At 62.0% G+C, this 46,225-nt stretch carries 52 protein-coding genes (1 of these 52 only partly in view); 10 read left to right on the top strand and 42 right to left on the bottom strand.

Translation table 11 applies throughout. The features are described 5' to 3' along the window. Window positions 1–194 precede the first annotated feature (194 nt). Entirely contained in the window at window positions 195–1,397 is a 1,203-nt protein-coding gene (locus tag QQK95_RS08520) for a cytochrome P450 (protein ID WP_284271036.1), read from the bottom strand. Window positions 1,398–1,617: 220 nt separating this feature from the next. On the opposite strand from QQK95_RS08520, the gene QQK95_RS08515 reads away from it, so the two are divergent. Both QQK95_RS08515 and QQK95_RS08510 read left to right on the top strand, forming a co-directional pair. Beyond that, window positions 1,618–2,562 carry an Lpg1974 family pore-forming outer membrane protein gene (locus QQK95_RS08515; RefSeq protein ID WP_284271035.1) on the top strand — a complete coding sequence of 315 codons (945 nt, stop codon included), beginning with the start codon at window positions 1,618–1,620 and terminating at the stop codon, window positions 2,560–2,562. Beyond that, window positions 2,481–3,470, top strand: coding sequence for an alpha/beta fold hydrolase (locus QQK95_RS08510; RefSeq protein WP_284271034.1), 990 nt, complete (start codon window positions 2,481–2,483; stop codon window positions 3,468–3,470). Before QQK95_RS08515 ends, QQK95_RS08510 begins: the two co-directional genes overlap by 82 nt. A gap of 51 nt (window positions 3,471–3,521) precedes the next feature. Here QQK95_RS08510 and QQK95_RS08505 read toward each other — a convergent pair whose 3' ends face one another. Continuing rightward, window positions 3,522–4,265 carry an alanyl-tRNA editing protein gene (locus tag QQK95_RS08505; RefSeq protein ID WP_284271040.1) on the bottom strand — a complete coding sequence of 248 codons (744 nt, stop codon included), beginning with the start codon at window positions 4,263–4,265 and terminating at the stop codon, window positions 3,522–3,524. Then, the gene (locus QQK95_RS08500) at window positions 4,265–5,299 is read right to left on the bottom strand and encodes a cysteine synthase A (RefSeq protein WP_284271033.1); all 1,035 of its coding nucleotides are present in this window, start codon (window positions 5,297–5,299) and stop codon (window positions 4,265–4,267) included. Before QQK95_RS08500 ends, QQK95_RS08505 begins: the two co-directional genes overlap by 1 nt. Window positions 5,300–5,526: 227 nt before the next feature. Here QQK95_RS08500 and QQK95_RS08495 point away from each other — a divergent pair, with 227 nt between their 5' ends. Continuing rightward, the gene (locus QQK95_RS08495; protein WP_284271032.1) at window positions 5,527–6,348 is read left to right on the top strand and encodes an SDR family oxidoreductase; all 822 of its coding nucleotides are present in this window, start codon (window positions 5,527–5,529) and stop codon (window positions 6,346–6,348) included. A 93-nt stretch (window positions 6,349–6,441) separates the two neighbouring features. Next, a complete protein-coding gene (locus QQK95_RS08490) occupies window positions 6,442–7,416 on the top strand; it encodes an alpha/beta hydrolase (protein ID WP_284271031.1) in 975 nt (324 codons plus the stop codon). Between the two features lie 108 nt (window positions 7,417–7,524). Here QQK95_RS08490 and QQK95_RS08485 read toward each other — a convergent pair whose 3' ends face one another. Further along, on the bottom strand, window positions 7,525–8,946 hold the full coding sequence (locus QQK95_RS08485) for a DEAD/DEAH box helicase (RefSeq protein WP_284271030.1): 1,422 nt from the start codon (window positions 8,944–8,946) through the stop codon (window positions 7,525–7,527). Between the two features lie 391 nt (window positions 8,947–9,337). On the opposite strand from QQK95_RS08485, the gene QQK95_RS08480 reads away from it, so the two are divergent. After that, complete coding sequence (locus QQK95_RS08480; protein WP_284271029.1) at window positions 9,338–10,870, top strand: acyl-CoA carboxylase subunit beta; 1,533 nt, start codon at window positions 9,338–9,340, stop codon at window positions 10,868–10,870. A 36-nt stretch (window positions 10,871–10,906) separates the two neighbouring features. On the opposite strand, the gene QQK95_RS08475 is transcribed toward QQK95_RS08480, so the two are convergent. Next, the gene (locus QQK95_RS08475) at window positions 10,907–12,907 is read right to left on the bottom strand and encodes a hypothetical protein (RefSeq protein ID WP_284271028.1); all 2,001 of its coding nucleotides are present in this window, start codon (window positions 12,905–12,907) and stop codon (window positions 10,907–10,909) included. After that, window positions 12,904–14,442 carry an NAD(P)H-hydrate dehydratase gene (locus QQK95_RS08470; RefSeq protein ID WP_284271027.1) on the bottom strand — a complete coding sequence of 513 codons (1,539 nt, stop codon included), beginning with the start codon at window positions 14,440–14,442 and terminating at the stop codon, window positions 12,904–12,906. Before QQK95_RS08470 ends, QQK95_RS08475 begins: the two co-directional genes overlap by 4 nt. A gap of 355 nt (window positions 14,443–14,797) precedes the next feature. Here QQK95_RS08470 and QQK95_RS08465 point away from each other — a divergent pair, with 355 nt between their 5' ends. Next, the gene (locus QQK95_RS08465) at window positions 14,798–15,136 is read left to right on the top strand and encodes a P-II family nitrogen regulator (RefSeq protein WP_006205430.1); all 339 of its coding nucleotides are present in this window, start codon (window positions 14,798–14,800) and stop codon (window positions 15,134–15,136) included. A gap of 61 nt (window positions 15,137–15,197) precedes the next feature. Further along, window positions 15,198–16,607, top strand: a complete 1,410-nt coding sequence (glnA, locus tag QQK95_RS08460) for a type I glutamate--ammonia ligase (RefSeq protein ID WP_284270970.1) — start codon at window positions 15,198–15,200, stop codon at window positions 16,605–16,607. Between the two features lie 679 nt (window positions 16,608–17,286). Here the strand turns inward: glnA and QQK95_RS08455 are convergent. Next, window positions 17,287–18,708: an APC family permease gene (locus tag QQK95_RS08455; RefSeq protein WP_284270969.1), complete on the bottom strand. Its 1,422-nt coding sequence runs from the start codon at window positions 18,706–18,708 to the stop codon at window positions 17,287–17,289. Between the two features lie 148 nt (window positions 18,709–18,856). On the opposite strand from QQK95_RS08455, the gene QQK95_RS08450 reads away from it, so the two are divergent. Then, complete coding sequence (locus tag QQK95_RS08450; RefSeq protein ID WP_284270968.1) at window positions 18,857–19,459, top strand: TetR/AcrR family transcriptional regulator; 603 nt, start codon at window positions 18,857–18,859, stop codon at window positions 19,457–19,459. A gap of 31 nt (window positions 19,460–19,490) precedes the next feature. Next, the gene (locus tag QQK95_RS08445) at window positions 19,491–20,657 is read left to right on the top strand and encodes a DmpA family aminopeptidase (RefSeq protein ID WP_284270967.1); all 1,167 of its coding nucleotides are present in this window, start codon (window positions 19,491–19,493) and stop codon (window positions 20,655–20,657) included. 118 nt (window positions 20,658–20,775) lie between these two features. Here the strand turns inward: QQK95_RS08445 and QQK95_RS08440 are convergent, their stop codons facing one another. Continuing rightward, window positions 20,776–21,816, bottom strand: coding sequence for a glutamine synthetase beta-grasp domain-containing protein (locus QQK95_RS08440; protein WP_010909300.1), 1,041 nt, complete (start codon window positions 21,814–21,816; stop codon window positions 20,776–20,778). Window positions 21,817–22,132: 316 nt separating this feature from the next. On the opposite strand from QQK95_RS08440, the gene QQK95_RS08435 reads away from it, so the two are divergent. Further along, window positions 22,133–22,324 (top strand): DUF2735 domain-containing protein, encoded by a 192-nt coding sequence (locus QQK95_RS08435; RefSeq protein WP_284270966.1) that lies wholly within the window; start codon window positions 22,133–22,135, stop codon window positions 22,322–22,324. An 81-nt stretch (window positions 22,325–22,405) separates the two neighbouring features. Here the strand turns inward: QQK95_RS08435 and QQK95_RS08430 are convergent, their stop codons facing one another. From QQK95_RS08430 to rplB, 34 genes are all read right to left on the bottom strand, one after another. Then, the gene (locus QQK95_RS08430) at window positions 22,406–24,295 is read right to left on the bottom strand and encodes an MFS transporter (RefSeq protein ID WP_284270964.1); all 1,890 of its coding nucleotides are present in this window, start codon (window positions 24,293–24,295) and stop codon (window positions 22,406–22,408) included. Window positions 24,296–24,478: 183 nt separating this feature from the next. Beyond that, a complete protein-coding gene (locus tag QQK95_RS08425; protein ID WP_284270961.1) occupies window positions 24,479–25,270 on the bottom strand; it encodes an ATP12 family chaperone protein in 792 nt (263 codons plus the stop codon). Window positions 25,271–25,282: 12 nt separating this feature from the next. Continuing rightward, complete coding sequence (locus QQK95_RS08420; protein WP_284271039.1) at window positions 25,283–26,155, bottom strand: DMT family transporter; 873 nt, start codon at window positions 26,153–26,155, stop codon at window positions 25,283–25,285. A gap of 47 nt (window positions 26,156–26,202) precedes the next feature. Continuing rightward, on the bottom strand, window positions 26,203–27,183 hold the full coding sequence (locus QQK95_RS08415) for an RluA family pseudouridine synthase (RefSeq protein WP_284270959.1): 981 nt from the start codon (window positions 27,181–27,183) through the stop codon (window positions 26,203–26,205). 60 nt (window positions 27,184–27,243) lie between these two features. Beyond that, window positions 27,244–27,618, bottom strand: a complete 375-nt coding sequence (gene crcB, locus QQK95_RS08410) for a fluoride efflux transporter CrcB (RefSeq protein ID WP_284270958.1) — start codon at window positions 27,616–27,618, stop codon at window positions 27,244–27,246. Between the two features lie 53 nt (window positions 27,619–27,671). After that, on the bottom strand, window positions 27,672–29,327 hold the full coding sequence (locus tag QQK95_RS08405; RefSeq protein WP_284270957.1) for a hypothetical protein: 1,656 nt from the start codon (window positions 29,325–29,327) through the stop codon (window positions 27,672–27,674). Window positions 29,328–29,581: 254 nt separating this feature from the next. Then, the gene (locus tag QQK95_RS08400; RefSeq protein ID WP_284270955.1) at window positions 29,582–30,412 is read right to left on the bottom strand and encodes an aspartyl/asparaginyl beta-hydroxylase domain-containing protein; all 831 of its coding nucleotides are present in this window, start codon (window positions 30,410–30,412) and stop codon (window positions 29,582–29,584) included. 159 nt (window positions 30,413–30,571) lie between these two features. Beyond that, window positions 30,572–30,691 (bottom strand): DUF930 domain-containing protein, encoded by a 120-nt coding sequence (locus tag QQK95_RS08395; RefSeq protein ID WP_284271038.1) that lies wholly within the window; start codon window positions 30,689–30,691, stop codon window positions 30,572–30,574. Next, complete coding sequence (locus QQK95_RS08390) at window positions 30,639–31,244, bottom strand: DUF930 domain-containing protein (RefSeq protein ID WP_284270953.1); 606 nt, start codon at window positions 31,242–31,244, stop codon at window positions 30,639–30,641. Before QQK95_RS08390 ends, QQK95_RS08395 begins: the two co-directional genes overlap by 53 nt. A 5-nt stretch (window positions 31,245–31,249) precedes the next feature. Further along, window positions 31,250–32,557, bottom strand: a complete 1,308-nt coding sequence (locus QQK95_RS08385) for a replication-associated recombination protein A (RefSeq protein WP_284270951.1) — start codon at window positions 32,555–32,557, stop codon at window positions 31,250–31,252. A 41-nt stretch (window positions 32,558–32,598) separates the two neighbouring features. Continuing rightward, window positions 32,599–34,092: a DegQ family serine endoprotease gene (locus tag QQK95_RS08380; RefSeq protein ID WP_284270949.1), complete on the bottom strand. Its 1,494-nt coding sequence runs from the start codon at window positions 34,090–34,092 to the stop codon at window positions 32,599–32,601. Window positions 34,093–34,272: 180 nt separating this feature from the next. After that, complete coding sequence (gene rplQ, locus QQK95_RS08375) at window positions 34,273–34,704, bottom strand: 50S ribosomal protein L17 (RefSeq protein WP_284270947.1); 432 nt, start codon at window positions 34,702–34,704, stop codon at window positions 34,273–34,275. Between the two features lie 104 nt (window positions 34,705–34,808). Then, window positions 34,809–35,819, bottom strand: coding sequence for a DNA-directed RNA polymerase subunit alpha (locus QQK95_RS08370; RefSeq protein ID WP_006205443.1), 1,011 nt, complete (start codon window positions 35,817–35,819; stop codon window positions 34,809–34,811). A gap of 104 nt (window positions 35,820–35,923) precedes the next feature. Continuing rightward, window positions 35,924–36,313: a 30S ribosomal protein S11 gene (gene rpsK / locus QQK95_RS08365; RefSeq protein WP_006205444.1), complete on the bottom strand. Its 390-nt coding sequence runs from the start codon at window positions 36,311–36,313 to the stop codon at window positions 35,924–35,926. 140 nt (window positions 36,314–36,453) lie between these two features. Beyond that, window positions 36,454–36,822 (bottom strand): 30S ribosomal protein S13, encoded by a 369-nt coding sequence (gene rpsM, locus QQK95_RS08360; RefSeq protein WP_006205445.1) that lies wholly within the window; start codon window positions 36,820–36,822, stop codon window positions 36,454–36,456. 218 nt (window positions 36,823–37,040) lie between these two features. Next, window positions 37,041–37,637: an adenylate kinase gene (locus tag QQK95_RS08355; protein ID WP_284270894.1), complete on the bottom strand. Its 597-nt coding sequence runs from the start codon at window positions 37,635–37,637 to the stop codon at window positions 37,041–37,043. Beyond that, window positions 37,634–38,974: a preprotein translocase subunit SecY gene (gene secY / locus QQK95_RS08350; RefSeq protein ID WP_013895692.1), complete on the bottom strand. Its 1,341-nt coding sequence runs from the start codon at window positions 38,972–38,974 to the stop codon at window positions 37,634–37,636. The genes QQK95_RS08355 and secY overlap by 4 nt, the downstream gene beginning before the upstream one ends. A 194-nt stretch (window positions 38,975–39,168) precedes the next feature. Beyond that, the gene (gene rplO, locus QQK95_RS08345; protein ID WP_010909286.1) at window positions 39,169–39,642 is read right to left on the bottom strand and encodes a 50S ribosomal protein L15; all 474 of its coding nucleotides are present in this window, start codon (window positions 39,640–39,642) and stop codon (window positions 39,169–39,171) included. Between the two features lie 22 nt (window positions 39,643–39,664). After that, a complete protein-coding gene (gene rpmD / locus QQK95_RS08340) occupies window positions 39,665–39,862 on the bottom strand; it encodes a 50S ribosomal protein L30 (protein ID WP_006205449.1) in 198 nt (65 codons plus the stop codon). Window positions 39,863–39,886: 24 nt separating this feature from the next. Next, window positions 39,887–40,456: a 30S ribosomal protein S5 gene (rpsE, locus tag QQK95_RS08335; RefSeq protein ID WP_027046810.1), complete on the bottom strand. Its 570-nt coding sequence runs from the start codon at window positions 40,454–40,456 to the stop codon at window positions 39,887–39,889. 131 nt (window positions 40,457–40,587) lie between these two features. After that, window positions 40,588–40,947, bottom strand: coding sequence for a 50S ribosomal protein L18 (gene rplR / locus QQK95_RS08330; RefSeq protein WP_010909284.1), 360 nt, complete (start codon window positions 40,945–40,947; stop codon window positions 40,588–40,590). A gap of 140 nt (window positions 40,948–41,087) precedes the next feature. Further along, entirely contained in the window at window positions 41,088–41,621 is a 534-nt protein-coding gene (rplF, locus tag QQK95_RS08325) for a 50S ribosomal protein L6 (RefSeq protein WP_019857968.1), read from the bottom strand. A gap of 88 nt (window positions 41,622–41,709) precedes the next feature. Beyond that, window positions 41,710–42,108, bottom strand: a complete 399-nt coding sequence (gene rpsH, locus QQK95_RS08320; RefSeq protein ID WP_006205453.1) for a 30S ribosomal protein S8 — start codon at window positions 42,106–42,108, stop codon at window positions 41,710–41,712. 12 nt (window positions 42,109–42,120) lie between these two features. After that, window positions 42,121–42,426 (bottom strand): 30S ribosomal protein S14, encoded by a 306-nt coding sequence (gene rpsN, locus QQK95_RS08315; protein WP_010909282.1) that lies wholly within the window; start codon window positions 42,424–42,426, stop codon window positions 42,121–42,123. 27 nt (window positions 42,427–42,453) lie between these two features. Beyond that, window positions 42,454–43,032, bottom strand: a complete 579-nt coding sequence (gene rplE, locus QQK95_RS08310; RefSeq protein ID WP_095203283.1) for a 50S ribosomal protein L5 — start codon at window positions 43,030–43,032, stop codon at window positions 42,454–42,456. After that, window positions 43,025–43,339 carry a 50S ribosomal protein L24 gene (gene rplX / locus QQK95_RS08305; protein WP_006205456.1) on the bottom strand — a complete coding sequence of 105 codons (315 nt, stop codon included), beginning with the start codon at window positions 43,337–43,339 and terminating at the stop codon, window positions 43,025–43,027. The genes rplE and rplX overlap by 8 nt, the downstream gene beginning before the upstream one ends. Window positions 43,340–43,351: 12 nt before the next feature. Then, window positions 43,352–43,720, bottom strand: coding sequence for a 50S ribosomal protein L14 (gene rplN, locus QQK95_RS08300; protein WP_006205457.1), 369 nt, complete (start codon window positions 43,718–43,720; stop codon window positions 43,352–43,354). A gap of 71 nt (window positions 43,721–43,791) precedes the next feature. Then, window positions 43,792–44,031, bottom strand: coding sequence for a 30S ribosomal protein S17 (rpsQ, locus tag QQK95_RS08295; RefSeq protein WP_010909280.1), 240 nt, complete (start codon window positions 44,029–44,031; stop codon window positions 43,792–43,794). 11 nt (window positions 44,032–44,042) lie between these two features. Beyond that, the gene (gene rpmC / locus QQK95_RS08290; protein WP_006205459.1) at window positions 44,043–44,243 is read right to left on the bottom strand and encodes a 50S ribosomal protein L29; all 201 of its coding nucleotides are present in this window, start codon (window positions 44,241–44,243) and stop codon (window positions 44,043–44,045) included. Window positions 44,244–44,256: 13 nt separating this feature from the next. Next, the gene (gene rplP, locus QQK95_RS08285) at window positions 44,257–44,670 is read right to left on the bottom strand and encodes a 50S ribosomal protein L16 (RefSeq protein ID WP_010909279.1); all 414 of its coding nucleotides are present in this window, start codon (window positions 44,668–44,670) and stop codon (window positions 44,257–44,259) included. A gap of 27 nt (window positions 44,671–44,697) precedes the next feature. Further along, a complete protein-coding gene (gene rpsC / locus QQK95_RS08280) occupies window positions 44,698–45,423 on the bottom strand; it encodes a 30S ribosomal protein S3 (RefSeq protein WP_010909278.1) in 726 nt (241 codons plus the stop codon). After that, window positions 45,423–45,812 (bottom strand): 50S ribosomal protein L22, encoded by a 390-nt coding sequence (gene rplV, locus QQK95_RS08275; RefSeq protein ID WP_006205462.1) that lies wholly within the window; start codon window positions 45,810–45,812, stop codon window positions 45,423–45,425. Before rplV ends, rpsC begins: the two co-directional genes overlap by 1 nt. 2 nt (window positions 45,813–45,814) lie before the next feature. Next, window positions 45,815–46,093, bottom strand: a complete 279-nt coding sequence (rpsS, locus tag QQK95_RS08270; protein WP_006205463.1) for a 30S ribosomal protein S19 — start codon at window positions 46,091–46,093, stop codon at window positions 45,815–45,817. 16 nt (window positions 46,094–46,109) lie between these two features. Next, a protein-coding gene (gene rplB, locus QQK95_RS08265; RefSeq protein ID WP_010909276.1) for a 50S ribosomal protein L2 crosses the window boundary here: on the bottom strand, window positions 46,110–46,225 show its 3' end. The gene runs 718 nt beyond the window's last position; only the last 116 of its 834 coding nucleotides appear in the window; its start codon lies off the right edge, out of view — the gene reads right to left on this strand; the stop codon is at window positions 46,110–46,112.

Raw genomic sequence — 46,225 nt, 5'->3', positions numbered from 1 at the left:
AATGGCTTAACGGACAGTGTTCGCTATCCGTTCACGTCCAACTGTTCAAGTTGGGCCAGGCTTCGAACTGAAATCAAAAGCCATATCGACAAGCGCGCGTTATGCGCATGATGTCGAGTTCAAGACCATGATCAAACGGCAGTTTGGGGACTACGTCAGGCGGTTCTGGCAGGACCATACCTGACCTTGGTGTATTATCGGCGCGAAACACTGACCGAAGCCCCCTGCGCCGGGCGCAAGGCCAGCGCATAATCGAACCGGATCACATCGTCGGCCCGGCCGAAGGCGAACTGCCGCACGATGGCGAGGACCGCCTCCCGGACCTCCAGCCGACCAAGACGGGCGCCACCGCACATGCGCGGTCCGGTAAGGAAGGGAATAAAGGCCCGCCGATCAAAGCTGTTCTCGAGGAATTCCTTCCGGCTTGCATCGAAGACACGCGGGTTTGACCAGTAGACTGGATTCTGATGCACGCCCACGATCGATACCATGATCAGTTGCCCGGCATAGAGCTTCTGGCCGTCGAGAACCGTATCGGCGCCGACTTCACGAGTCAGGAACGGTATCGGAGGGAAATAACGCATCGTCTCGTTGATCATGCAATCGGTGTAAGGCGTTTGCGCCTCGCCGGAGAGAACCTCGGCATGGATGCGCTCCTGCACCTTCTGGTTGGCACCCAGCCGGTCGATCACCCAAAGAGCGGTGGTCACCGTCGTCTCGACGCCGGCGAAGAAGTTCATGACGAACTCCTCTACCGGCGAGAAGTCCTCCAGGTCGGAAGCCAGATTCCTGAAGCGGTCCATCTCGGCGGCCGCCCGGGGATCCGCCATCAGCAGCGACGTGAAATCGGCAACCACCGCGCGGGCGCCCTGGATAACATTCGCGCGCTCAGCGCTCGTCGGCGACACCCAGGAATAATATTGGAGGCGCCTTAGCACGTCGCGGACCCTGTCGAGCAGAAGGAGCGTCGCTGCCATGTCGGGAACCAGGCCGAAAGCCCGGTAGAATATCGTCATCGATACCGCGAACAAAGCTTGCTGGATGGAAGGCAACGTTGCGTCACTCTCGGCAAGAGCGGTGGCGTAGAGTTCTGCCATGGGCTGTTGCTGCGCCGGCCTGGCGGCCGCCAGGTAGGTATCCTGGGTGATGGCGCGCCGAATCGACCAATCCTCGCCATTGGTGTTGAAGCGGCTGAAACCGAGCGCCGAGATCAGGGAAAAGTTCTTGCGGAAGAGTTGCGGCGCCTTGACGATGGTGTCTACGGCTTCCGGGTTGTCAAAGACAATCAGATTGCCGAGGTTGCCAGCCTTGCCGTTCGTTTCGACCTGCCCGCTTTGAGCAAAAAGCGCATAGACGAGGTTGTTGAGAACGCTTTCGATTTGCGCCTGATTGTCCATCAATGCTCCCCGGCAGCCCCGAACGCCACCGGCGTCGCGCTAACATTTCGCCTACAAAACCCGCCGCTATCTTATTTGATTCTCGGGGATAAAAAGCCATCTGTGGCAAACGCGTAACACTGCCCGAGCAAATTATTATAACAGCTATGACGCGAGATGCCGCTGCGGTAATGTGCGACTGGGCTAATAACTATTCAGTTAGATTCCAGGCGGGGAAAAAATGCGAAATCACGTTTCAAGCAAGCTTCTTGCTACTGTTGCGGCGTCGGCTGCTTCGGTGACATCTGTTGGTGTGGTTGCTGCCCATGCAGCGGATGCGCAAGTGATCGATCCGGCAGTGGTGGATTCCCGCATCAAGATTGCCTTCGAAGGCGCGGTCTATCAGTCCAACGTCGACAAGCTCGGCGACACCACGGACAAACTAGGCAGCAACAACGGCTTTGGCGATCTCTACGGATCGGTCGCGCTGACCAAGGCGATTTCTCCGGACGTCGACTGGCGCCTCGCCGGGTCCTTCCATGCTGGACAGGACAATGACACCAGTTTTGACATACCGATAACGGGCAGCGACCCGGGCAACGTCAATCTTTCGTTCGGAAACAGCTATAATTTTCAGACACTGGACTTCGATATCGGCAAGCACGTCCAGGCACAAAGCGCCGACATCCGCTTCTTCGGCGGCTTGCGGCTGCTGCACTCCAAGGAGAAAGTGAGCCTGCACGAAGGCATCACCCGGGATAATCCGGCGGACAAATCCGGTAGCGCCGACAAGCTCGGCTCGTCGGAATTTTACGGCGTCGGCCCTCGCATCGGCGCAGAAGTCTATTATCCCCTGGGCGAGACATGGGGTCTGACTGGCGCGGTTTCCGGTTCGGCCATGTGGGGCAGGCGCACCAACAAGATCAGCCTGAGCGCGACGCAGCACGATCCGAGCGCCGTCCCGCCTACTCCGGTCGATCAGACCATCAATGCAAGCGAGAGCCAGCACTCCAGCGAAGTCGTGACCAATATCGACCTCTCCGGTGGCGTGACGTTCAAGCCATGGGAAAACACCACGTTCACCGCCGGCTATCGGGTCGAGCAGTGGCACAATCTACTGACGCTCTCCGACAAGAGCACACAGACGTTCAACGGCCCGTTCCTACGCCTCGAAGTCAAGATGTAGCCCAGCCGTTCGGGCTGCTGAGCTCGAACGCAGCATCGAATGGATTGCAATTGACTGAACTGGAAGCGGCGTTTGAATCGAAGTTTGCTGTAAACGGCAACGTCAAACTGCACTACACGGCGGCGGGCTCAGGCCCGCCGATTGTGTTTCTGCACGGCTTTCCGGATCACGGCATGGGTTGGCGCCGGCAGATGCGAGCGCTTTGCAGCCGCTACCGCGTGATCGCGCCCGACCTGCGGGGTTTCGGACAAAGCGACGCGCCGCAGGGTTACGGCAACTATGTGCTGGCAAACTTGGTCAACGACGTGTTGGCCGTTCTCGCAGCCGAAAAGTTGACCCAGGCCGCCATTGTCGGCCACGACTGGGGAGGCATCGTTGCATGGTGGCTGGCTATACGCGCGCCGCAGGTCGTGCGCCATCTCGTCCTGCTGTCGACGCCGCATCCGCGCAATCATCTCAATGCCATTGCCGATCCGGCCAATGCCGAGATGATCGCTTACATACGCAGCTTCCAGGCACCCGGCGCAGCCCAGATGCTGAACATCGACGAACTTGCGACCTGGGTCGCCGATCCGCAGGATAGGCAGGCGCTGACGGACTCGCTGCGGCGATCCAGTCCGGAGGCAATGCTTGGCTACTACAGGGCCAACATTCCGCTCGGCAAGGTGCCAAGTCTGGGGCAATTGCCACTCGTCAAGGCACCGACCCTGGTCCTGTTTGGCACCGACGACCCCTATGTACCCGTCAGCGCTTTCGATGGCACGTTCCGCGAGGTCGACAATGTGACCGCGCTGATTGCGTTGCCCGGTGCCGGTCATTTCATCCACCATCAGGCAGCGAAGTTCGTCACCGAGCAGGTCGAAGCCTGGGTGGAGAGACCGCCTTCCAGTTTCCGACACCTTGCGTAACGCGTCTCACGACCGCCTGAAGAATTGTAGAAGACCGACCACTGTCTGACTTCAGGCGGCCGGCATCGGGCCGAAGCGGATGCGGAAGCGCCTGTTCTCACGACCCTTCTTTTCGATCTTGCCGATGTGGATTTCACCGATTTCGCCGGTGCTTTTCACATGTGTGCCACCACAGGGCTGACTGTCCACCGAGGCGTTGTTGCCGATGCAGACAAGGCGGATCTTGCCGGTGCCGACCGGGGGCCGGACGTTCTTCGACTTGACCAGGCCGGGGTTCGCGGCGAGTTCCTCGTCGCTGATCAGCCTTGTGAAAATCGGATGATCAGCGCGCACCAGATCCATCAGGCTCGCGGTCACATCTTCCTTCGAGAAGCTGGCGTCGGGAATGTCGAAATCGACACGGCTGTCGTCATCGGAAACCGCCGCACCGGTGATAGGGAACGGGCAAACGACGGTAAGCAGATGGCAGGCCGCGTGCATGCGCATCAGCAGATGCCGGCGTTCCCAGTCGATGGCGAGTTTGACCTTCTCGCCAACCGCCAGGGTCGCCTGCTCGGGCGCCGGCACATGGATGATCTCGTCCTTGGTCTCACCTGTGATGGTGGCGGCAATGGCGATGCGGCTGCCGTCGGCACGTTCGAGATGGCCGGTATCGCCCGGCTGGCCACCCGAGGTGGCGTAGAAGATCGTCCGATCGAGAATGATGCCGCCACGATCATTGACGGCAACAACCGTCGCATCCCCCGTTCGCAGATAGGCATCGTCGCGAAACAGCGCTTCCGTCCTGTGCGCCATCATGCGACCTTTTCGAAAGGCACCGAAATCTTGCTCTGCAGTTCCATCCAGCCCGGCACCGGGAGATTCTTCTCGCGCAGGAATTCCGGATTGAACAACTTCGACTGGTAGCGCGTGCCGTAGTCGCAAAGAACGGTAACGATGGTGTGGCCCGGGCCCAATTCCCTGGCGAGCCGGATGGCGCCGGCAATGTTGATGCCCGTCGAGCCGCCGACGCACAGGCCCTCCTCCTGGATCAGGTCGAAGACGATCGGCAGCGCGTCCTCGTCCTTGATCTGGAACGAGAAATCCGGCGTGAACCCTTCGAGATTGGCGGTGATGCGCCCCTGCCCGATGCCTTCGGTGATCGAGCTGCCTTCGGACTTCAATTCGCCGCTGGTGTAGAAACTGTAGAGCGCGGCGCCGAGCGGGTCGGCGAGCGCGATTTTGACATCCTTGCTCTTGGCCTTCAGCCCGAAAGCGACGCCGGCCAGCGTGCCGCCGGAACCCACAGCCGAAACGAAACCGTCAACCTTGCCGCCGGTCTGGGCCCAGATTTCCTCCGCCGTGGTGCGGATATGCCCATCGCGGTTGGCGACATTGTCGAACTGGTTGGCCCAAATGGCGCCGTTGGGCTCGGTCCGCGCCATCTGCTCGGCCAGCCGTCCCGACAATTTCACGTAATTGTTGGGGTTCTTGTAAGGCACGGCCGGCACCTCGATCAGCTCGGCGCCGAGCAACCGGATCGTGTCCTTCTTCTCCTGGCTCTGCGTATCGGGAATGACGATGACCGTGCGATAACCCAGCGCCTTGGCGACCAGCGTCAGCCCGATGCCCGTATTGCCTGCCGTTCCCTCGACGATGACGCCGCCCGGCTTCAACAGGCCGCGCCGTTCGGCGTCGCGGATGATGAAAAGGCCGGCGCGATCCTTGACCGATTGCCCCGGATTCATGAATTCGGCCTTGCCCAGGATCTCGCAGCCGGTTTCTTCGGAAGCTTTGTTAAGGCGGATCAGAGGCGTGTTGCCGATCGCGTCGATCACAGAACGGGGCATTCAGGATTCCTTGTGTGCGTGCGCCGAAACCCTAGAAACCCGAAGCTTCGGTTTCAAGGCAAGAATTCGCCTGGTCCAGTCGCATTTCCGGCACTGCTGTGCATCTACACCCCCTGGAGCGGGTTCGATATCCCACGGTTCATTTGCACCCGTGGTCGAAAAGCGCTCTTTTCATTCGATTTCCTGACCGCTAGAGCAAGGCACCAACAAACTCGGCAGGGCGCAGCATGACACTCTATCGGGCCGATCCGAAACACGGCGTCGCCTGGGTCACGGGCGGCAGCAGCGGCATTGGCCGCTCGCTGGCCAGGGATCTGGCGTCCCGGGGCTATGCGGTGGCGGTAACGGCACTGGATGACGATCCAATCGACACGCTCATCGTCGAGACAGCGCAGATGCCGGGCAGCGTCACCGCCTTTCCCTGCGACGTGACCGACGAGCCGCGCATGGCAAGAACGGTGGCCGCGATCGAGAAGGAGCTCGGCCCCATCGTGCTCGCCGTCTTCAATGCCGGAAACTACATCGCGACGCCTGGAGAGGCTCTCGTCGTCAAGGACTTTCGCAAGTCCTTCGAGGTCAACTATTTCGGCATCATCAACGGCTTGGTGCCGGTCGTGGAGTATATGCGCGTGCGGGCGCGCGGCCACGTCGTGCTGGTCGGATCGGTGACCGCCTATTTCGGCTGGCCAACCACAGCCGCCTATGGCGGCACCAAGGCGGCGATCAACATCCTGGCCGAGTCGCTGAAGTATGATTTCGACAAGATGAACATCCGCGTCCAGGTGATAAACCCCGGTTTTGTCGACACGCCGCTGACCGAAAAGAACATGCTGCCGATGCCGGGCCTGATGCCGGTCAGCCGGGCGACGCGCCGTATGGTGAAGGCAATCAAATCCGGCGGCTTCGAAACCACGTTTCCTTACCGCACCAGCTGGCCGCTGAAATTTCTCGCTATGTTGCCGAGGCCGCTGTGTCGAGGCGTGATCAGCCTGATGACCAGTTGGAAGGCAAGGCCGCTGAACTACGACCGCAAGCCACCCAACGAATAGGATGCCCACAGGATTGGTGGTGTGGCTGCCCGGGCGGCCGTTGCCTGTTCATGGCCACCGCCATAGGCTTGGTGTTGTTGCGTGGAGTCTGCGATGGGGTGGCGGATCGTGCTTGCTGTACTTGGCCTGATCGCCATCCTTGCATTGGCCTTCGTCTTCGGCCCGCGCGTTCCCGTCGACACCACGATCCGCTTCGATCCTTCCGTCATCGGTGACGATCCGCAGGCCTATGTGGCAAAGGTGGAAGCCGCCGTGCCCGGCATCCGCGACGGGCTGGAGAAGGAGATCGTCTGGGCGAACCCCATGGTGCATGCCAAGACGCCGCTGTCGATCGTCTACATCCACGGTTTCTCGGCTTCGAAGGGCGAGGTCCGCCCCCTGCCCGACGATGTGGCCGACCGGCTCGGCGCCAATCTCTTCTACACCCGCCTGACCGGTCACGGGCTGGACGGCGCGGCGATGACGCAAGGCAGCGTCAATGCCTGGATCAACGACTATGAAGAAGCGCTCGCCGTCGGCCGGTCGATCGGCGACAAGGTGATCGTCATCTCGACCTCGACCGGCGGCTCGCTGGCGGCATGGGCGGCAACGCAGCCGGGCGCATCGGATGGGGTGGCGGCGATTGCATTCATCTCGCCCAATTTCGGCGTCAAGGCATCCGGCGCCGAGATCCTGACCATGCCCTGGGGCAAGCAGATCGCCGAACTCGTCATCGGCAAGGAGCGCAGTTTCGTGGCGCGCAACTCGCTGCACGAGAAATTCTGGACCACCAGATATCCGGTTGCCGCGACGCTGCCGATGCAGGCATTGACGGAACTCGCCTATGGGGCGCCGGTGGAGAAGGCTGACATCCCTGCCCTGTTCATCTTCTCGGATTCGGACAAAGTGGTGCGGCCAGACCGCACCCGCGAAATCGCCGGGCGCTGGGGCGCACCGCACGAACTGGTGCCGGTCGACGATACCGGCGACCCGGACAACCATGTCATTGCCGGCGATGCGCTGTCGCCGTCGACCACGGCCTTTCTCGCGCAACGGATTGCCGTCTGGGTCGAAGCGGTGGCGAAGTAGAGTGCAGACACCAAAAGGGCGGCTGAAGCATCGCTTCAGCCGCCCTTTTCTCTATCTGTCAGGCAACCAGCCAAGCGCCAAGGCTTTGCCAGCCGTCACGAGGCTTGGTTAGGCAGCTCGCGCTGCCGGACGCTTGCCGCCGAAACGGCGCTTGTTGTTGCCCTTGAAGGGTTTCGCACCTTCCGGCTTGCGCTCACCGGCAAAGGCCGGCTTGTCGCCGAAGCGCTTCTTGCCAAAGCCGTTGCCCTTGTTCTCGCCGCCAGGCCGCCGGCCGTCGCGACGACCGTTGCGGTCGTTGCGATCATTGGCGGGCTCGAAGCGCTCGTTCTTTTCAGCCGGATTGCGCTGCGGATCGGGGCTGCCGAGATGGTCGGCAACGATCGGAAGCTTGGTGCGGATGATGCGCTCGACCTGACGCAGCTTGCTGTTTTCCGAAGGATCGCAAAGCGTGATCGCAATGCCGTCCATGCCGTTGCGGCCGGTGCGGCCGATGCGGTGGACATAGCTTTCAGCCTCGTCCGGCAGGTCGAAATTCACGACATGGCTGATGCCGGGCACGTCGATGCCGCGCGCCGCGATGTCGGTGGCGACCAGAATGCGGACCGATCCATCACGAAAATCGTTGAGCGCCTTCTGACGAGCGTTCTGCGACTTGTTGCCATGGATGACGGCGGCCTTGAAGCCATCGCGCTCGAGATCCTTGGTCACCCGGTCGGCGCCATGCTTGGTGCGCGAAAAGATGATGACGGATTTCATCGCCTCGTCGGCGAGCATCGTCGACAGCACCTGGCGCTTCTGCTTGGTGCGGGCGAAGACGACGCCCTGCACGATCTCGGCCGCCGCGGTGCTTTGCGGCGAGACTTCGATACGGACCGGGTTCTTCAGAAGACCCTTGGCCAGTTCAGCGATCTCGTCCGGCATGGTGGCCGAGAACAGCGCCGTCTGGCGGTCAGGCGCGGTCGCCTTGGCGATGCGCTTGACGTCGTTGATGAAGCCCATGTCGAGCATGCGGTCGCCCTCGTCCAGCACCAGCCATTTGGTATCGGAGAGGATGAGGTCGCCCTCGCGCACCAGGTCGGTCAGGCGGCCGGGCGTGGCAATCAGGATGTCGACGCCGGGAGCAACCTTCTTCACCTGGCTAAAGCGCGAGACGCCGCCCAGCACGAGTGCAGTCGAGACATGCGCGCCCTTGGCCAGGATCTTGATAGTGTCCTCGATCTGTACGGCGAGTTCGCGGGTCGGCGCGAGGATGAGCGCGCGGGTCGTCTTGGCGCGCCGCTTGGTGCCGAGCGCGATGATCTTCGACAGGATGGGCAGCGCAAAGGCCGCGGTCTTGCCGGAGCCCGTCTGCGCGATGCCGAAAATGTCACGGCCTTCCAGCTGCGGCGGGATTGCCTGCACCTGGATCGGCTTCGGTTCGGCGAATCCGGCATTGTGGGTGGCCTTGAGCAGCGCACCCGTGATTCCCAGCGCTGCGAAACCGGAGAGTTCCGCGGTGACGTTGCCGGGCAATGTGTTTTCGTTGGTCAAAATAATCTTCTTTCACGCGGCTTCTTGGCCGCAAACATCAATGGCGGCAGGGCGCAACCTGCCGTCGAAAAACTTGATATGAAACGACAAGGCGGGCGGACGCGTGCGTCCACTCGGCTGCGCTGTCGTGCCCGCAGGCATCATGCCACGGGGCTTTTTCGCCGCCTTACCGATTTGCCGGAAAGAGGGAAAACAGACGCAACCAGTCTCATTTGTCGAGAAGGCCGGAATCTCCCGGCCCAAGCGCCTATGGGCTGCATATGGCTGAGTTCGCTCCGGAATGCAAGGGGCGTCATGTTGCAGTGCAGCAAAAATTGGCCAAAAGCCAACGCTTGCGCTCCCCGACGGGCATCATTACCACAAACGCAGCTTCCATTTTGGGGACCGAGCGATGAAGGACGTGCTGAAGGAACTCGAGCGCCGGCGCGACATCGCCCGCATGGGTGGCGGCCAGGCGCGCATCGACGCTCAGCACAAGAAGGGCAAGCTCACGGCGCGCGAACGCATCGAGGTGTTTCTCGACGAAGGCTCCTTCGAAGAATTCGACATGTATGTCGAACACCGTTCGACTGATTTCGGCATGGAGAAGACCAAGATCGCCGGCGATGGCGTCGTCACCGGCTGGGGCACGGTCAACGGTCGTCCCGTCTATCTCTTCGCCAAGGATTTCACCGTGTTCGGCGGCTCGCTATCGGAGGCGCACGCCGAAAAGGTCATCAAGGTGCAGGAGATGGCGCTGCGCAACCGTGCGCCGATCATCGGGCTCTACGACGCCGGCGGCGCGCGCATCCAGGAAGGCGTTGCGGCGCTCGGCGGCTATGCCGAGATCTTCCAGCGCAACGTGCTGGCCTCCGGTGTCATCCCGCAGATTTCCGTGATCATGGGCCCGTGCGCCGGCGGCGACGTCTATTCGCCCGCCATGACCGACTTCATCTTCATGGTGCGCGACACCTCCTACATGTTCGTCACCGGCCCGGATGTGGTGAAGACGGTCACCAATGAGACGGTGACCGCCGAAAGCCTCGGCGGCGCCTCGGTGCACACGACCAAATCCTCCATCGCCGATGGCGCCTACGACAATGACGTCGAAGCCTTGCTGCAGATGCGCCGGCTGGTCGATCTCCTGCCTGCCTCCAACACATCTGATATTCCCGAGGTCGAATGCTACCAGTCGGTCACCGATCACGATTTGTCGCTCGACCGGCTGATTCCAGACAACGCCAACAAACCCTATGACATCAAGGAGCTGATCCTGAAGGTCGCCGACGAGGGCGACTTCTTCGAGATCCAGCAGAGTTTCGCCAAGAACATCGTCACCGGCTTCGGTCGCGTCGAGGGCCGCACAGTCGGCTTCGTCGCCAATCAGCCGATGGTGCTGGCAGGCGTGCTCGATTCCGACGCCAGCCGCAAGGCGGCGCGCTTCGTGCGCTTCTGCGACTGTTTTTCGATCCCGATCGTCACCTTCGTCGATGTTCCAGGCTTCCTCCCCGGCACCGCACAGGAATATGGCGGACTGATCAAGCACGGCGCCAAGCTGCTGTTCGCCTATGCCGAGGCGACCGTGCCGAAGATCACCGTCATCACCAGAAAGGCCTATGGCGGCGCCTATGACGTGATGGCGTCGAAGCATCTGCGTGGCGACATGAACTATGCGTGGCCGACGGCGCAGATCGCGGTCATGGGGGCGAGAGGCGCGGTCGAAATCATCTACCGCAAGGACATTGGCGACGCGGAAAAGATCGCAGCCCATACAAAGACTTACGAGGATCGCTTCCTGTCGCCTTTCGTCGCCGCCGAGCGCGGTTATGTCGATGAGGTGATCATGCCGCACTCGACCCGCCGCCGCATCGCCCGGGCGCTGCGGATGCTGCGCAACAAGGACATGCAGAACCCCTGGAAGAAGCACGACAACATCCCGCTGTAAGGCGCTGAAGAGCTTTTGCCAGGAAGCGGCAAACACTCATTCCTCCTCGGCAGCGCCGAACCCCGCATCCCTGGGCACGCTGGTAGCGCTCGCCCAGGGCGTTGCGTGGTTGTCGATGCGCATCTGGAAGATGAAATAGGTCGGCGAGCAGAAGCCGATGCCTTTGACCTTGGCGACACCCGGCGTGTCCGGCGGCAGCGACTGGCACATATAATCCTCGCGGCAGAAATGATCCGCCGAGCAGGCCGGCCGGTTGCCGCGATTGACCGCACCGCCGAGGCACTGGTCGAAATTGTTGGTCGCCACGCAAGTATCGAATTTCTTGCCGCCGACCAGCCCGCAGATTTCGTTCGGCATCGGCTTGCCCTTCTTGAAGTCGGCAAAGTTGCGATCCTTGTCGTCGCAGGCGCGGTAGGCGATGCCGGCCGGTACGCCGATCTTGGGCGGCCGGCAGGTATAGGCAGTCCGCGAAATCCCCGGTGCGAAGGCGGCAAACTGGCCTGATATCGTGTAGCGGTCGTTGAAAGGCTGCGACGGGTTGCTGGCGATTGACCCGGTCAGGCAGGGATGGCCGGAAAACATCTTCGGGCTATCCTTCGGCAGCAGACACTGCGCCAGAGCGGTGCGCACGCCAGACGCGGTCGCCAGCGGCGTGCAGACCGTGCCGCCACCGCATTGCCAGGTCGCGCCGAAGCGCCTGGCATCGTCCGGCATCAAGCACGGCATCGCCATTTCGGCCGGCGCGAAATCGATGTCGCCGGTCTCGGTCCAGGTGGCGGGCGGTGCGAAGGACAGCGGCCGATAACGGTTCGGCTCCTTGCCTTCCTGCGTTGTGCGCAGCCAAGCCTGGCGCCGCGGAATCTCGGCATGGAGATGCGGCGAGATGCCGACCTCGATGCGGTTGAGTGGCGACGTCGTCCTGTCGTCGAGGCCGATGAAGTGAAAGCCGGCCGTGGAACTCGCCTGGTGACAGCCCTGGCAGGAACCATTGTCCAGCCGCTCTACTAGCGCCTCCGGCGTGCGCACCAGCTTCAGCGAGGAATAATCGAGCGATTCTAGTTCCTTGAGTTGGAATATTTGCGTGAACGGGTGGTTGGCTTGCCGCGCGCTGCCGAAGGTCGACCATGAGACGACCTTTTTCGCCAGGAATTCGTCCGGGATTTCATAGACACCGAGATCGACCGCCGCGACATTGGCGCTGACATAATCGGCAAGCCGCTTCTTCAGTGCGGCATCTTGCGAGAGCCGCACTGTATCGGGCGTGTTTTCAAGCGGCTTCTCGCTGACGGTGGCGCCATCGATGCCGAAGATCCGCATGAGATACGCGGCTTGACCGCCGAATTCGGTCTCCTGGCCCGAGGGAAAGCGCACCACCTGCGCATTGAGTTCAAGCTGCTTGAAGGTCAGACCGGCACGCTCCAGCGGCCCGCCGGTCAGCCAGCCGGCATCGACGCTCTCATCGAGTTGCGGCGTCCAGCGTCCGGCAACGCCGACGCAGCCGCCATCGGCATCGGGTGCGGCACGGTAGACGGCGTTGAAGTTGAACGGCAGTCGCGAGGCCAGGACCTTGCCGTCCTTCTTGAAACTGTAGGCCAGGCGATAGATGAAGCGCACCTCGCCGCACCCCTTGTCGCCTGCCAAGGCAGCGAAGTCACGCCGGTCGAGCCGGTTGACGATTCCGACCAGCCGGAAGCGCGCCGCCTCCGTCTTCAGCCAGCGCATATCCATGATGCGGCCGACATTGGCGTCGGTCACCTCGTAGAGCGTGCGCCCACCGGCCTTTATCTCGGCCCGCAGCGCGGCAATGTCGGCCGCCACCGTATCGACGATCGCATGATAGGCCGGTGCCTTGTCATAGAGCGCCTTCAGATCATCCCCGCCATCGACGTGGAAAATGCCGGCGAAGCCAAAACCCCTGGCATCGAGGGCGGCGAGAACCACCGGATCGTCGACGATGGTCACCGGCTGCCCGGCGCGCACTGCGTGCGATGCTAACAGCGCGACGACGGCCGCGATGGCGAGCACGAAACGCTTCATTCGACGGGCACCTTGGGACGTGCTTCGACCAGTTCACGCAACACGGGCACCAGCGCCAGCGGCAGATCCTCGGCAATCAAACCCGCACCGAAGCGGCTGCCGGCCTCGGCATGGATCCATACCGCCGCGCAGGCTGCTTCGAACGCCGGCATGGCTTGCGCCAGCAGCCCGGCTGATATGCCGGACAGCACGTCGCCAGACCCGGCGGTGGCAAGCCAGGCCGCGCCGTTGGAATTGATTGCCGCCCGGCCGTCGGGAGCAGCGATTACCGTATCGGCGCCCTTGTAGACGACGACGGCGTTGGCCCGAGCGGCCGCCGCGCGCGCCTTGTCGAGCTTGGAAGAGGCGCCATCACCGGCGATGTCGGGAAACAGCCCGGCGAACTCACCCTCATGCGGGGTCATCACCAGGGCTGGCGCATTCGGCGTGCGCGCCGCCTCGAACAGGACGTCCGGCGTGTCGCGAAAGGCGGTGATCGCGTCGGCGTCGAACACAAGGCCATCAAACTGTGTGGCAACATCCTGCCGCTCGCCGGAGGCGAGGAGCGCCAGCCCAAAGGTCCGCGTTTTGTCACCGACGCCGAAGCCAGGGCCAAGAACGAAGGCTGAAGGCCGGCGTTCGCCGACAAATTCCTTGATATCGGCGACATCATCGGCCTTGCGCAGCATGATCGAGGTCAGATGGTTTGCGTTGACCTGCATGGCGCTGCCGGGCGACAGCACGGTCACCGCCCCTGCCCCGCTTCGGGCCGCCGCAAGCGCCGACAGCCGCGCCGCGCCGGTGGCGCTCGGCCCTCCGGAAAAGACGCCGACATGGCCGCGCTTGTACTTGTGTGCGTCAATAGCCGGCACCGGGAAATCGCGCAGCCAATGCGCCGGCCTGTTCTCGAGCGTTCGGGGCTGGAGCCGTGCGATGATGTCGTCGCCGATACCGATATCGGCAAGCACAATCTCGCCGCATCGCTCCCGTCCCGGCAGGAGCAGATGGCCTGGCTTCTTGCGCGCGAAAGTTACGGTGACGTCGGCTGTAAATGCCACGCCCAACACCTTGCCGCTGTCGCCGGAAACGCCCGAGGGCAGATCGACCGCGACAACCGGCAAACGCCGATCGGTGGCGACACCCACCGCCCTGGCGGCATCGCCGGACAGCGGCTTGGACAGCCCTGCCCCGTATAGCGCATCGACCACGATCGAGCCAGGTTCGGCCTCGAAGCCCGACAGCGGCCGGGGCGCGATCGGGCACTGTGCCGCGGCGAGTGCCGCGTCGCTTTGCGGCCTCGGCGCACCGGATGCCCAGACCGTGGTGGCGGCGCCGCTGCCGGCCAGGATGCGGGCGACGACATAGCCGTCGCCGCCATTGTTGCCAGGCCCGCACAACACATGGACATGTGTCGCCGAGGGGTAGCGCCTGAGAACTTCGCCCGCGACCGCTTCGCCGGCGCGGCGCATCAGGCCGATGCCGTCGATTGGGCCGGCGGCAATCGTCAGCCGGTCCGCCTCGCCCATTTCGGCGGAAGTAAGAAGTTCATCGCTCATGGATTGCCGATCCGCATTCGATCAAGCATTGTCCAGTTTTCGAGCCGAAGCAAACGGGAGGAGTTCATCATCAGCCGAGGCCATGTCGCCAGGAGTGTATCAAGGCGCAAAGATGCTCACTCAATGGGCGATTTGCCTAATTATTATGCGGATGCAAGGGCTGGCCTTGTGTAGGCTTCGGCAGATCATGCCGCATCCGATGCATCGAACGACGCGAATTTGCACCTCGGCACGACGTGACTTGGAAATCGTATGAAACCGCTTCGAATCCAGCTATCTGGCACAGTTCGTGCTTGATGGAGGCGCAAGCGGGGGTTCACAACCCGTTTTTTTGGCAGTGGAGGCCACTTTTTACATGAAAAAGATCGAAGCGATCATCAAGCCATTCAAGCTGGACGAAGTGAAGGAAGCGCTTCAGGAGGCCGGACTGCAAGGCATCACCGTGACCGAGGCCAAGGGCTTCGGACGTCAGAAAGGCCATACCGAACTCTACCGTGGCGCCGAATATGTCGTCGATTTCCTGCCCAAGGTGAAGATCGAGGTCGTGCTCGGCGACGATGCGGTCGAAGGCGCGATCGAAGCCATCCGCAAGGCGGCCCAGACCGGCCGTATCGGCGACGGCAAGATCTTCGTCTCCAATATCGAGGAAGTCGTGCGCATCCGCACCGGCGAAACCGGGATGGACGCGGTCTGACGCGGCCAGCCTTCCAAGAACGTCATCCATCAAAAAACGTCATCAAACAGGGATACATGACATGACGACAGCCAAAGACATCATGAAGCAGATCAAGGACAACGACGTGAAATTCGTCGACCTGCGCTTCACCGACCCGAAGGGCAAGCTGCAGCACGTGACGATGGATGTCGTCGAGGTCGAGGAAGACATGTTCGCCGACGGCGTCATGTTCGACGGCTCCTCGATCGCCGGCTGGAAGGCCATCAACGAGTCCGACATGGTGCTGATGCCCGATCCGGACACTGTCCACATGGATCCGTTCTTTGCCCAGTCGACCATGGTCATCCTGTGCGACATCCTCGATCCGGTCTCTGGCGAATCCTACAACCGCGACCCGCGCGGCACGGCCAAGAAGGCCGAAGCCTACATGAAGTCGGAAGGCATCGGCGACCAGATCTTCGTCGGCCCGGAAGCCGAGTTCTTCGTGTTCGATGACGTCAAGTACAAGGCCGACCCCTACAACACCGGCTTCAAGCTGGATTCGACCGAACTGCCGTCCAATGACGACACCGACTACGAGACCGGCAATCTCGGCCACCGTCCGCGCGTCAAGGGCGGCTATTTCCCGGTGCCGCCGATCGACAGCGCGCAGGACATGCGCTCGGAGATGCTGACCGTGCTCGCCGAAATGGGCGTGCGCGTCGAAAAGCACCACCACGAAGTCGCCGCCGCGCAGCACGAGCTCGGCATCAAGTTCGACACGCTGGTCCGTAACGCCGACAAGATGCTGATCTACAAGTATGTCGTGCACCAGGTCGCCAACGCCTATGGCAAGACGGCCACCTTCATGCCGAAGCCCATCTTCGGCGACAATGGCTCGGGCATGCACGTCCACCAGTCGATCTGGAAGGGCGGCAAGCCGACCTTCGCCGGCAATGAATATGCCGGCCTGTCGGAGAGCTGCCTGTTCTACATCGGCGGCATCATCAAGCACGCCAAGGCGATCAACGCGTTCACCAACCCGCTGACCAACTCCTACAAGCGTCTGGTGCCCGGCTATGAAGCGCCGGTGCTGCTCGCCTACTCGGCGCGCAACCGCTCGGCTTCCTGCCGCATTCCGTTCGGCTCGTCGCCGAAGGCCAAGCGCGTCGAGGTCCGCTTCCCCGATCCGGGCGCGAACCCCTACCTCGCCTTCGCCGCCATGCTGATGGCCGGCCTCGACGGCATCAAGAACAAGATCCACCCCGGTCAGCCGATGGACAAGGACCTCTATGACCTGCCGCCGAAGGAGCTGAAGAAGATCCCGACCGTCTGCGGTTCGCTGCGTGAAGCCCTCCAGAGCCTCGACAAGGACCGCGGCTTCCTGAAGGCCGGCGGCGTCTTCGACGACGACCAGATCGACAGCTACATCGAGCTGAAGATGGCCGAGGTGATGCGCTTCGAAATGACCCCGCATCCGGTCGAATACGACATGTACTATTCGGTGTAAAATCCCATACGGATGGCGTTAAAAAAGGCCCTTGAAGGATTTCCGCCTTCAAGGGCCTTTTGCTGTCGTCAATGCTTTGTCGACGGGCGCGCGTGTGGCCAGCCACGCAACCGCGAGCACTCTCTATTCCGTTCCAAAGGATCGATTGATGGCGTCGCTTGCCGGCTTCGTGGCCGCGGGCGGAAATCGCAAATGAAGGCTTGCCATTTCCAGCGCAATCGAACGCCAGGAGCGAGCGGCGCACTGCCTCAGGCTGCAATGCCCGCTCGTCCGGCGCCCCCGCCAATGCCGTCGTTCAAGAAACCCCGCCCCGTTCGAACAGCATCGCTTTGGCGTAACCCATGGCCAGGAATACGCATGCCGCAGCGTGATCTGTCAACGCTGCCTGACGAGGGCATGAATCGCGGATTTCGATGTATGAACAGAGGCTTATAGAGAGGTCGTTCGAGTACGGGTGAGCTGAAACAGGCCGTTTTCCGGGCTTTTTCGATAAAGTCGGAAACGCACGGCACCAGTGGAGCCGAAGGACGTCAATCAAAAGCCTCCCCGTCCGGTGAATTTGTTCGATCCTTTTCAGCCTGACTTTTTTTGGGTGTATTCCCTCCGCTGGGCCAGAACGGCAAAAGAGAACCCCGACCGAAGCCGGGGGTCTTGCAGGGACAGAATCGGAGGGTGACGCCTATCCGGCAAGTTCGTCGGGACCATGCAGATTCCAATCCGTTCGCCTGGCGAGCACCAGCACATAGTAGATCGCCGCCACGACCATGATCAGCAGTGTCGCGATCAGGCTCGGGCGTCCGAAGGCGGCGTCGAGAAGATTCTGGTAGGCGACATAGACCAGAGCCACGAAAGCCAGGATAGCCGGCACCGGAAACAGCGGCATGCGGTAGTGCCCGCCAGCCGTGCTGCCGTTGCGGCGCCCGACAAACACCGCCACGCACAGAAGCGCATAGATCACCACCAGCGACGTGCCGCTGACCACCAGCAGGAGGTTGATGTCGATGAAACAGGCGACCGCCGCTAGCACCGACACGACGATGGTGGCGATCCAGGGTGACGCGTAGCTGCCATGGACAGAGGCGACCGCGGCGTTGATGGGACCGAACCAGGTCTTGTCGCGGCCGGAGCTGAACAGCAGCCGCGCCGCCTGCAGGATGATGGCGATGACCGCGTTGAAGATGGCGACGGCGATGGCAAGGCTGATCAGCACCGTCAGCGCATGGCCGCCGCGCGCCTCGAGGAAGTACTCGATCTTCTGCGGTGCTGCGAGCAGGCCCGCCATATCCGGAGAGCCGAGCAGCACGGCGGTCAGCGGGATGAGTTCCGCAGCAACCGTGATCAACAGCGCCCAGACCACGACCTTGCCGATATTGCGCTTGGCGTCCTGCGTCTCCTCGCCGAAATAGGCAGCCGCGCCGTAGCCATTATAGGCAAAGAGCGAAACGGCGGTGGCCGCAAGGATGATTCCGGCCGACGCCGGTACCAGCGTGTTGGTGGCATCGAGCAATTGCGGCGAGGTGAACAGGCTCGACAGCGGCCGCTCGACATGGGCGAAGCCGAGACCGGTCAGGATCAGCAGCGCCAGCATCTCGATGCCAAGGAAGATGCCCGTGACGAAGGCGTTGAGCTTGATGCGCATGGCCGCGACCGTGCCAGCCAGCGCGATCGTCACCACACCGACCCATTGCGGGCTGAGGTTGGGAACGAGCACGCCGAGATAGGTACCGACGCCGAGCGCGATGACGGCGACGATCAGCACGATCGAGACGAACACCAGCACCAGCGTGACGAAGCCCCAGAAGCGGCCAAGCGTGCGGCCGATCATGGTGTATTCGCCGCCGGCCATCGGATAGGCCGATGACAATTCGGCGTAGACGAAGGCCATGAACAGCCCGATGACGGCGGCAATGACGAAACTCAGAAATGAGCCCGTGCCGGCCAATGCGATGACACCCGGCACGATGATGAACACCGAGGATGCCGGCGTCACCGCCGACAGCACGATCATCAGCGTGCCCAGCGCGTTGAGCGCCCGGTCCAGTCCCTTGGCGGCTGGCGCGGCCTTGTCGACCGGCCCTGTTGTTGCTTCGTTTGTAGACATCGTCCTCCCCTTTTTTTAATTAGATAAAAATTATCCTCCGGCTGCGGAACCTATCGATGGAGTCAGATATCGTCAACAAATATGGCGCAATGGTGCTTGCAAAATTTCTCACGCCAGTTTTAAACTGAATCAAATTCAGGAAACAGAAATGGGACGACCCAAAACCCAGACCGATCGCCGCCTCACCCTCGTCGCGGCGGCAGAATCGATGATCGCCAAGCGCGGCCTTGCCGGCGTCACGTTGCGCGACGTCGCCAATGAGGCGGGGATGAGTTCGAGCGCCCTGCTCTACTACTATCCCGGCCTCAAAGACCTGCTGGACGATGTGCAGCGCAAGGCTGTCGAGCGGTTCTGCACGCTGCGCGCGGCGTCGGTCGCCGAGATCGCCGATCCGCGGCTGCGGCTGAAGACGATGATCGAGAGCGGGCTGCCGACCGACGCGGACGACCAGCTCTGCCGGCTGCTGCTCGAGCTCGGCGCCTATTCGCGTTCGGATGCGAGCTATGCCGCCCGCCACATCACTTTGTTCGAGCGGCAGGTGTCGATCTATGTCGGCATCCTGGAAGCGGGTGCGGCCACCGGCATCTTCAAGCTGCAGGCGGCCAGCGAGACGATCGCACGCAGCCTGGTGGTACTCGAGGATGGCCTGGGGCTGCATCTGGTCAACGTCGTGCCGGCGGTCGATCAAGCTTCGGCGCTGGCCATCCTGACCAGCTACGCCGAGCTTGCGACCGGCTGCAGCCTTCGCTGAGCCGGCTTATTTCCACGGAGCGAACCCAAGCATGGATCAAGTGCCGACCCACACCACCACGCCAGCCGGCAAGGCGCGAGCCCGGGCGCTCACCATTCCCCTGCAAGGCACACCTGGCCCCGCCAATGCCATCACCGATGTCGCCGGCGTCCTGGTCGGTTATTCCACGATCATCAAGGGCGAAGGCGAGCTCAACCTTGGACACGGACCGGCGCGCACCGGCGTGACGGCCATCCTGCCGTTCGGCCATGACGGTATCGGCACTGCCTGCGCGGCCGGCTATCATTCCTTCAACGGCAATGGCGAGATGACCGGCGCGTCATGGATTGAGGAGGCCGGCAGCATCAGCCTGCCGATCCTGATCACCAACACCCATGCGGTCGGCCCCTGCCATCGCGGCGTCATCGACTGGGTGGCGCGCCACAAGCCCGATGTCGCCAACCAGTGGCTGCTGCCGGTCGTGGCGGAAACCTGGGACGGCTATCTCAACGACATCAACGGCTCGCATGTTACGGTCGACCACGCCATCGCCGCGATCGACAATGCGGCGAGCGGGCGCATCGAGGAAGGCTCGGTCGGCGGCGGCACCGGCATGAACTGCTATGCCTTCAAGGGCGGCTCCGGCACGGCCTCGCGGATCGTCGACTACGGCCATCGCTCCTACACGGTCGGCGTCTTCCTGCAAGCCAATTTCGGTTCGCGTCGCGAACTCACCATCGCCGGCGTGCCGCTTGGGCATGCGCTTGCGGATGACAATCCGATGGAGTCCTACTTCAGCGGTGGCCCAACCGGCGCCGGCTCCTGCATCGGCATCGTCGCCACCGATGCACCGCTTCTGCCCGGCCAATGCAAGGCGCTGGCCCGGCGCATGCCGCTCGGCCTAGCGCGAACGGGCACCACCGGCTCGCATTTCTCCGGCGACATTTTTCTCGCCTTCTCGACCGCCAACCGGGATGCGCTGAACGGCCGCTTTCCAAAAGGACCGCCCGGCGATGAGAGCTACAGCCACATGGACTTCATCCCATGGGGCCGCATGGACGATTTCTATGCAGCCGTCGTACAGGCGACCGAGGAGGCGGTGCTGAATGCGCTGATCGCCAACGATGACATGACCGGCCGCGACGGCAATCGCAGCCCTGCTTTGCCCCATGCCAAAGTGCTGGCGGCGCTGAAGGCGCGCGGGACTGTCGCCGGCTGAGAACGGCAGACCCACCCGCGCCCCGCAAACACGAAAAAGCCCTGGCGTTTCCGCCAGGGCTTTTTGTTGCAGAGCTTAGGCCGCGGCGAAGACCTTGCGATCCGCGCCGAGAAAACAATCAAGCGGCGGCCGAGACCTTCGCATCGGTCGCAACCTGCGAGATCGTCTTCAGCACCTGAGAAGCGATCTGGTAGGGGTCGCCCTGGGAATTCGGACGACGGTCTTCCAGATAGCCCTTGTAATCATTCTTGACGAAGGAGTGCGGCACGCGGATCGACGCGCCACGGTCGGCGACGCCATAGCTGAACTTGTTCCACGGCGCGGTCTCGTGCTTGCCGGTCAGGCGCTTGTCGTTGTCCGGACCGTAGACGGCGATGTGGTCCATCAGGTTCTTGTCGAACTGCGCCATCAGGGCCTCGAAATAGGCCTTGCCGCCGACTTCGCGCATGAACTTGGTCGAGAAATTGCAGTGCATGCCCGAGCCGTTCCAGTCGGTATCGCCGAGCGGCTTGCAGTGGAACTCGATGTCGATGCCGTATGTCTCGGTCAGACGCAGGAGAAGGTAGCGCGCCATCCAGATCTGGTCGGCGGCCTTCTTGGAACCCTTGCCGAAAATCTGGAATTCCCACTGGCCCTTGGCCACTTCGGCGTTGATGCCTTCATGGTTGATGCCGGCCGCAAGGCACTGGTCGAGATGCTCTTCGACGATCTTGCGCGCGACGTCGCCGACGTTCTTGTAGCCGACGCCGGTGTAGTACGGGCCCTGCGGTGCGGGATAACCGCTCTCCGGGAAGCCGAGCGGACGACCGTCCTTGTAGAAGAAATATTCCTGCTCGAAGCCGAACCAGGCGTCCTCGTCGTCGAGGATGGTCGCGCGGCTGTTCGATTCATGCGGCGTGACGCCATCGGGCATCATGACCTCGCACATGACGAGAATGCCGTTGGTGCGCGCCGGATCCGGGTAAAGCGCAACCGGCTTCAACACGCAATCGGAGCTGCGGCCTTCGGCCTGCATGGTCGAGGAACCGTCAAAGCCCCACAGCGGCAGCTGTTCGAGCGTCGGGAATTCGGCGAATTCCTTGATCTGCGTCTTGCCGCGAAGGTTGGGAACCGGGGTGTAACCATCGAGCCAAATGTACTCGAGCTTGTATTTCGTCATTCTAGCCTCTCGTTGCTTGTTCACCGAACACCAAACGGCGTCGACACGTGTCTGCCGTCGGCAGCCGGCGCTGCCGATCCCTAAAATGCAATTCATGTGCCACTCCGACTTCGGCGGGTGCGGCAAAATGGCAGGGATATCGCGTCGGATTTGCTGAGCCGCCTCATCACTGGGCTCATATCAGTCAAACTAGATTTATGCATAAATATTAGGCAATTACTGATCTTTTCGTAGGCATATTGCCTAAATGAATCGCAGGACCTATCTTGTGGGAAAGCTGAATCGACAAGCTCCTGAAAAAGAAAGGAGACCGCCCATGGAAATCGCCTCTTCCCGTCCATCGGCAAAAATTCTGATGTTCCCTCTGGCAGCGCGCAAATCTGCCTCAAATTTAGGCGCAAAGGCGAAATTCGCGGCAGAGATCGCCTCGTTGCGCTACACGCACGCCGATTTTGACGGCTGGTATCACGAAGCGGCCATCGAGGAAGAAGATCAGCCAAAGAGCTGATCCGCTCCTTCGGAGTCTCAGACATGAAAAGCCCGGCGTGAACGATCACGCCGGGCTTTCTGTCAGCCGATGACGGCTAGGCTAGTCCTTGCCGTGCAAGTCGGTGCCAAGCGTGTCCTTGACGAAGATCATGCCGATAACCAGCGTCATCGCCGCGATCACCACCGGATACCACAGACCATAGTAGATATCGCCCTTGTAGGCGCTGAGCGCGAAGACTGTTGCCGGCAACAGACCGCCGAACCAGCCATTGCCGATATGATAGGGCAGCGACATGCCGGTGTAACGAATGCGGGTCGGGAACATCTCGACCAGGATCGCCGCGATCGGCCCGTAAACCATGGTCACGAACAGGACCAGGATGAACAGAATGCCGATCGTCATAGGCCAGTTCACGGCTGCCGGATCGGCGAACATGGCGAAGGCACCACCGCCCGGTATGTTGTAGACGGTGACCTCTGGCGCGCCGGCGGCCTCCTCTGACGTCACCAACTTGTCCTTGACCGCCTGATCGGTCGGCACCGCGGCTTTTTCGCCGCCGCGAATGGCAGCGGCGTCGAGCTTGAGTTCAGGATTGGCCGCGATGAAGGCGTCGAGCTTCTGGTCCGCTACCTTGATCGCCGCACGCTTCAGCGGATACCCGCCGTCCCGCAGCGACATGTTGACGGCCTTGGCGAAGGCGGCGTCCTTGGCCTTGGCCTGATCGCCAGCGGCGACCGCGTCGTAGGACGGCACGGTCTCGTTGCCGATCTTGACCGTAGCCGCCGTTCCGGCCGCCGCCGTCGGCACCACGTCATAGGGAACCGAGTTCTTGGTCAGGAACGAAGTCGCGATGTCGCATGACGTCGTGAACTTGGCGGTGCCGACCGGGTTGAACTGGAACTTGCAGTCGCCGGGTGCGGCCGTGACCGTTGCCCTTGTACTCTGCTGCGCCTTGGCGAGTGCCGGATTGGCGGCCCAGGTCAATGCCTTGAACAGCGGGAAGGTGCAGACGATGGCGAGCGCAAGGCCAGCCATGATGATCGGCTTGCGGCCGATCTTGTCGGAGAGCCAGCCGAACACGACGAAGAAGATCGAGCCAAGTGCCAGCGCGATCGCGATCATGATGTTGACCGACTGCGCATCGACCTTCAGCACGTTCTGCAGGAAGAACAGCGCATAGAACTGGCCATTGTACCAGACCACGGCCTGGCCAGCAGTGAGGCCAAGCAGCGCCAGCAGGGCAATCTTGGCATTCTTCCACTGACCGAAGGCTTCCGAAAGCGGTGCCTTCGAGCCCTTACCTTCGTCCTTCATCTTCTGGAAGGTCGGAGACTCCGAGAGAGACAGTCGAATCCAGATCGAGACGGCGAGCAGCACAAAGGAAACGATAAACGGAATACGCCAGCCCCAAGCGGCGTAGGTTTCCTTGCTCAGGGAGCTCTGAACAGTCAGAATGACGATCAGCGACAGGAACAGGCCAAGTGTCGCCGTCGTCTGGATCCAAGACGTGTAGAAACCGCGACGGTCGTCAGGCGCGTGCTCAGCGACATAGGTCGCCGCACCGCCATATTCGCCGCCGAGGGCCAGGCCCTGCAACATGCGCAGCGCGATCAGGATCACCGGAGCCGCGATACCCAAGGTGGCATAACCGGGCAGCAAGCCGACCAGGAAGGTCGACAGACCCATGATCGTCATGGTGACGAGGAAGGTATATTTGCGGCCGACGAGGTCACCGATACGGCCAAACACCAGGGCGCCGAACGGGCGGACGAGAAAACCGGCGGCGAAGGCCAGCAGCGCGAAGATGTTGCGCGTCGCCTCCGGGATGGTCGGGCTGAAAAAGGTCGAGCCGATGAAGGCCGCCAATGAACCGTAGAGATAGAAATCGTACCATTCGAAAACGGTGCCGAGCGAGGAAGCGAAGATGACCTTCTTCTCTTCCCGCGTCATGCTGCGGCTCGTTCTGCCGGCAGTCGATGCCATTGCCATAGAGTTGTCCTCCCGTGAGACCCTGTCCTCGATGCCGGGCGCCAATGTCTGCGCTCTCCTCGGAACGCAGACTCGGAAATGCCGGGCCATCACGGGAAAAATGACAGAAAGCGCCCGCCGACGGCAGAGCGACGATGGGATTATGACTTTGGTATTAGGTGCGCTGCGGCAATCGCCGCAGGGTCAACCCTTGAGCGCTTCGAGAAGGCTGACGGCAGCCATCATGTCGCGTTTGCGGGCGGCGCGGCGCGCGACCGCTTCGGCGTCCTGCCCCCAATGCTCGATCTGCCAGTCCTCGTCGACATGGCCGGCGGCCCAGGCAGCCTCGGCGTCGAGTTCGCCGAAATCGACGGCCAGCGCCAGCAGCGCCGAACCGGTCAGCGAGGTCATCAGGTGGATTGCGGCCAGCCGCAGCGGCTCGGCGCGCTGGTTGAGATGGCTGCCCAGCACGGCGATCGTCTCGCGCGGCTGCTCGACATGGATGACCCCCTCGGCAAGGTTGAAGCGAGCCGCCAATGCAGTGCGCGCCCAATCGATGACCGGATCCCACTGCTCGTTCTGCCGTTCGACCAGCCCTTGGGGGGCGTCGGCGCGGTAACAGAGCAGATCCGATGAGGCAAAACGCAGTATGTCTTCCAGCACCGCCTGCGGATCGCTGGCAACGCCGTCGATGGCGGTGTTGACCAGGCGCATCACCGGCATCGTCACCGGATTGATCGTCTCGCCCTGTTCCGCGAATTCGTCGGCAACAAGCGCTGCCGCCGCCTCGGTCGGCAACGCCAGCAGCGCCTTGCCCGGCGTGCGCACCGGCCTGCCGTCGAGATGCACGGCGAAACCTGCCTCTATCGGCGCAACCGAAGCGGTTTTGTAGAAGCGCTTGGGCAGCGGTGTCTTCATCTGGATCTGGGCGCGACGCACCGGATCCGGATCGGAAAGATACTTGCCCGCTTCGAGGTCGTTGAGGATGTCACGCATGAAAAGTCTCTCTCACACCGGGGTCAGCTTGCGTGCCGGCCGGTTGACGATGATCAGGCCCGCCGCAATCAAGCCAAGCGCCAGAAAAATGCGAATGGTCAGCGGCTCGTTCAAGATGATCGCGCCACACAAGACACCGAAAACCGGCGACAGGAAGGTGAAGCTGGACAGGCCGGAGGCCGGATAGCGGCGTAGCAGCCAGAACCACAGGACATAGGTGAAGGCGACGATATAGATTGCCTGGAAAAGCAGCGCCAAAGTCGGCAACAAGGAGGGGTCGCGCACCGGCGGACCAGCGAGAGGCAGCACCAATATGCCGACGATCGCGGCGCCGGCGAGTTGATAGAGCAGCAGCTTCTCGGCGCTCGCCTCGACCAGTTTCGACCGTTTGATGAGGATGTTGGTCAAAGCCCAGAAAAACCCCGAGCCGAGACTGAGCAGATCGCCGAACAGCATGTCCCCGCCGCTGCCAAGCTTGTCGGAAAAGACGGCGGTGAGGCCGGCAAAAGCCAGCAGCAGGCCGAGGAACTTGCGCATGGTGATCTGTTCGCCAAGCAGGAAGTGACCGCCAATTAGCATCCAGAACGGCATTGAGTTGACCAGCAGCGTGTTGCGGGCAACCGTCGTATGCTCCAGTCCGACATAGAGGCAGAGGAACTCGATGCCGAAAAGCACGCCCACGGCAATGCCGGCAAGCAATGTGCCATCACGCCCGAACAGAGTGATGCCACGCCAGCGGCACCAGAGGAAGACGCAGAAGCCGCCGATGATCGAGCGCGCGATCGACAGGAAGACGGGGTCGTAGCCGGCATAGGAGATTTTGGCGGCGACGTAGTTCAGGCCCCAGGAAAAGGTCAGGCCGACCATGATGGCGGCGGCGGCCATGTCGACTGTGTCGCGCCGATCGAGCGCGTCGGTGGCGCCGCTCAAGATCAATCCTCCGCGCTGGCGTCGTCGAAGCCGATCAGGTTCCAGCTCTGGCGCATATGCGGCGGCATCGGCGCGGTGACGTCGATGACCCCCTTGTCGGGATGGGGAATGATGATGCGGCGCGCATGTAGATGCAGGCGGTTCTGGATGCCGCCGGGAAAATCCCAGTTGGTGTCGGCCTCGAAATATTTCGGGTCGCCGATGATCGGGCAGCCGATGTAGGCGGCATGGACGCGAAGCTGGTGGGTGCGGCCCGTATAAGGCTCCATCTCCAGCCAGGTCATGGTCTGCGCCGCCTGCTCGATGATGCGGTAGTAGGACACGGCGTGGTCGGCGCCTTTTTCTCCATGCGCGGCGACCCGGACACGGTCGCCATCCTCGGTCGGCTCCTTGATCAGCCAGGTCGAGATCTTGTCCTCGCGCTTCGGCGGCACGCCTTTGACCAGCGCCCAGTAGGTCTTCTTCGTTTCGCGGGCACGGAACGCTTCCGACAGCTTCATGGCGGCCAGTCTCGTGCGGGCGACGACCAGCACGCCCGACGTGTCGCGGTCGAGCCGGTGGACCAGCCGCGGCTTCTCGCCCTTCTGGTTGCGCCAGGCTTCCAGCATGTCGTCGACATTGCGGGTGACGCCCGAACCGCCCTGCACCGCCAGGCCCGCCGGCTTGTTGAAGACGAAAACCTTCGGATCCTCATGGATCAGCATTTTCGCCAGGACATCGGCGTCGCCCTGGTTGCGGATCGAATGGCCGGTCAGCGCGCTCTCGCCCTTCTTGTCGACCTCGAGTGGCGGGATACGCACCACCTGGCCAGGCTCGACGCGGCTGTCGGCCTTGACGCGACCGCCATCGACGCGGATCTGGCCGGAGCGCAGCAGCTTCTGCAAATGGGCGAAACCCAGGCCCGGGAAATGCGTCTTGAACCAGCGATCGAGCCGCATGCCCGCCTCGCCGGCCTCCACCGTGATCTGTTCAACGCCTGCCATTTTTTCTTCGCTTATCCGTTTCCAAAGCAGGGCTCGGCCTGCGCTTGGCGCGGCATAGCATTAAGGCAGGCTTCTTGCGAGCCAAAGACCCAAAAACAGGGCGATGATCGCGCCAATGACGCTGGCCAGCGCATATCCAAACGCCGGCAGGGTGGCTCCCCGTTCCCACAGCGTCGCGAAATCGAGCGAAAAGGCGGAAAAAGTCGTGAAGCCGCCAAAGATTCCGGTGGCGACGAACAGCCTGACTTCGTTCGACCCGCCGCGGCGCGCCAGGGTGGCGATGAACAGGCCCATGGCAAAGGAGCCGACGATGTTGATGACCATCGTACCCCAGGGATAGTTGGGACCGACAAGACGCAGCGCGCCCATATTGGTGAGATGGCGAATGCCGGCGCCGATGCCGCCGCCGACGACCACGAGAAGCAGATTGAACATCGTGGTCTACTGCCCCTGCAAGGGTGATGGCGTCAATCCCTTCTCCTTCGTCGTCACCATTCAGGCGCAGTCCAGTCCGGATACTTCTTCCTGAATTCAACATAGAGGGCATCAACCTCGGCTTTGCTGACCGGGCGTACCTGTTCGTAGAGATAACCGGCGACACCGCCGGACAATCGGTACTGCGCAAGGCGCCTGTATGCGGCGCCGATACCCTTGCCTTCGAGAATATACTGGTTCGGGATCGTGACGCAGATCTGCGCGCCCGGCTGCAGATGAGTAACCGGCCGGTCAGTCACGACAACATATCTGGATTTCAAAGCGTCCGGTCTGAACCGATCGCGACTGTCCACCTGGCAAATCCATCCGACATGGGCAACCAGGTCCCGCTTCATGCCGAACAACAGGGCGTCGCTCATCACAGGACCCGACGCAAATACCGAAAAACGGTCCTCCGGTCCCATTCTGGCGACGAGATCATCGATCAGGCGCCTGTATTCTGGGAGATTGTCGAGGCGAAGAGGGAGCGTGGCTTCCCTGGCGAAGACGAAGCCAACCGGGGACAACACCTGACGGCCGGTAGGAAAAAACGCGCCCAAAAAAGCAAATCCGGCGACAATGGCGATGGCGGTGGTCGGCCAACGTGACTTCAGTCCCGGCACGGCGACGATCGAAACGATCGCCTGGGCATAGGCGGGAAAAAGCCAAAGAAACATCGGCAGGGAATGATGCCGTTCCGGGTCCTGCGTCCGGGTGAAAGCCAAGAAGGTGAGCACCGAGGCCATGGCACAGAACAGGGCAAATCTGTTGCGGCGCACAACCGAGATGTAGAGGCCCACTAAAATCAACGCCCAGTTCAGATAGCTGAGCCGGGATCCGACGTCGCCGAGCTGGGTGACAAAGGTCGTCTTGTATCCGCTGTAGAGGTCGGCGTAGCTGGTTTGCAGAATCTTGGCGATCAATGGCAGCTGGAAGTTCAACGCCGTCGCGGCAATAAGGAAGATCGCACACGCGCCGCCCAGAGCCGCGTTGCGGAAGGCCGGCAAATCCCGCCCCCTGGCGATCTGCAGCAAACCCAGGAATGCCGCGGAAACGGTGATCCCTATGTCTGCATAGGCGTACCAGCGGCGCAGCATGAACGCCAACCACAGGCAGGCGCCGACGGATATTCCGCTTATCACCGGTTCGCGGGTCAGGAACCTGGATTTCCAGAGAAAATAGGTTGCCGCGGTCAAGGCGAGACAGCCGGCAACGTCAGGCATTCCCCGAAGCGTCGGCGCCCAGAACGGCGTGTACAGGAAGGCCGCGATCCAGACGGCGATCCAACTCCGGGACGGCGCCTCGGAGACCGCCTCCTGATAGCTTATTCTGCCTATCAAAAGAATCGCCGGGACCAGGTAGACCGCGACTATCCCGGCAACGAAGGAAAGCCTTGAACCGCCGAAAACAAGGTGAAACGGCATCAGGGGCACCAGGATCGCCACGCCGTAATCTTCCGTCGCGATGGAGGTGCCCAATTGGGTCAGCCATTCGAAAGGGCTCTCGACCAGCAGTGCGCCCTGCTGGTTGAACATGTTGAAATAGGCCGCGAAGTCCCAATAGTAGACGGACTCTTCGAGATTTATGTACGCGGCGCTGAGGGCAATCCCAAGCAACAAGGTGCATAGGTAGGTACCCGTCCAGAATCCGAAGATTTTGTTCTTTGTCACTTGAGGCCGCCAAAGAAGGACAAGGAAGGAAGAGACAGAACTACGAGACCAAAGCCGGAGCCATCCCCGACACTGTCAGGAGCCGCTCCGGCGAATCTTGTGACAAGATTCATATAATGAATTGTTGAGAGCCCAAATGGGCCGGCGCTTGAACGAGCACCTCGCAAGCAGGGAGAATGTCTTAAAGGCTGGCCACGAAGCAGCCGGCGGAGATGCTTGCTTGCAACCGCCGCCGGCGTTGACGGTTTCTCAGTTCAGGTGGTTTCGACCTTCTTCGGCTTGGTCGATCCGATCATCTTCCAGTTCTTGTAGAACATCGAATTGATGCGCTCGACGCTGACGGAGACGACAGCGAGCATGCCGGCAATCAGTCTTGGGAACGGGGACGGCCTGACGATGTCCATGAACACGCAGTAACGGCGGCCGTCATATTCGTTGACCGAACGGTGCAGCAGCGTGTCGTCGAAAATGAACTGCGGATTGTCGTACCAGTAGTTCTTGACGTTGCCGCATTCGACGAAGATTTCCGCTTTCACCGGGATCAGATTGTAAAGGATGCGCAGGCTGAGCCGCAGCGGGCCGAAATGCCAGGAGGTCGATTCGCGCTTGCTGAAGACCGAAACGGCTATGGTCTTGATGTATTTGAAATCCTTGTTGAACTCGGCGACGTTGTCGATCCGGTGCTTGCCGTACCACTGGTAGACATACATTCCGCGCCGGCCGGCGCCGAAATTGGCGTCGATGTCGGCTATGATCTCGTCCTTGCGCGCCTTGAAGATGTCCAGAACCTCATTGACCTCGCGCTGATAATCCTCCGGAAACTGCTCCAGCTTCCACACGCCGGGATTGCGGTAGCAGAGCAGATCGACCAGCAGGTTGAACGGCGACAAGAGCCAGGTGAACAGGCCGTTGCCGAGGAAGTAGCCGGAGAACAGCGCCAGATCCTTCCTGTCGTTGCGCAGCACGTCGATCAGGCCGCAGACGATGAAGATCGTCGTCAGAATTGGGATGAAGTAGAAGCCAAGGGCAAGAAGCGGGATGGCGATGGCGAATTTGCGAAGGGATTTGCGAAGGGTTTTTGTCATTTTTCCACGCGCGTAGCGCGATCCTGTTGCGAATGAGTGTGCCAAATCTCGGCAACGACCACCGCCCGGCCGTGCGCCTTGATAAGGTTTTTTGGGTCGCCGCACAACGCCACGACATCGTGGCCTGGCAGTTGCCTGGTGGAATCTGCCAGCCTTCGGTCAATGCACCGCTGGCAAGCCGAGCTCGTCCCATTTCTCCCTGGCCACGGGATCGCCGACCAGGAACTCAAAGCCGACGACGCTTCCGCCGTCTCGTGTGAGCTGGCATTTGAACTTCAGACCATACCAGTTTTTGCGACTGCGGAAAGCCGCAACCGTCCGCGGCGATCGTGGTGCCGCTGATCTTCTCCTCGGCCGTCGCATAAGGCACGACGCGTTCCGGCTGAAAGTCCGCGCGCCATCGCCGGATCTGGTCCATGGCCTCGAGATTGCACAATTGCACCATGCGTTCGTCGGAGGCGAAGGTCGCGAGATCGGCGCGCGCTTGCCGGATGCGCGGATCGGCGAGCGTCTTGGCCGACAGCATTTCGGTCGGTCGAATCATGGCCGGCGCGGCAGGCGCAGTAGATCGAGGAGCGCTTGGTGTTGGTGCGGGCGCTTTTGCCTCTGGCGCTGAGGGGGATGCTGGCGCCGGCGATGGTCTTGTCGAGGCCTCGAACTGCTGCGGCGTCAGAATGTCGACCGACACCCGTTCCTCTTCCAGCCGCTTCGGCGGCTTCGGCAGCGGCACGAGCGCCAGCGTGGCGGCCAGCAGCGCGTGGAGAGCAACCGAGGTTGAGATGCTCCATGGCGAGGCCTCGCTTCGAAGCGTGACGACCACCGGGCCGCGCAAATCGGCTATTCCCGTTCCTTGCGCAGCTTCGCCCAATAGTCGAGCCGCTTCCTGATGTCGCGCTCGAAACCACGTTCGGGCGGATCGTAGAAGGTCTGGCGGCCCATCTTCTCCGGAAAATAGTCCTGGCCCGAAAAGGCGTCCGGCTCATCATGATCGTAGCGATAGCCCGCGCCGTAATCCACTTCCTTCATCAGCTTGGTCGGCGCGTTGAGGATATGCTTCGGCGGCAGCAGCGAGCCATGCTGCTTTGCCGCCTGCGTGGCCGCCTTGAAGGCGGTGTAGACGGCATTGGATTTGGGCGCGGTGGCGAGATAGACGGTGGCCTCGGCAAAGGCGAGCTCGCCTTCCGGAGAGCCCAGATAGTCGTAGGCGTCCTTGGCGGCATTGGCGATGACCAGCGCCTGCGGATCGGCTAGGCCGATGTCTTCCATCGCCATGCGCACCAGCCGGCGGCCGAGATAGAGCGGATCCTCGCCGGCATCGAACATGCGCGCGAGATAGTAGAGTGCGGCATCGGGATCGGAACCGCGCACCGATTTGTGCAGCGCCGAGATCAGATTGTAGTGCCCGTCCTGGCCCTTGTCGTAGATCGGCGCCCGGCGCTGGACGATGCGCTGCAACCCTTCGGGATCGAATATCTCGCCAGGTTTGGCGGCGCGCCAGACTTCCTCGGCGAGCGTCAGCGATGCGCGGCCGTCGCCGTCGCTCATGCGGATCAGCATTGCCCGCCCCTCGTCGTCAAGCGGAAGCGCCCTGCCCTCCGTCTCCTCCGCCCGCACCATCAGCTTGGCGATGCTCTCCTCGCCGAGCGAATGGAAAACCATGACGCGCGCGCGCGACAACAGAGCCGCGTTGAGCTCGAAGGACGGGTTTTCGGTCGTGGCGCCGACCAGGACGACCGTCCCATCCTCCATGACAGGGAGGAAGGAATCCTGCTGGGCGCGGTTGAAGCGATGGATCTCGTCGACGAAAAGCAGCGTCTGGCGGCCATTGGCGCGGCGCAGCTTGGCTGTCTCGAACACTTTCTTCAGGTCGGCGACGCCGGAAAACACCGCCGAAATCTGCTCGAAGGCAAGGCTGGTCTCGCCGGCGAGCAGCCTTGCCACCGTGGTCTTACCGGTGCCTGGCGGCCCCCAGAAGATCATCGAGCCGAGTGAGCCCGAGCCGATCAACCGGGTCAGCGCGCCATCGGGGCCGGTCAGATGCTCCTGGCCGACGACCTCGCCAAGGTTTTTCGGCCGCAGCCTGTCGGCCAGCGGCCGCCCAGGCGGCGCCTTTTCCGGTTCATCGACGCTGAACAGATCGGCCATGCAATTCTTTTGGTTTGGAGCACGATCCCTTCAGATCGAACTCAGTAACGCAACACCTGGCGCAGTATCTGCCCGCCGCGCTCGACGGTAAAGCGCCACCAACGCGTATCCTGCTGGGCTACCTGCGCCAGCGTCGCGGCGGTATCGATGGTGGTGCCGTTGACCTCGCGCACGATGTCGCCCGGCTGGAAGCCGAAATCGGCGGCCGGCGAGTCGCGGTTGACATCGATCACCGTCACGCCCTTGAGATCGGTGCGCAAGCCAAGCTTCTGGGCAAGGCGCGGCGACAGTTCCGCGACCTTGGCGCCCGAGAACGGGCTGCGGCCATGCAGCGTCACTTCCGAAGCTTTCGCACCTTCCGGCGCGCGCTCCAGCGCGATGTCCATGGCTGCCTGCTTGCCCTTGGTCAGGATCGCGAAGTTCGCCTTGGTGCCGATCGACAGCGTCGCCATGCGGTAGTCCAGCGCCTCGATGCTCTCGACGGGCTTGCCGTTGATCTGCAGCACGACATCGCCCGCCTTCAGCCCGGCCTTGCCGGCGGGTCCCGTGGCGTCGACCGAAGAGACCAGCGCGCCGGTCGGCTTTTCCATGCCGAGCGATTCGGCGATCTGCGGCGTAACCGCCTCGAACTCGGCGCCGATATAGGGACGTTCGAAGAAGTCGAGGCCGGCCTTGGCGGCGTCGGCGAAAGCCCGCACCATGTTGGCGGGAATGGCGAAGCCGATGCCGATCGAGCCGCCGCTGCGGCTGTAGATGGCGGTGTTGATGCCGACCAGCTGGCCGCCCATGTTGATCAGCGCGCCGCCGGAATTGCCGGGATTGATCGCCGCGTCGGTCTGGATGAAATAGCCCGAATCCGAGACGCCGATATGGCTGCGGGCAAGTGCCGAGACGATGCCGCTGGTGGTGGTCTGGCCGACGCCGAAGGGGTTGCCGATGGCCAGCACCAGGTCGCCGACCTCGAGCGCGTCGGAATCGCCGATGGCGATGACCGGGAACGGCTTGTCGGATTCGATCTTGAGCACTGCGAGATCCAGCGTCTCGTCCTTGAGCATCACCTTCGAGGTGAATTCGCGGCCGTCGGCGGTCGCCACCTTGACCTCGTCGGCATCCTTGATGACGTGGAAATTGGTGACGATGACACCGCTCGGATCGACAAGCACGCCCGAGCCGAGCGAGGACTGCGCGCGCGGCTGGGCGCGGCCGAAAAACTCCTCGAAGAACGGATCGCCTTCGAAAGGCGATGTGACCTTGGCCGTCTGCGAGGCATAGACGTTGACCACGGCCGGCGCCGTCTGCTTGACCAGCGGCGCGAAGGAAAGCTGCACCTCCTCACGACCGAATGGCACGCGCTTGTCTGGCCCCGAGGTGGCATTCTCGCCTTCGACGCCATGCAGCAGATCGGTCAGCACGTCGGACAGGCCCGGATCGGCGGGCTTTGCCGCGTCTTCGGCCAGCGCCTGCCGGACTGCCGGTGCGGCTGCGAACACCATGAAGGCGCAGAGCAGGACAAGGGACAGTCTTTTGGCGCGCATTCGCGAATCCTCCTGGGAAGTTCGGGCGCATTGTCCCGACGATTGTGCAAAATGAAAGGCTAAGCCGCTGAAATCCGATTATTTTCGCGCCGGCAAATCGTTTAAGGCGGGCCCTGGCACGCGTAGGGCATGAAAAAGGGGCCCGCAGGCCCCTTCAATTCATTCTGGAAAGACGTGGCCTTATGCGGCCGCGGCTTCCGCGTCGGTGCCTTCGGCTTCGAGGCGGGCGCGGTCGCCGGCGCCCTTGGCCGAGGTGTCGCGATCGACGAACTCGATGACGGCCATCGCGGCGTTGTCGCCATGACGGAAGCCAGCCTTCATGATGCGCAGATAGCCGCCGTTGCGGGTGGCGTAGCGCGGGGCGATGGTGTCGAACAGGCGCTTGACGACGCCTTCATTGCCGATCTGAGCGATCACCTGGCGGCGGGCGTGCAGGTCGCCGCGCTTGCCGAGCGTCACCAGCTTCTCGACGATCGGACGCAGGTCCTTCGCCTTCGGCAGGGTGGTGACGATCTGCTCGTGCTCGAGCAGCGACACGGCGAGGTTGGCGAACATCGACTTGCGATGGCTAATGCTTCGGGCGAAGCGACGGCCTTTGAAACCGTGGCGCATGGCTCTTTTCCTTCTTCAGTTGTTCAAGAGGCCAAGGCCTCTGATGGTTTTCCGCATGACCGTCGGATCGGGCGGCCCACGCCGCCGATCCTTGGAATTCATGCTCAATATTGGTCTTCGTAACGCTTGGCGAGGTCTTCGATGTTTTCCGGCGGCCAGTCCGGCACTTCCATGCCGAGGTGCAGGCCCATCGCCGCCAAGACTTCCTTGATCTCGTTCAGCGACTTGCGGCCGAAGTTCGGAGTGCGCAGCATCTCGGCTTCGGTCTTCTGGATGAGATCGCCGATGTAGACGATGTTGTCGTTCTTCAGGCAGTTGGCCGAACGCACCGAAAGCTCAAGTTCGTCGACCTTCTTGAGCAGCGCCGGGTTGAAGGCGAGCTCGGTGACGGCTTCGGCGGCGACTTCCTTCTGCGGCTCGTCGAAATTGACGAACAGGCCAAGCTGGTCCTGCAGGATGCGGGCGGCGAAAGCCACCGCGTCCTCGCCTGAGATCGAACCGTCGGTCTCGATGGTCATGGTCAGCTTGTCATAGTCGAGAACCTGGCCCTCGCGGGTGTTCTCGACCTTGTAGGAGACCTTCTTGACCGGCGAATAGAGGCTGTCGACCGGGATCAGGCCGATCGGCGCGTCCTCGGCGCGGTTGCGCTCGGCCGGCACGTAGCCCTTGCCGGTGTCGACGGTGAATTCCATGCGGATTTCAGCGCCTTCGTCCAGCGTGCAGATGACGTGGTCGGGGTTGAGGATCTCTACGTCGCCAACCGTCTGGATGTCGCCGGCGAGAACCGCACCCGGTCCCTGCTTGCGCACGACCATGCGCTTGGGGCCATCGCCTTCCATGCGGATGGCGATTTCCTTGATGTTCAAGACGATGTCGGTCACGTCCTCGCGCACGCCGGCGATGGACGAGAATTCATGCAGAACGCCGTCGATCTGCACGGCGGTGACGGCCGCACCGCGCAGCGAAGACAGAAGCACGCGCCGCAGCGCGTTGCCGAGCGTGAGGCCAAAGCCACGCTCGAGCGGCTCGGCGACCAGCGTGGTCAGCGTCTTCTTCTTCGACGAGAACTCGATCTTGTTCGGCTTGATCAGTTCCTGCCAATTTTTCTGGATCATGATGCTTTCCTTCCGTTGACCCGCCACCATCCAATCGTGGCGGGCGACCTGGAATACCGCGGAGGAACGCCCCTGTGGGCGTTCGCGCGGCGTTCGGTAATTTCTTAGACGCGGCGCTTCTTGCGCGGGCGGCAGCCATTGTGCGGGATCGGCGTCACGTCACGGATCGAAGTGATGGTGAAGCCGGCCGCCTGCAGGGCACGCAACGCCGATTCACGACCGGAGCCCGGTCCGCAGACCTCGACTTCGAGCATGCGCATGCCGTGTTCCTGGGCCTTCTTGGCGACGTCCTCGGCAGCCATCTGGGCAGCGAACGGGGTCGACTTGCGCGAACCCTTGAAGCCCTGGGCACCGGCCGACGACCAGGCAATCGAATTGCCCTGCGCGTCGGTGATGGTGATCATCGTGTTGTTGAAGGTCGAATTGACGTGGGCAACGCCCGACGAGATATTCTTGCGTTCGCGACGGCGAACACGAGCGGCTTCCTTGGCCATGGTATTCCTTTCAGTTGATCTCTACACCGCCGTAATGCCAGCGGCTCCACCTAGGAGAAGGCAGTAGGGAGATATGGCAGTAGGGCAGTATGTCTGCCGTTCCTATTGCCTTAACTGCCCTACCCCCTTACTGCCCTAAATTACTTCTTCTTGCCGGCGATCGACTTGGCCGGGCCCTTGCGGGTGCGTGCATTGGTGTGCGTGCGCTGGCCGCGGACCGGCAGCGAACGACGGTGACGCAGGCCGCGGTAGCAGCCGAGGTCCATGAGACGCTTGATGTTCATCGACACTTCGCGGCGCAGGTCGCCTTCGACCTGGTAATCGCGATCGATGGTCTCGCGGATCTGCAGCACTTCCGCGTCGGTCAGCTGGTTGACACGACGCTCGGCCGGGATGCCGACCTTGTCGACGATCTCCTGGGCGAACTTCTTGCCAATGCCGTGAATGTACTGAAGCGCGATGACGACGCGCTTGTTGGTCGGAATGTTGACGCCGGCTATACGAGCCATGTTCTTTCCTTCTCCATGTGGGCCGGGCAACCTTCAAAACAAGGGAGACCTGGCGCTGTCAAAGTTGCCCCGCGTCCGGTGGAGGCCGGCCCTTGCGGGAGTTTCCAGTTCAAAGCGACTGCCTTGCCCTTGCGGACAAGCAAAGTTCGCACCTGATAGGAAGACGGGCCGCCATACCGCAGCGGGCCGCTCCCGTCAAGCCTATTCTTTAGATTCCCTTACCGCGCCCTGGTGGCGGCCGCCAGCACGGCTTCGATCTCGGCGGTCACCGCGTCGATGCTGGCCATGCCGTCGACCGTCTTGAGCTTGCCCTTGGCGTAATAGTAGCCGGTCAGCGGAGCGGTCTTCTTGTAGTACTCGCGCAGGCGCTCCTCGAACACCGCGGGATTGTCGTCCTTGCGCACCGGCTGGCCGGCGGACTTGGCGTCCTCGGCACGCTTGACGATGCGGCCGACCAGGGCCCTGTCGTCAACGACCAGTTCGATGACCGTGTCGAGGCCGATGCCGCGCTGCGAAAGCATCGATTCAACCGCATCGGCCTGCACCAGCGTGCGCGGGTAGCCGTCGAGGATGAATCCCTTGGCGCAGTCGGCCTGGTCGATCCGCTCGGCGACGATGGCGTTGACGATGGCGTCGGACACCAGTTCACCGGCATCCATCACCGCCTTGGCACGCTTGCCGACTTCGGAACCGGCCTGGACGGCGGCACGCAGCATGTCTCCCGTCGAGAGTTGGGGTATGCCGTGTTTTTCTACCAGTCTTTGTGCTTGTGTCCCCTTGCCCGCCCCTGGCGGCCCAAGCAAAATCAACCTCATCTGGCTTTCTTCCCCCCGCGCAGCTTCGACTTCTTGATCAGGCCTTCATACTGGTGCGCGATCAGGTGGCCCTGAATCTGCGCAACCGTATCGAGCGTGACACTGACCACGATCAGAAGCGATGTGCCACCAAGGTAGAATGGTACGCCAGTCGCCGAGATCAGGAACTCCGGCAGCAGGCACACCAGCACCAGATAGATGGCGCCGACGACGGTGATGCGGGTGAGAACGTAATCGATGTAATCGGCGGTGCGCTCGCCCGGACGATAGCCCGGGATGAAGCCCGAATGCTTCTTGAGCTGGTCGGCGGTGTCCTTCGGGTTGAACACAATCGCTGTGTAGAAGAAGGCGAAGAACACGATCATCGCCGCGTAGAACGCCATGTAGAGCGGCTGGCCGTGGCCGAGCGAGGCCAGGATGGTGCTCGCCCAGGCAGGCATGTTGGTGGTCTGCGAGAAGCCGGCGATGGTGGCCGGCAGGAGGAGCAGCGACGAAGCGAAGATCGGCGGGATGACGCCCGACGTGTTGAGCTTCAGCGGCAGATGCGAGGTGTCGCCCTGGAACATGCGGTTGCCGACCTGGCGTTTCGGATACTGGATCAGCAGGCGCCGCTGGGCGCGCTCGAAGAACACGATGAGCGCGATGACGACGATGGCCAGGACGATGATCGCCAGGATCAGGCCGGTCGACAGGGCGCCGGTGCGGCCGAGCTCCAGCGTGCCGGAAATGGCATGCGGCAGGCCGGCGACGATGCCGGAGAAGATGATCAGCGAAATGCCGTTGCCGATGCCGCGCGCGGTGATCTGCTCGCCCAGCCACATCAGGAACATGGTGCCGCCGACCAGCGTGACGACGGTCGAGATGCGGAAGAACATGCCGGGATCACTGACGATGCCGTTGCCGTTCTCCAGCCCCACCGAAATGCCATAGGCCTGCACCAGTGCCAGCAGCACGGTGCCGTAGCGCGTGTACTGGTTGATGACCTTGCGGCCCTGTTCGCCTTCCTTCTTCAGCGCTTCCAGCGACGGAATGACCGAAGTCATCAGCTGCATGATGATGGAGGCGGAGATGTAAGGCATGATGCCGAGCGCGAAGATCGCCATGCGCTGCACGGCGCCGCCGGCGAACATGTTGAACATGCCGAGCACGCCCTTGCTCTGCGAGGAGAAGGCCTGGGCGAAGGCGTCGGGGTTGATTCCGGGAAGCGGAATGTAGGTGCCGAGGCGGTAGACGAGCAACGCGCCAATGGTGAACCAGATGCGTTTCTTCAGGTCCTCCGCCTTGGCGAAGGCCGAGAAATTCAGATTCGAGGCTAGTTGTTCAGCAGCCGAAGCCATGCCTGATTCTCCGCTTGGTAACGCTTGATGGCCCGTGAGGTCAGGCGGTGCGTTTCACCGAAGCTCACGAGATAAGCTCCGGGCTCTTAACATGCAAGCGGCCGCGTTGACGCGGCCGCTTAATTGAGTAGGTCAAAGCGCAATCGTGAGCAAAAACGGGATCCCACTCTTGCCGACCGCGCTTCAAATTGCCGTTACTCGGCAGCTGCCTTTTCCGGCAACTTGACCGATCCGCCGGCCTTTTCGATCTTCTCGATCGCGGCCTTGGAAGCACCGGCGACGTCGAAGGCAAGCTTTGCCTTCAGTTCGCCATCGGACAGGACGCGAACGCCATCCTTGACGCGGCGGATGACGCCGGCGGCGACAAGCGCCTCTGCCGTCACGGTTGCCTTGGCATCGAGCTTCTTGGCGTCGACGGCTTCCTGGATGCGGGCCAGCGACACGACGACGAAGCTCTTGGCGAAGATGTTGTTGAAGCCACGCTTCGGCAGGCGCCGGTAGAGCGGCATCTGGCCACCCTCGAAGCCGTTGATGGCAACGCCGGAGCGCGCCTTCTGGCCCTTGACGCCGCGACCGGCGGTCTTGCCCGAGCCGGAACCGATGCCGCGGCCGAGACGCTTCTTGGAATGCGTCGCGCCGTCCTTGTCACGCAGATCATTGAGTTTCATCTGGGTTCTCCTGCGCTTTGGCTCAACCCTCGTCCACGACGCGGACGAGATGCTGAACGGCGGCGATCATGCCGCGCACGGAAGGCGTATCCTCCAGGGTGCGCTGCTTGTGCATCTTGTTGAGGCCGAGGCCGACCAGCGTCGCGCGCTGTTCCTTCGGACGGCGGATCGGCGAACCGATCTGCTCAACGGTGATGGTCTTGGTTGCTTTCTTGGCCATGGTCAAAATCCCTGGTCAGATCGACTATTCTTCAGCCGCAACGGCGGTGCCGCGGCGGGCCTGAAGGGTCGAATACTTGATGCCGCGAGCGGCAGCCACATCCTTGGGATGCATCTGGCTCTTCAGCGCGTCGAACGTGGCGCGGACCATGTTGTAGGGGTTCGACGAACCCATCGACTTGGCGACCACGTCATGCATGCCGAGCGTCTCGAAAACGGCGCGCATCGGGCCGCCGGCGATGATGCCGGTACCCTGCTTGGCGGCGCGCAGCAGAACACGTCCGGCGCCCCAACGTCCCTCGACGTCGTGATGCAGCGTACGGCCCGAGCGCAGCGGCACGAAGATCATGTCGCGCTTTGCCGATTCGGTTGCCTTGCGGATAGCTTCCGGCACTTCGCGTGCCTTGCCGTGACCGAAGCCGACGCGGCCCTTCTGGTCGCCGACGACGACGAGTGCGGCGAAGCCGAAGCGGCGGCCACCCTTGACGACCTTGGCGACGCGATTGATGTGGACCAGCTTGTCCACCATGCCGTCGTCGCGCTCTTCGCGCTCACGCTCGCGGCCGCGGCCGCCTTCCCTACGTTCCTGTGCCATATCCTGTTCCTTGTTTTTTTCCGGAAGCACGGTTGATGATGAGATCCGGCGCCTCTGTGGGTCACCGGGGGCGAATTATTTTCCTTTGCATGATCTTGTCCGAAAAGTCTGCAACTTTTCGGGATCAAGCATCAGAAGCTCAAGCCGCCTTCGCGGGCAGCTTCAGCCAAAGCCTTGACGCGGCCGTGATAGATGTACGGGCCACGGTCGAAGACGACTTCCTTGACGCCGGCCTTGGTGGCGCGCTCGGCGATCAGCTTGCCGATGGCGGCGGCGGCGGCCGTGTCGGCGCCGGTCTTGAGCGACCCCTTGAGGTCCTTCTCGAGCGTCGATGCGGCGGCGATGGTGTGGCCCTTGGCGTCGTCGATCACCTGGACATAGATGTTCTTCGAGGTGCGGTGGACCGACAGACGCGGACGCTCGCCGGCGACCTTCCTGATCTGGCGACGAACGCGCTGCGCACGGCGCTGCGTGGATTCCTTGGTACCCATGATGGTCTTCCTTGCCTTCAAAAAACGGGGGCCGCCATGTGCGGTAGGCGAAAGCGCCTCCCGCGACCGCTCCCCGCGGCGTTACACTTCCTTGGCTTGGTCCTTTCCGAAAAGTCTGCGACTTTTCAGGACCAGGCCCATTACTTCTTCTTGCCTTCCTTGCGGACGATCTTCTCGCCAGCGTAGCGGACGCCCTTGCCCTTGTAAGGCTCCGGACCACGGTATTCGCGGATCTCGGCGGCAACCTGGCCAACCTGCTGCTTGTCGATGCCGGTCACGGTGATTTCCGTCGGCTTCGGCACAGCGATGGTGACACCGGCCGGCGTCTCATAGACGACGTCATGGCTAAAGCCAAGAGCCAGCTGCAGGTTCTTGCCCTGCATGGCGGCGCGATAGCCGACGCCGGTGATCTCGAGCTTCTTCTCGAACCCGTCCTTGACGCCCTGCAGGATGTTGACGATCTGCGTGCGCGACATGCCCCACTTGGAGCGGGCGGTCTTGGTCTGGTCGCGCGGCTGGACAGCGATCTCGCTGCCTTCCATCTTGACCAGGACTTCGTCGTTCACCACGAACTTCAGCTCGCCCTTGGGGCCCTTCGCCGTCACGGTCTGGCCGTTGACGGTCGCGGTCACGCCCTGCGGCAGCGAAACGGGTTTCTTTCCAATACGAGACATTTTGTTGTCCTCGTCACTTCTCTTGTTTCAGGTCTCTGTCTTCGGAACGATCCGAAGACCGGATTCCAATTTGCGGTCAGCTGCCAGATCAGAAGATCTGGCAGAGGATCTCGCCGCCGACGTTCTGTTCGCGGGCTTCGTGATCGGCCATCACGCCCTTCGGCGTCGAAAGGATGGCGATGCCGAGGCCGTTGGCGACGTGCGGGATCGACTTGGCCGAGACGTAAACGCGGCGGCCCGGCTTCGAGACGCGGGCGATTTCGCGCACGACCGGCGCACCGTCGAAATACTTCAGCTCGATTTCGATTTCAGACTTGCCGTTGTCGAAGTCGGTCTGACTGTAGTCGCGGATATAGCCTTCAGCCTTCAGCACGTCGAGGACGCGGGTGCGCAGACGCGAGGCCGGCGTCGAGACACTCGACTTCTTGCGGCCGTAGGCGTTGCGGATGCGGGTCAGCATATCGCCGAGAGGATCGCTCAATGACATGTTATGTCCTCCTTACCAGCTCGACTTGACCAGGCCCGGGATCTGGCCGTTGTTGCCGAGATCACGAAGCGCGATGCGCGATACTTTGAGCTTGCGATAGTAGGCACGCGGACGGCCGGTGACTTCGCAGCGGTTGCGGATGCGGATCTTGGCCGAGTTGCGCGGCAGGGCAGCAAGCTTGAGCTGAGCGCGGAAGCGCTCTTCCATCGGCTTGGACTGATCCATGATGATCGCCTTCAGGGCAGCGCGCTTGGGACCGTACTGGTCGGCAAGCTTGCGGCGCCTGTTGTTCTTCTCGACTGAGCTGGTCTTTGCCATTTCAGATTTTTCCTTTTCTCGCTGCCGTTACTGGCGGAAGGGGAAGTTGAAAGCCTTGAGCAATGCCCGGGCTTCGTCGTCCGTCTTCGCAGTCGTACAAACGATGACGTCCATGCCCCAGATCTGATCAACCTTGTCGTAGTTGATCTCCGGGAACACGATGTGCTCCTTGATGCCCATGGCGTAATTGCCACGGCCATCGAAGCTCTTGGGGTTCAGTCCGCGGAAGTCGCGGACGCGCGGCAGCGCGATGTTCACGAGGCGGTCGAGGAACTCGTACATGCGTTCCTTGCGCAGCGTGACCTTGGCGCCGATCGGCATGTTCTCGCGGACCTTGAAGCCGGCGATCGAATTGCGGGCGCGGGTGACGACGGCCTTCTGGCCGGCGATCATCGCCAGGTCTTCGGCCGCAACCGAGGGCTTCTTCGAATCGGCGGTCGCTTCGCCGACACCCATGTTCAGCACGATCTTGTCGAGGCGCGGAACCTGCATGTCGTTTGCGTAGCCGAACTGCTCCTGCAGCGCCTTGCGGATGGTCTCGTTGTAGACCTGCTTCAGACGCGGCGTGTTGGTTGCAGTCGCCTGCTTGCTTTGAGCCTTAGCCATTGATGACTTCTCCCGAGCGCTTGGCGACGCGCACCTTCTTGCCGTCCTTCTGGAAGATGAAACCGACGCGGGTCGGCTTGCCATCCTTGGGGTCGGCCAGCGCGATGTTCGACAGCTGGATCGGCGCTTCCTTGGTGATGATCCCGCCCTCTTGGGACTGGGACTGCTTCTGGTGACGACGGATCATGTTGACGCCGCGCACCAGCGCGGTGTCATCCTTCGGCTGAACCGAGAGGACTTCGCCCGAACGGCCCTTGTCCTTGCCGGCCAGCACGACGACCTTGTCGCCTTTTCTAATCTTTTGCATTGGTCCGGCTCCTTACAGCACTTCAGGCGCGAGCGAGATGATCTTCATGTGGTTCTTGGCGCGGAGTTCGCGCGGAACCGGTCCGAAGATACGCGTGCCGATCGGCTCTTTCTTGTTGTCGACAAGAACGGCCGCGTTCTTGTCGAAACGGATCACGCTGCCGTCCGGGCGGCGGATGTCCTTGGCCGTGCGAACCACGACCGCCTTCATCACATCGCCCTTCTTAACGCGGCCGCGCGGAATGGCTTCCTTGATCGACACCACGATGATGTCGCCCACGGAAGCGTATTTCCGCTTCGAGCCGCCCAGCACCTTGATGCACATGACACGACGCGCGCCGGAATTATCCGCCACGTCGAGGTTTGTTTGCATCTGAATCATGACTGGCCGCCTTCTTCTTTTCTAACGGGACGGGCTCGAAGCCCCTCCCCGGTCTGTCCAAAATTCGTTGTTTACGCCTGGTCCGAAGACACGACGATCCAGCGCTTGTCCTTGGAAATCGGCTTCGATTCCTGGATGAACACCTGATCGCCAACCTTGTGGGCGTTGTTCTCGTCGTGCGCCTTGTACTTCTTGGTCATGCGCACGGTCTTCTTCATCACGGGATGCGTGAAGCGCCGTTCGACCTTGACGACAACCGTCTTCTCGTTCTTGTCGCTGACGACGGTGCCCTGCAGAATGCGCTTTGGCATGGTTTTCGTCCTTAAGCCTTCTTGGCCGCGGACTTTTCCGCAGCGATGGTCTTGATACGCGCAATGTCCTTACGGACCTGCCTCACGCGCGCGGTCTTCTCGAGCTGGCCGGTGGCCTTCTGGAAGCGCAGGTTGAACTGCTCCTTCTTCAGGCTGGCCAAATCGTCGGTCAGCTGGTCCTGGGTCTTGGTCCGGATGTCTTCGGCTTTCATGATCAGCCCGTCCTTATTCTGCGATGCGCTGTACGAAGCGCGTCCTGACCGAGAGCTTGGCCGCGCCGAGACGCAGCGCCTCACGGGCGGTTTCTTCACTGACGCCGTCGATCTCGAACATGATGCGGCCCGGCTTGACGCGCGCCGCCCAGTAGTCGACGGCACCCTTGCCCTTGCCCATGCGGACTTCGGTCGGCTTCGACGTGACCGGCAGATCCGGGAAAATGCGGATCCAGACGCGGCCAGCGCGCTTCATTTCGCGAGTGATCGCGCGGCGGGCCGCCTCGATCTCACGCGCGGTGACGCGGTTCGGCTCAAGCGCCTTCAGCCCGAAACCACCGAAATCCAGGTTGGTGCCGCCCTTTGCGGTACCATGGATACGGCCCTTGAACTGCTTGCGGAACTTTGTGCGCTTTGGCTGCAGCATCGTTCTAACTCCAAATTCCTAAATGTCTCAGGCGTTTTCGCGACGACGACCGCGTTCGCGATCACCACCACCGCCATGCGCAGCATCACCCTCGGTCGCGCGACGTTCCGAAGCCATCGGGTCGTGCTCGAGGATCTCGCCCTTGAATACCCAGACCTTGACGCCGCAGATGCCGTACGCCGTATTCGCCTCGGCCGTGCCGTAGTCGACATCGGCGCGCAGCGTGTGCAGCGGCACGCGGCCTTCGCGGTACCACTCCATGCGGGCGATTTCGGCGCCGCCGAGACGGCCCGAGCAGTTGATGCGGATGCCTTCGGCACCGAGACGCATCGCCGACTGCACGGCGCGCTTCATGGCGCGACGGAACGCGATACGGCGCTCGAGCTGCTGAGCGATCGACTGGGCGACCAGGGTCGCGTCGATTTCCGGCTTGCGCACTTCGACGATGTTGAGGTGCGTCTCGGACTTCGTCATCTCCATCAGCTTCTTGCGAAGCTTCTCGATGTCGGCGCCCTTCTTGCCGATGATCAGACCCGGGCGCGCGGCATGGATGGTGACGCGGCACTTCTTGTGCGGGCGCTCGATCACGACCTTCGAGATCGCGGCCTGCTTGAGTTCCTTCTCAAGATACTTGCGGATCTTGATGTCCTCATGCAGCAGCTTGCCGTACTCGCCGGTGTTCGCGAACCAGCGCGAATCCCAGGTGCGGTTGATGCCGAGGCGAAGACCGATCGGATTGACTTTCTGGCCCATTATGCGGCCTCCCCTTTTTCTTCGACTTCACGAACGACGATCGTGAGGTGCGAGAACGGCTTCTCGATACGGCTGGCGCGACCACGGCCACGAGCGTGGAACCGCTTCATGACGATCGACTTGCCGACATAGGCTTCCGCCACGATCAGCGCATCGACGTCGAGGTCGTGGTTGTTTTCCGCGTTGGCAATCGCCGATTCCAGCGTCTTCTTGACCGTGCCGGAAATCCGCTTGGCCGAGAATTCGAGATCGGAAAGCGCTGTCGCGACCTTCTTGCCGCGGATCAGCGCGGCAACGAGGTTCAGCTTCTGCGGGCTGATACGGATCGTGCGCAACACGGCGCGCGCTTCGTTGTCAGCAAGCCTGCGCGGAGCTTTGGCCTTGCCCATGATTATTTCCTCTTCGCCTTCTTATCCGCGCCGTGACCGTAATAGGTCCGCGTCGGAGCGAATTCACCGAACTTATGACCGACCATGTCCTCGTTCACCGAGACGGGAACATGCTTCTGGCCGTTGTAGACACCGAAGGTGAAGCCGACGAACTGCGGCAGGATGGTGGAGCGACGGCTCCACATCTTGATCACCTCATTGCGACCACCTTCACGAACCTTGTCCACCTTCTTGAGAAGGTAGCCGTCGATGAAGGGGCCTTTCCAAATAGAACGAGTCACTTGGCGTTACCTCTTCTTAGCTCTTGCGCTGATGGCGCGAGCGCAGGATGAACTTGTCGGTCGCCTTGTTGGACCGCGTCTTCTTGCCCTTGGTCGGCTTGCCCCACGGGCTGACCGGATGACGGCCACCGG

The sequence above is a fragment of the Mesorhizobium huakuii genome (genome assembly GCF_030160235.1).
In the GTDB taxonomy this organism is placed as follows: domain Bacteria; phylum Pseudomonadota; class Alphaproteobacteria; order Rhizobiales; family Rhizobiaceae; genus Mesorhizobium; species Mesorhizobium huakuii.
This window is presented reverse-complemented; position numbering and strand designations above follow the sequence as displayed.

Excerpts from the sequence above, each read along its gene's own strand:
- rplV (WP_006205462.1), bottom strand. The coding sequence starts at position 45,812 with ATGGGCAAGGCCAAAGCTCCGCGCAGGCTTGCTGACAACGAAGCGCGC.
- QQK95_RS08490 (WP_284271031.1), top strand. The coding sequence starts at position 6,442 with ATGGGGTGGCGGATCGTGCTTGCTGTACTTGGCCTGATCGCCATCCTT.
- QQK95_RS08430 (WP_284270964.1), bottom strand. The coding sequence starts at position 24,295 with ATGGCAATGGCATCGACTGCCGGCAGAACGAGCCGCAGCATGACGCGG.
- QQK95_RS08500 (WP_284271033.1), bottom strand. The coding sequence starts at position 5,299 with ATGCCCCGTTCTGTGATCGACGCGATCGGCAACACGCCTCTGATCCGC.
- QQK95_RS08450 (WP_284270968.1), top strand. The coding sequence starts at position 18,857 with ATGGGACGACCCAAAACCCAGACCGATCGCCGCCTCACCCTCGTCGCG.
- rplQ (WP_284270947.1), bottom strand. The coding sequence starts at position 34,704 with ATGCGCCACGGTTTCAAAGGCCGTCGCTTCGCCCGAAGCATTAGCCAT.
- QQK95_RS08505 (WP_284271040.1), bottom strand. The coding sequence starts at position 4,265 with ATGGCGCACAGGACGGAAGCGCTGTTTCGCGACGATGCCTATCTGCGA.
- rpmC (WP_006205459.1), bottom strand. The coding sequence starts at position 44,243 with ATGAAAGCCGAAGACATCCGGACCAAGACCCAGGACCAGCTGACCGAC.
- QQK95_RS08425 (WP_284270961.1), bottom strand. The coding sequence starts at position 25,270 with ATGCGTGACATCCTCAACGACCTCGAAGCGGGCAAGTATCTTTCCGAT.
- QQK95_RS08370 (WP_006205443.1), bottom strand. The coding sequence starts at position 35,819 with ATGATCCAGAAAAATTGGCAGGAACTGATCAAGCCGAACAAGATCGAG.
- QQK95_RS08480 (WP_284271029.1), top strand. The coding sequence starts at position 9,338 with ATGAAGGACGTGCTGAAGGAACTCGAGCGCCGGCGCGACATCGCCCGC.
- QQK95_RS08380 (WP_284270949.1), bottom strand. The coding sequence starts at position 34,092 with ATGCGCGCCAAAAGACTGTCCCTTGTCCTGCTCTGCGCCTTCATGGTG.
- QQK95_RS08520 (WP_284271036.1), bottom strand. The coding sequence starts at position 1,397 with ATGGACAATCAGGCGCAAATCGAAAGCGTTCTCAACAACCTCGTCTAT.
- rplF (WP_019857968.1), bottom strand. The coding sequence starts at position 41,621 with ATGTCTCGTATTGGAAAGAAACCCGTTTCGCTGCCGCAGGGCGTGACC.
- rplR (WP_010909284.1), bottom strand. The coding sequence starts at position 40,947 with ATGGGTACCAAGGAATCCACGCAGCGCCGTGCGCAGCGCGTTCGTCGC.
- rpsH (WP_006205453.1), bottom strand. The coding sequence starts at position 42,108 with ATGTCATTGAGCGATCCTCTCGGCGATATGCTGACCCGCATCCGCAAC.
- QQK95_RS08355 (WP_284270894.1), bottom strand. The coding sequence starts at position 37,637 with ATGAGGTTGATTTTGCTTGGGCCGCCAGGGGCGGGCAAGGGGACACAA.
- QQK95_RS08415 (WP_284270959.1), bottom strand. The coding sequence starts at position 27,183 with ATGGCAGGCGTTGAACAGATCACGGTGGAGGCCGGCGAGGCGGGCATG.
- QQK95_RS08470 (WP_284271027.1), bottom strand. The coding sequence starts at position 14,442 with ATGAGCGATGAACTTCTTACTTCCGCCGAAATGGGCGAGGCGGACCGG.
- QQK95_RS08440 (WP_010909300.1), bottom strand. The coding sequence starts at position 21,816 with ATGACGAAATACAAGCTCGAGTACATTTGGCTCGATGGTTACACCCCG.
- crcB (WP_284270958.1), bottom strand. The coding sequence starts at position 27,618 with ATGTTCAATCTGCTTCTCGTGGTCGTCGGCGGCGGCATCGGCGCCGGC.
- QQK95_RS08420 (WP_284271039.1), bottom strand. The coding sequence starts at position 26,155 with ATGGCCGCCGCCGCCATCATGGTCGGCCTGACCTTTTCCTGGGGCCTG.
- rpmD (WP_006205449.1), bottom strand. The coding sequence starts at position 39,862 with ATGGCCAAGAAAGCAACCAAGACCATCACCGTTGAGCAGATCGGTTCG.
- rplX (WP_006205456.1), bottom strand. The coding sequence starts at position 43,339 with ATGCAAAAGATTAGAAAAGGCGACAAGGTCGTCGTGCTGGCCGGCAAG.
- QQK95_RS08400 (WP_284270955.1), bottom strand. The coding sequence starts at position 30,412 with ATGACAAAAACCCTTCGCAAATCCCTTCGCAAATTCGCCATCGCCATC.
- rpsM (WP_006205445.1), bottom strand. The coding sequence starts at position 36,822 with ATGGCTCGTATAGCCGGCGTCAACATTCCGACCAACAAGCGCGTCGTC.
- secY (WP_013895692.1), bottom strand. The coding sequence starts at position 38,974 with ATGGCTTCGGCTGCTGAACAACTAGCCTCGAATCTGAATTTCTCGGCC.
- rpsK (WP_006205444.1), bottom strand. The coding sequence starts at position 36,313 with ATGGCCAAGGAAGCCGCTCGTGTTCGCCGTCGCGAACGCAAGAATATC.
- QQK95_RS08465 (WP_006205430.1), top strand. The coding sequence starts at position 14,798 with ATGAAAAAGATCGAAGCGATCATCAAGCCATTCAAGCTGGACGAAGTG.
- rpsC (WP_010909278.1), bottom strand. The coding sequence starts at position 45,423 with ATGGGCCAGAAAGTCAATCCGATCGGTCTTCGCCTCGGCATCAACCGC.
- QQK95_RS08445 (WP_284270967.1), top strand. The coding sequence starts at position 19,491 with ATGGATCAAGTGCCGACCCACACCACCACGCCAGCCGGCAAGGCGCGA.
- glnA (WP_284270970.1), top strand. The coding sequence starts at position 15,198 with ATGACGACAGCCAAAGACATCATGAAGCAGATCAAGGACAACGACGTG.
- rplN (WP_006205457.1), bottom strand. The coding sequence starts at position 43,720 with ATGATTCAGATGCAAACAAACCTCGACGTGGCGGATAATTCCGGCGCG.
- QQK95_RS08515 (WP_284271035.1), top strand. The coding sequence starts at position 1,618 with ATGCGAAATCACGTTTCAAGCAAGCTTCTTGCTACTGTTGCGGCGTCG.
- QQK95_RS08385 (WP_284270951.1), bottom strand. The coding sequence starts at position 32,557 with ATGGCCGATCTGTTCAGCGTCGATGAACCGGAAAAGGCGCCGCCTGGG.
- QQK95_RS08475 (WP_284271028.1), bottom strand. The coding sequence starts at position 12,907 with ATGAAGCGTTTCGTGCTCGCCATCGCGGCCGTCGTCGCGCTGTTAGCA.
- rpsQ (WP_010909280.1), bottom strand. The coding sequence starts at position 44,031 with ATGCCAAAGCGCATTCTGCAGGGCACCGTCGTCAGCGACAAGAACGAG.
- QQK95_RS08455 (WP_284270969.1), bottom strand. The coding sequence starts at position 18,708 with ATGTCTACAAACGAAGCAACAACAGGGCCGGTCGACAAGGCCGCGCCA.
- rplE (WP_095203283.1), bottom strand. The coding sequence starts at position 43,032 with ATGGCTAAGGCTCAAAGCAAGCAGGCGACTGCAACCAACACGCCGCGT.
- rplO (WP_010909286.1), bottom strand. The coding sequence starts at position 39,642 with ATGAAACTCAATGATCTGCGTGACAAGGACGGCGCGACGCATTCCAAG.
- rplP (WP_010909279.1), bottom strand. The coding sequence starts at position 44,670 with ATGCTGCAGCCAAAGCGCACAAAGTTCCGCAAGCAGTTCAAGGGCCGT.
- QQK95_RS08495 (WP_284271032.1), top strand. The coding sequence starts at position 5,527 with ATGACACTCTATCGGGCCGATCCGAAACACGGCGTCGCCTGGGTCACG.
- rpsE (WP_027046810.1), bottom strand. The coding sequence starts at position 40,456 with ATGGCACAGGAACGTAGGGAAGGCGGCCGCGGCCGCGAGCGTGAGCGC.
- QQK95_RS08435 (WP_284270966.1), top strand. The coding sequence starts at position 22,133 with ATGGAAATCGCCTCTTCCCGTCCATCGGCAAAAATTCTGATGTTCCCT.
- rpsN (WP_010909282.1), bottom strand. The coding sequence starts at position 42,426 with ATGGCAAAGACCAGCTCAGTCGAGAAGAACAACAGGCGCCGCAAGCTT.